This is a genomic window from Streptosporangium sp. NPDC023825, from assembly GCF_040639575.1.
In the GTDB taxonomy this organism is placed as follows: domain Bacteria; phylum Actinomycetota; class Actinomycetes; order Streptosporangiales; family Streptosporangiaceae; genus Streptosporangium.
This window is the reverse complement of the sequence record NZ_JBFAAE010000018.1, coordinates 68,973-126,047: the sequence shown is the minus strand read 5'-3', so window position 1 is coordinate 126,047 and position 57,075 is coordinate 68,973. Positions and strand designations below refer to the sequence as shown.

At 71.1% G+C, this 57,075-nt stretch carries 51 protein-coding genes, 1 tRNA gene, 1 pseudogene and 2 riboswitches (2 of these 55 running past the window's edge); of the genes and pseudogenes, 30 read left to right on the top strand and 23 right to left on the bottom strand.

Annotated elements, in window-relative coordinates:
- The 4 genes and pseudogenes from AB0G15_RS18465 to bcp all read right to left on the bottom strand — a co-directional run.
- A protein-coding gene (locus AB0G15_RS18465; RefSeq protein WP_362840911.1) for a sensor histidine kinase crosses the window boundary here: on the bottom strand, positions 1-669 show its 5' portion. 531 nt of this gene lie to the left of the window's left edge; the window shows 669 of its 1,200 coding nt (coding positions 1-669); the start codon lies at positions 667-669; its stop codon lies beyond the left edge, outside the window.
- Positions 670-1,326: 657 nt separating this feature from the next.
- Positions 1,327-1,399, bottom strand: a tRNA-Leu gene (locus tag AB0G15_RS18460).
- A gap of 28 nt (positions 1,400-1,427) precedes the next feature.
- Positions 1,428-1,568: pseudogene (locus tag AB0G15_RS18455) on the bottom strand (HNH endonuclease); the annotation flags it as partial.
- Between the two features lie 371 nt (positions 1,569-1,939).
- Positions 1,940-2,404: a thioredoxin-dependent thiol peroxidase gene (bcp, locus tag AB0G15_RS18450; RefSeq protein WP_362840908.1), complete on the bottom strand. Its 465-nt coding sequence runs from the start codon at positions 2,402-2,404 to the stop codon at positions 1,940-1,942.
- A 111-nt stretch (positions 2,405-2,515) separates the two neighbouring features.
- Here bcp and AB0G15_RS18445 point away from each other — a divergent pair, with 111 nt between their 5' ends.
- Positions 2,516-2,845 carry a DUF3618 domain-containing protein gene (locus AB0G15_RS18445; protein ID WP_362680133.1) on the top strand — a complete coding sequence of 110 codons (330 nt, stop codon included), beginning with the start codon at positions 2,516-2,518 and terminating at the stop codon, positions 2,843-2,845.
- Positions 2,846-2,976: 131 nt separating this feature from the next.
- Entirely contained in the window at positions 2,977-3,483 is a 507-nt protein-coding gene (locus AB0G15_RS18440; RefSeq protein WP_362840906.1) for a hypothetical protein, read from the top strand.
- A 270-nt stretch (positions 3,484-3,753) separates the two neighbouring features.
- Here the strand turns inward: AB0G15_RS18440 and AB0G15_RS18435 are convergent, their stop codons facing one another.
- Positions 3,754-4,947: an amino acid deaminase/aldolase gene (locus tag AB0G15_RS18435; RefSeq protein WP_362840904.1), complete on the bottom strand. Its 1,194-nt coding sequence runs from the start codon at positions 4,945-4,947 to the stop codon at positions 3,754-3,756.
- Positions 4,948-5,096: 149 nt separating this feature from the next.
- Here AB0G15_RS18435 and AB0G15_RS18430 point away from each other — a divergent pair, with 149 nt between their 5' ends.
- Positions 5,097-5,756, top strand: coding sequence for a DUF6286 domain-containing protein (locus tag AB0G15_RS18430; protein ID WP_362840901.1), 660 nt, complete (start codon positions 5,097-5,099; stop codon positions 5,754-5,756).
- Positions 5,757-5,983: 227 nt separating this feature from the next.
- Here AB0G15_RS18430 and AB0G15_RS18425 read toward each other — a convergent pair whose 3' ends face one another.
- The 5 genes from AB0G15_RS18425 to AB0G15_RS18405 form a co-directional block, all read right to left on the bottom strand.
- Positions 5,984-8,059 (bottom strand): hypothetical protein, encoded by a 2,076-nt coding sequence (locus tag AB0G15_RS18425; RefSeq protein WP_362840899.1) that lies wholly within the window; start codon positions 8,057-8,059, stop codon positions 5,984-5,986.
- Between the two features lie 93 nt (positions 8,060-8,152).
- Positions 8,153-9,529, bottom strand: a complete 1,377-nt coding sequence (locus tag AB0G15_RS18420; protein WP_362680148.1) for an L-serine ammonia-lyase — start codon at positions 9,527-9,529, stop codon at positions 8,153-8,155.
- A gap of 72 nt (positions 9,530-9,601) precedes the next feature.
- Positions 9,602-9,994 carry a glycine cleavage system protein GcvH gene (gcvH, locus tag AB0G15_RS18415; protein ID WP_362840896.1) on the bottom strand — a complete coding sequence of 131 codons (393 nt, stop codon included), beginning with the start codon at positions 9,992-9,994 and terminating at the stop codon, positions 9,602-9,604.
- The gene (gcvT, locus tag AB0G15_RS18410) at positions 9,991-11,082 is read right to left on the bottom strand and encodes a glycine cleavage system aminomethyltransferase GcvT (protein ID WP_362840893.1); all 1,092 of its coding nucleotides are present in this window, start codon (positions 11,080-11,082) and stop codon (positions 9,991-9,993) included. Before gcvT ends, gcvH begins: the two co-directional genes overlap by 4 nt.
- 33 nt (positions 11,083-11,115) lie before the next feature.
- Positions 11,116-11,210: riboswitch (glycine riboswitch) on the bottom strand.
- A riboswitch (glycine riboswitch) is annotated at positions 11,211-11,309 on the bottom strand.
- 105 nt (positions 11,310-11,414) lie between these two features.
- The gene (locus AB0G15_RS18405) at positions 11,415-12,110 is read right to left on the bottom strand and encodes a gamma-glutamyl-gamma-aminobutyrate hydrolase family protein (protein WP_362840890.1); all 696 of its coding nucleotides are present in this window, start codon (positions 12,108-12,110) and stop codon (positions 11,415-11,417) included.
- A gap of 351 nt (positions 12,111-12,461) precedes the next feature.
- On the opposite strand from AB0G15_RS18405, the gene AB0G15_RS18400 reads away from it, so the two are divergent.
- Positions 12,462-13,481, top strand: a complete 1,020-nt coding sequence (locus AB0G15_RS18400) for a LacI family DNA-binding transcriptional regulator (protein ID WP_362840887.1) — start codon at positions 12,462-12,464, stop codon at positions 13,479-13,481.
- A 59-nt stretch (positions 13,482-13,540) separates the two neighbouring features.
- Here AB0G15_RS18400 and AB0G15_RS18395 read toward each other — a convergent pair whose 3' ends face one another.
- From AB0G15_RS18395 to AB0G15_RS18385, 3 genes are read right to left on the bottom strand one after another with little or no spacing between them, the layout of a single operon-like run.
- A complete protein-coding gene (locus tag AB0G15_RS18395; RefSeq protein ID WP_362840885.1) occupies positions 13,541-14,305 on the bottom strand; it encodes a 3-oxoacyl-ACP reductase in 765 nt (254 codons plus the stop codon).
- Positions 14,306-14,310: 5 nt separating this feature from the next.
- Positions 14,311-15,657 (bottom strand): aldehyde dehydrogenase family protein, encoded by a 1,347-nt coding sequence (locus AB0G15_RS18390; RefSeq protein ID WP_362840882.1) that lies wholly within the window; start codon positions 15,655-15,657, stop codon positions 14,311-14,313.
- 2 nt (positions 15,658-15,659) lie between these two features.
- Positions 15,660-17,003 (bottom strand): glutamine synthetase family protein, encoded by a 1,344-nt coding sequence (locus tag AB0G15_RS18385; protein ID WP_362840879.1) that lies wholly within the window; start codon positions 17,001-17,003, stop codon positions 15,660-15,662.
- Between the two features lie 88 nt (positions 17,004-17,091).
- On the opposite strand from AB0G15_RS18385, the gene AB0G15_RS18380 reads away from it, so the two are divergent.
- From AB0G15_RS18380 to AB0G15_RS18365, 4 genes are all read left to right on the top strand, one after another.
- Entirely contained in the window at positions 17,092-17,811 is a 720-nt protein-coding gene (locus AB0G15_RS18380; RefSeq protein WP_362840876.1) for an FCD domain-containing protein, read from the top strand.
- Between the two features lie 214 nt (positions 17,812-18,025).
- Positions 18,026-18,778 (top strand): hypothetical protein, encoded by a 753-nt coding sequence (locus AB0G15_RS18375; protein ID WP_362840873.1) that lies wholly within the window; start codon positions 18,026-18,028, stop codon positions 18,776-18,778.
- A gap of 49 nt (positions 18,779-18,827) precedes the next feature.
- A complete protein-coding gene (locus AB0G15_RS18370) occupies positions 18,828-19,298 on the top strand; it encodes a hypothetical protein (protein ID WP_362840871.1) in 471 nt (156 codons plus the stop codon).
- The gene (locus tag AB0G15_RS18365) at positions 19,295-19,981 is read left to right on the top strand and encodes a nucleotidyl transferase AbiEii/AbiGii toxin family protein (protein ID WP_362840868.1); all 687 of its coding nucleotides are present in this window, start codon (positions 19,295-19,297) and stop codon (positions 19,979-19,981) included. The genes AB0G15_RS18370 and AB0G15_RS18365 overlap by 4 nt, the downstream gene beginning before the upstream one ends.
- 202 nt (positions 19,982-20,183) lie before the next feature.
- Here AB0G15_RS18365 and AB0G15_RS18360 read toward each other — a convergent pair whose 3' ends face one another.
- From AB0G15_RS18360 to AB0G15_RS18350, 3 genes are all read right to left on the bottom strand, one after another.
- A complete protein-coding gene (locus AB0G15_RS18360; RefSeq protein ID WP_362840865.1) occupies positions 20,184-21,002 on the bottom strand; it encodes a serine hydrolase domain-containing protein in 819 nt (272 codons plus the stop codon).
- Between the two features lie 103 nt (positions 21,003-21,105).
- The gene (locus tag AB0G15_RS18355; RefSeq protein WP_362840862.1) at positions 21,106-22,644 is read right to left on the bottom strand and encodes a serine hydrolase domain-containing protein; all 1,539 of its coding nucleotides are present in this window, start codon (positions 22,642-22,644) and stop codon (positions 21,106-21,108) included.
- A 75-nt stretch (positions 22,645-22,719) separates the two neighbouring features.
- On the bottom strand, positions 22,720-22,998 hold the full coding sequence (locus AB0G15_RS18350) for a hypothetical protein (protein WP_362840859.1): 279 nt from the start codon (positions 22,996-22,998) through the stop codon (positions 22,720-22,722).
- A 74-nt stretch (positions 22,999-23,072) separates the two neighbouring features.
- On the opposite strand from AB0G15_RS18350, the gene AB0G15_RS18345 reads away from it, so the two are divergent.
- The 5 genes from AB0G15_RS18345 (at position 23,073) to AB0G15_RS18325 (ending at position 29,583) form a co-directional block, all read left to right on the top strand.
- Positions 23,073-23,966 carry a LysR family transcriptional regulator gene (locus tag AB0G15_RS18345; protein ID WP_362840856.1) on the top strand — a complete coding sequence of 298 codons (894 nt, stop codon included), beginning with the start codon at positions 23,073-23,075 and terminating at the stop codon, positions 23,964-23,966.
- 157 nt (positions 23,967-24,123) lie between these two features.
- Positions 24,124-24,321, top strand: coding sequence for a hypothetical protein (locus AB0G15_RS18340; protein ID WP_362840853.1), 198 nt, complete (start codon positions 24,124-24,126; stop codon positions 24,319-24,321).
- 370 nt (positions 24,322-24,691) lie between these two features.
- Positions 24,692-26,473, top strand: coding sequence for an ABC transporter ATP-binding protein (locus tag AB0G15_RS18335; protein WP_362840850.1), 1,782 nt, complete (start codon positions 24,692-24,694; stop codon positions 26,471-26,473).
- A 380-nt stretch (positions 26,474-26,853) separates the two neighbouring features.
- Positions 26,854-28,509, top strand: a complete 1,656-nt coding sequence (gene hutU, locus AB0G15_RS18330; protein ID WP_362840847.1) for a urocanate hydratase — start codon at positions 26,854-26,856, stop codon at positions 28,507-28,509.
- A 249-nt stretch (positions 28,510-28,758) separates the two neighbouring features.
- A complete protein-coding gene (locus tag AB0G15_RS18325) occupies positions 28,759-29,583 on the top strand; it encodes a MurR/RpiR family transcriptional regulator (RefSeq protein WP_362840844.1) in 825 nt (274 codons plus the stop codon).
- 58 nt (positions 29,584-29,641) lie between these two features.
- Here AB0G15_RS18325 and AB0G15_RS18320 read toward each other — a convergent pair whose 3' ends face one another.
- The 3 genes from AB0G15_RS18320 to AB0G15_RS18310 all read right to left on the bottom strand — a co-directional run bounded on the left by AB0G15_RS18320 (position 29,642) and on the right by AB0G15_RS18310 (position 32,041).
- Positions 29,642-30,391 carry an ABC transporter permease gene (locus AB0G15_RS18320; protein ID WP_362840841.1) on the bottom strand — a complete coding sequence of 250 codons (750 nt, stop codon included), beginning with the start codon at positions 30,389-30,391 and terminating at the stop codon, positions 29,642-29,644.
- A gap of 16 nt (positions 30,392-30,407) precedes the next feature.
- Positions 30,408-31,367, bottom strand: a complete 960-nt coding sequence (locus tag AB0G15_RS18315; protein ID WP_362840838.1) for an ATP-binding cassette domain-containing protein — start codon at positions 31,365-31,367, stop codon at positions 30,408-30,410.
- 143 nt (positions 31,368-31,510) lie between these two features.
- Positions 31,511-32,041, bottom strand: a complete 531-nt coding sequence (locus AB0G15_RS18310; protein WP_362840835.1) for a PadR family transcriptional regulator — start codon at positions 32,039-32,041, stop codon at positions 31,511-31,513.
- A gap of 38 nt (positions 32,042-32,079) precedes the next feature.
- Here AB0G15_RS18310 and AB0G15_RS18305 point away from each other — a divergent pair, with 38 nt between their 5' ends.
- From AB0G15_RS18305 to AB0G15_RS18280, 6 genes are all read left to right on the top strand, one after another.
- Positions 32,080-32,409, top strand: a complete 330-nt coding sequence (locus AB0G15_RS18305) for a hypothetical protein (protein ID WP_362840832.1) — start codon at positions 32,080-32,082, stop codon at positions 32,407-32,409.
- A gap of 30 nt (positions 32,410-32,439) precedes the next feature.
- Positions 32,440-33,126 (top strand): SDR family oxidoreductase, encoded by a 687-nt coding sequence (locus AB0G15_RS18300; protein WP_362840829.1) that lies wholly within the window; start codon positions 32,440-32,442, stop codon positions 33,124-33,126.
- A 113-nt stretch (positions 33,127-33,239) separates the two neighbouring features.
- Positions 33,240-34,505, top strand: a complete 1,266-nt coding sequence (locus AB0G15_RS18295; RefSeq protein ID WP_362840945.1) for an allantoate amidohydrolase — start codon at positions 33,240-33,242, stop codon at positions 34,503-34,505.
- Positions 34,493-35,854 (top strand): formimidoylglutamate deiminase, encoded by a 1,362-nt coding sequence (locus AB0G15_RS18290; RefSeq protein ID WP_362840826.1) that lies wholly within the window; start codon positions 34,493-34,495, stop codon positions 35,852-35,854. The genes AB0G15_RS18295 and AB0G15_RS18290 overlap by 13 nt, the downstream gene beginning before the upstream one ends.
- Entirely contained in the window at positions 35,851-37,023 is a 1,173-nt protein-coding gene (gene hutI / locus AB0G15_RS18285; protein ID WP_362840823.1) for an imidazolonepropionase, read from the top strand. The genes AB0G15_RS18290 and hutI overlap by 4 nt, the downstream gene beginning before the upstream one ends.
- A 210-nt stretch (positions 37,024-37,233) precedes the next feature.
- On the top strand, positions 37,234-38,181 hold the full coding sequence (locus tag AB0G15_RS18280) for a sigma-70 family RNA polymerase sigma factor (protein ID WP_362680216.1): 948 nt from the start codon (positions 37,234-37,236) through the stop codon (positions 38,179-38,181).
- A gap of 769 nt (positions 38,182-38,950) precedes the next feature.
- Here AB0G15_RS18280 and AB0G15_RS18275 read toward each other — a convergent pair.
- Genes AB0G15_RS18275 through AB0G15_RS18265 form a run of 3 tightly spaced genes read right to left on the bottom strand, consistent with a single transcriptional unit; the run spans position 38,951 to position 40,456 of the window.
- Entirely contained in the window at positions 38,951-39,163 is a 213-nt protein-coding gene (locus AB0G15_RS18275) for a hypothetical protein (protein WP_362840820.1), read from the bottom strand.
- A gap of 11 nt (positions 39,164-39,174) precedes the next feature.
- Positions 39,175-39,453: a hypothetical protein gene (locus tag AB0G15_RS18270; RefSeq protein WP_362840817.1), complete on the bottom strand. Its 279-nt coding sequence runs from the start codon at positions 39,451-39,453 to the stop codon at positions 39,175-39,177.
- A 4-nt stretch (positions 39,454-39,457) separates the two neighbouring features.
- Positions 39,458-40,456, bottom strand: coding sequence for an RNA polymerase subunit sigma-70 (locus AB0G15_RS18265; RefSeq protein WP_362840814.1), 999 nt, complete (start codon positions 40,454-40,456; stop codon positions 39,458-39,460).
- Positions 40,457-41,105: 649 nt separating this feature from the next.
- On the opposite strand from AB0G15_RS18265, the gene AB0G15_RS18260 reads away from it, so the two are divergent.
- The 9 genes from AB0G15_RS18260 to AB0G15_RS18220 all read left to right on the top strand — a co-directional run bounded on the left by AB0G15_RS18260 (position 41,106) and on the right by AB0G15_RS18220 (position 52,224).
- Positions 41,106-41,888 (top strand): multicopper oxidase domain-containing protein, encoded by a 783-nt coding sequence (locus AB0G15_RS18260; RefSeq protein ID WP_362840811.1) that lies wholly within the window; start codon positions 41,106-41,108, stop codon positions 41,886-41,888.
- Between the two features lies 1 nt (position 41,889).
- On the top strand, positions 41,890-43,065 hold the full coding sequence (locus AB0G15_RS18255) for a ZIP family metal transporter (RefSeq protein WP_362840808.1): 1,176 nt from the start codon (positions 41,890-41,892) through the stop codon (positions 43,063-43,065).
- A 709-nt stretch (positions 43,066-43,774) separates the two neighbouring features.
- Positions 43,775-45,088 carry an ammonium transporter gene (locus AB0G15_RS18250; protein ID WP_362840805.1) on the top strand — a complete coding sequence of 438 codons (1,314 nt, stop codon included), beginning with the start codon at positions 43,775-43,777 and terminating at the stop codon, positions 45,086-45,088.
- Positions 45,085-45,423, top strand: coding sequence for a P-II family nitrogen regulator (locus tag AB0G15_RS18245; RefSeq protein ID WP_329091194.1), 339 nt, complete (start codon positions 45,085-45,087; stop codon positions 45,421-45,423). Before AB0G15_RS18250 ends, AB0G15_RS18245 begins: the two co-directional genes overlap by 4 nt.
- Positions 45,424-45,426: 3 nt before the next feature.
- On the top strand, positions 45,427-47,703 hold the full coding sequence (locus AB0G15_RS18240; RefSeq protein WP_362840802.1) for a [protein-PII] uridylyltransferase: 2,277 nt from the start codon (positions 45,427-45,429) through the stop codon (positions 47,701-47,703).
- 204 nt (positions 47,704-47,907) lie between these two features.
- The gene (locus tag AB0G15_RS18235; RefSeq protein WP_362840799.1) at positions 47,908-50,835 is read left to right on the top strand and encodes a nitrate- and nitrite sensing domain-containing protein; all 2,928 of its coding nucleotides are present in this window, start codon (positions 47,908-47,910) and stop codon (positions 50,833-50,835) included.
- Positions 50,836-50,840: 5 nt separating this feature from the next.
- Positions 50,841-51,254 carry a roadblock/LC7 domain-containing protein gene (locus AB0G15_RS18230; protein ID WP_362680631.1) on the top strand — a complete coding sequence of 138 codons (414 nt, stop codon included), beginning with the start codon at positions 50,841-50,843 and terminating at the stop codon, positions 51,252-51,254.
- Between the two features lie 39 nt (positions 51,255-51,293).
- Positions 51,294-51,656: a DUF742 domain-containing protein gene (locus AB0G15_RS18225; protein WP_362840796.1), complete on the top strand. Its 363-nt coding sequence runs from the start codon at positions 51,294-51,296 to the stop codon at positions 51,654-51,656.
- The gene (locus AB0G15_RS18220) at positions 51,637-52,224 is read left to right on the top strand and encodes an ATP/GTP-binding protein (protein ID WP_362840793.1); all 588 of its coding nucleotides are present in this window, start codon (positions 51,637-51,639) and stop codon (positions 52,222-52,224) included. The genes AB0G15_RS18225 and AB0G15_RS18220 overlap by 20 nt, the downstream gene beginning before the upstream one ends.
- A 115-nt stretch (positions 52,225-52,339) precedes the next feature.
- On the opposite strand, the gene AB0G15_RS18215 is transcribed toward AB0G15_RS18220, so the two are convergent.
- Positions 52,340-53,389, bottom strand: a complete 1,050-nt coding sequence (locus AB0G15_RS18215; protein ID WP_362840791.1) for an ABC transporter substrate-binding protein — start codon at positions 53,387-53,389, stop codon at positions 52,340-52,342.
- A 390-nt stretch (positions 53,390-53,779) separates the two neighbouring features.
- Between AB0G15_RS18215 and AB0G15_RS18210 the strand changes: the two genes are divergently transcribed.
- Together AB0G15_RS18210 and AB0G15_RS18205 are read left to right on the top strand one after the other, a co-directional pair.
- The gene (locus AB0G15_RS18210; RefSeq protein WP_362840788.1) at positions 53,780-56,755 is read left to right on the top strand and encodes a nitrate- and nitrite sensing domain-containing protein; all 2,976 of its coding nucleotides are present in this window, start codon (positions 53,780-53,782) and stop codon (positions 56,753-56,755) included.
- Position 56,756: 1 nt separating this feature from the next.
- Positions 56,757-57,075, top strand: the 5' portion of a protein-coding gene (locus tag AB0G15_RS18205) for a DUF742 domain-containing protein (protein WP_362840786.1). 281 nt of this gene lie beyond the right edge of the window; only the first 319 of its 600 coding nucleotides appear in the window; its start codon is at positions 56,757-56,759; its stop codon lies beyond the right edge, outside the window.

Here is a 57,075-nt window from a genome sequence, read left to right as displayed (position 1 = left end):
ACTGTCGATCGCGTACCCCGCCCCGTCGGCCTGAACGATGATCACACTCACGTTGTGCGCCACCACGTCGTGCAGCTCACGGGCGATCCGGGCCCGCTCCGCCGCCGCCGCCAGCCTGGCCTGCTGATCGCGCTCCCGCTCGGCCCGCTCGGCCCGCTCCTCCAGGCCCTCCAGGTAACGGCGGCGGGTGTTCGCGTAGATCCCCGCCATCCAGATCGCGACCGCGAACGCCGAGGCCGTGGCGAAGGCGCTCGGATCGAACCCCCGAGGCACCCGCCCGAACACCAGGAACAACCCCAGCTCCACCACCAGACCCGCCCCCACCGCCCAGCGCAGCGGGCGCCGCGACGCCACGCCGTACATGGCGACGAGCACGGAGAGGTTGAAGACCAGGGGCTGCACCCCGAGAAGCCACTGGAGGAAGGAAGCCAGCGAGATGACCGCGAAGACCGCCACGGGACGCTCGCGCAGCCAGAACAGCGGCACGAACAGCAGCAGCGTCAGCCCGGCGAACCCCCACGGCCCGAGCCTTTCCGCCCCCCAGGCCACCAGGTCGATCACCCCGACGGTCCAGAGGTTGAGCAGCGAGACCAGCAGGAACGGAGTCAGCCACAGGGCGTCCGTGATCCTGGGATGGCGCCCGCTCCAGGCGCGCAGTCTGCCGAACACATCACCACGATACGTATGCGCAGATCAGTGACCTTCCCCCTCAAGGGGGAACCCGATGTACGACTCAGGTCGCACACCGGGTCGGACATCCGGCACGGCTTACGCGGCCTTTACGGCCTCTGGGACACCATGGTTTCCGGGAGCGCCCTCTGGGGTGAGTAAAGGGAGATAGTTTGTGGTGATCAATCACAACGACGACAGGTCGCGCGGCCACGGAACGGGCCGCGCGACCTGACGTTTTCCCCTGCCGCGCCGGGTGGCCCACATGCCGGACGGCCGCCGCCCCGCCCCTCGGGTGTTCCGGCGACCTCGCCCGATCACCGGAGCTGATTCACAAAGGTTTTCCCGCTCGGCGGCGGACCTCGCGCCATCCCCGACGAGACCGGACCCTACGCGGGCCACTCGCCGGAGCCGCCCCGCACAGCGCGGCCAGGCGAACCCATGTCACCGCTCTCGCCCATCTCGACGGACGCGGCGGCGCGCTCCTCCTCGAGAACGGACTCGCGCAGCAATTGAATGGCCCTGCGTATGACCGCGGATCTCGACGCGAAGCGTTTTTCACTTCGACAGTATTCTATGAAGAATGAATCCTGGACCGATATCGTTACGGCGGTGTCTACCGACTTCATGTCGACCGGGCGATTTTGAATTGTTTTGTGGGGTCGACGGGATTCGAACCCGCTCTGTACGACACCTAAAATCGCCGCCTCTGCCGTTGGGCTACGACCCCTATTCTTTCCTGCAAAATTCTCTGTCTGTGAATGGCAATTGGGACAGAGGAATCGCAGGTTTTCTTTTCTGTTGTCCAGCCAGTTGCCATTGATGTGGTCAACGTGCAGCGTCAATGAGCGACCTTGCCAGACGCCCTCGATCCTACATCCCGCGCAGCGGTAAGGCATCCCGATCTCGATCAAGATGCGCCTGAGCTGCCCGGGGTCCGGGCGCGGGCTGCCTTCCGGCCGTATGGCGAGAACCTGTTCCGGGCGACTGCGTCGTGGTGAGGGCTTCCCTCTGTTGGGGGAGACCCTGCGAAAGTGCGACGTGTCGATTCCGAAGCGCTTCAGCTGGCGGCTGATATGGGCATGGTTGCCGCCCGCGATGGTGATGCCGAGGCGGCGGAGGACGTCGGCGATGCTGAGGGAGTGGGCCGCGGCCTCCGCCAGCATTTCGGGGGTGTATTTGTATTTGATGGGCACGCCCCAAGCCTAGGCAATGGGACTGGCAATTCTTGGGGCATGCTCACGTCGTATCAAATGGTGAAAAACGGGTTTTAGTCGAGGCCGAGTTCGCGGCGGAGGCGGGCCACGTGGCCGGTCGCCTTCACGTTGTAGAGAGCCTTCTCGATCTTTCCGTCGGCGTCGATGACGAAGGTGGAGCGGATGACCCCGACGGTCGTCCTGCCGTACATCGTCTTCTCCCCGTACGCGTCGTAGGCCTTGTGGACCTCGAGGGAGGGGTCGGACAGGAGCGGGAAGGTCAGGGCGTCGTGTTCGGCGAACTTGGCGAGTTTGGCCGGGGTGTCCTTCGAGACGCCGAGCACGGCGAATCCGGCCGCGGTCAGCGAGGCGAGGCTGTCGCGGAAGTCGCAGGCCTGCTTGGTGCAGCCCGGGGTCATCGCGGCGGGATAGAAGTAGAGGATGACGCGCCGACCGCGGTGTGTCTCCAGCGACACGGTGGTGCCGTCGGCGGCGGGAAGCGTGAAGTCCGGGGCGGCGTCGCCCGGCTCGAGTTTCATGGTGTTCCTCCGAGGAATGGTTCCCCGGTCAACTTACCGGCCTGTCCGAAGTGCCGTGGGCGGGCAGGACCTGACAGACTGATCAATGTCAAGGAGTAGGGGAGGAGCGCCATGGCGGACACCGATCCCGCGGAGTTGGAGCGGCAGATCGAGCGCACGCGCGCGGAGTTGGCTCAGACGGTGGACGCCATCGCGGACCGGGTGAGCCCCAAGCGGGTCGCGGCACGCGGTGTGGCCAAGGTCAGGGCGAACGCGGAGCATCTCGTCGCCCAGGTCGGTGACATGGTGGGCGTGGCGGGACCGAAGCCGGTCAAGCTCGCCGGCGAGCCCGAGGATCTGTGGGCGGACGACCGGCCGGACCTGGCGCCGATCCTGATCGGGGTGGGGGCGGTGCTGGCGCTCGGCGCGGTGGTCGTGCTGTGGCGGCGCCGGCGTCGCTGACCGTCGCTGACCGGGGGGTTCCGGCGTCGCCGGCGACCGGTCGGCGGCCCCGAATTGAGTAGGGGTTTACTCATGTGACCTTTTTCCCGCTCGCGGAACATCGCGGGTAGGTGAAAGGGAGGGGTAAATCCATGAAAAACATCATTCGCGCCGCGATCGCGGTGGTGGCGACCACGGGCCTCATGCTGACGGCGGCTCCGGCCGCCTTCGCCGCGACACCGGCGTCCGCCTCGTCCGCGTCCGCTGTGTCCTCGTCGTCCTCGTCGCGTGACGTCGACGACAGCTTCGAGCAGGAGTCCAGGAACGGCCTGGCCACGCTGGAGGCCAGGTACTCGGTCAGGGGCGACGAGGAGGACGACAACACGTTCAGGCTGCGGGGCGAGCTGTACGACGGTGACAGGCGTACCTTCCGCCAGGGCGGTCGCTGCGCCTACGTCGAGGTCCAGGTCGTCTCGTCCGGCGACGAGGACTGGGACGTCGCCAAGCGCGACAGGCTGTGCAGCTACGACGACACCAAGCGCTTCCGTGTCACGGCGCACGACGTCAGCGAGGTGCGGGTCAAGACCTGCCAGGTCAAGTACCGGAGCTGGTCGACCCACAGGTGCAGCAGGTGGGAAGAGCTCGACCTGGGCTTCTGAGATCCCCCGGAGGTTCCTCGCGGGCACGGTCTCTCCGGGCGCGGAGCACCGGGGGCCGTGGTGCCCGGGGAGAGGCCGAGATGTGACAGGCACGAGGAACGGGCACCCGCCGGAGCGGCGGGTGCCCGTTCCTCGTGCCGGGGTCCGCTCCCGTGTTCCGGACGGTGCCGGGTTCGAAGGGGACGCCGCCGGGTTCGGAGGGGACGCCGCTCTGCCGGAGTTCCAGCCGATCCCGGCCACGGATCCGGGGGAGGAGACAGGGGCGAGAGGTCAGAGGAAGGTGCGGCCCTCGCCCCGGTAGGTGGGAACCTCGTCCACGACCTCGTCCCCGTCGATCAGGTGCAGGCTCGCGAAGCGCTCGCAGAGCTCACCCGCCTTGGCGTGCCGGAACCAGACCCGGTCGCCGGCGCGCAGGTCCTCGGCGGCCTGCCCGATGAGGGGGGTCTGCACCTCTCCGGCGCCCTCGTCGGCGTCGTAGCGCAGCCCGCACGGCAGGTAGGGCTGGGGCAGGCGGTTGTCGCCGGGGGCGCCGGAGGCGGGGTAGCCGCCGCCGAGGACGGTGACGACGCCGGGGGCGGGGCGGCGTACGACGGGCAGGGCGAACAGGGCGGCGGGCCGGCCGGTGAATCCCCGGTAGAAGTCGAACAGGCGGGGGTGGAAGAAGCCGGATCCGGCGGCGATCTCGGTGACGGCCCTCTCCTTGGCGGTCTTCTCGATGCTGCCGGTGCCGCCGCCGTTGACGAACTCCAGGTCGGCGATCTGGCGGACGGCCTGGACGATCCGGCCCCTGCGCGTGATCAGCTCGCGCCGGGACCGGGCCTGCATCAGGCGGACGGCCCGGGTCAGTACGGGATTGCCCGGCGGGTCGTCGCCGACTCCGGCGATCTGCGCCTCGTAAGCCATCAGGCCCACGAGCCGGAATCCGGGCCGTTTCGCGATCTCGGTGGCCAGGTCGGCGGCCTGGCCGATCTCGCGGATGGGGGAGCGGCGGACCCCCGCCCTGAACCGGCCGCCGAAGGCGAGGTAGCCCGCGTCGACGTCCAGGCAGAGCCGGATCTCGTGGCGGTCGCGGACGCCGGAGACGGCGGACTCGATGAGGTCCAGGTGTTCGGCGTGGTCCACCATGATCGTGATCTCTCGTGCCGCGTCCGGGCCGGCGGCCAGCTCGGCGAGCGCGGCGCGGTCGACGGTGGGGTACGCCACCAGCACGTCCCGCATCCCGGTGGAGACGAGCCAGAGGGCCTCGGGGAGGGTGAAGGCCATGATGCCGGTGAAGCCGTCCATGGCGAGGATGCGTTCGAGTACGGCCCGGGACCTGACGGACTTGCTGGCGACCCTGATCGGCTTGCCCCCGGCCCGACGGACCATTCCCTCGGCGTTGGCGCGCAGGGCGGGCAGGTCGAGGACGGCGAAGGGGGGATCCAGGTGCGCTGTGGCCCGGTCGTAGCGCTGGCGGTCGTCCATGTTCGCAGGATAACCCGGCCCCAACGAATGTGAGCGATATTCATGTTGTCGGAGGGGTGGTCAATGCTCCCGCCAGGAGGGCCTCAAGATCGCGTAAGTGGGCGGTTGATCCCCGGCCCGCTCCTGCCCGAACGCGTACACATGACCGAATGACGACTACTCTCCAGGACATCCTGGCGGGCTCGGGAGGCACCGGCGGCGCGGGGACCACCGCCGGAGGCTCGGGAGGCAAGGCGGCGGCCGAGCAGTTCCAGGACGTCCGGCGCAGGTCGGTGCGGTTGCTGCGGCCGGGCAGGAGCCCCGCCGGTGTCCCCGCGGCCCTGACGGTGTCCGCCGTACTGGTGGTCTCGGCCTCGGTGACGGTGGGCCTGCTCATGGAGTCGCCGGTCGCGAGGGTGCCCTACCGGCGGCTCGTCAACGGGGCCGGCGCGTGGAACTGGTCGGATCCGGCCACGTTCGCCGCGTCGACGCTCGCCATGGCGGCGGGCCTGGTGATGCTCGCGCTCGCCGCGCTGCCGGGCCGGACCCGGCTGGTGCCGCTGGAGTCGGGGGACCCGCACATGGTGATCGGCATCACCAGGTCCGGGCTCCGCCGCACGCTCCGGGAGGCCGCCGAGGCGGTGGACGAGGTGAACGGCGCCCGGGTCCGGCTCACGTCGCGGGTCGTCGAGGTCACCGTGTTCACCGACGCCGAACGGACCGGGCCCGTGCTGCGCCGGGTGGGCGCGGCGGTGGGTGACCGGCTGTCCGGGCTGGGCGCGATGTGCGCGGGTGACGTCGTCGTACGGTTGCGCAGGAAGAAGGCGTGATGAGGCCCTACCTGGGCAACCGGATCGGTCTGGCCGTCACCGGGACGGTGCTGGTGTGCGCGGGGCTCTACGCCTTCCTGCGGGGACGCGGTGACATCCCCGGCCACTCGCCCGGAGCCAGGCTCGTGCGCAAGGGGTTCCCCGGCTGGCTGGCCGCGCATCCGTGGCTGGGCTGGCTGGTGGCGCTGCTGCTGGTGGCGCTGGCCCTCCTGGCGGTGCGGTGGCTGCTACACGCCCTGGGATGGGGACGGTGGGGCAGGCGGTCCGGGACGGGGACCGCCATGCTCGGGGTTGCCCTTAAAGAAGTCGAAGGGCTCACCCGCGTCCGCGTCAGGTACATACGGCACGAGCGGCTGCGCATCGGGGTGGGCTGCGCGCCCGCGACCGATGTCGGCAAACTCGTGGCCCGGCTGAACAGGGACGCGGTGGGGAAGGTCCGACGGGCGCTCGGGGAGGTAGAACTCGGCGTGATGGTTCGCCTGCACGTCCGCCGCCGCTGACCCTCCGGACACCGGCCGCTCGCCCGTCGCGCCGTACGCGGGTCGCTCGCCCGCCCCTCCCAGCACCGGCCATTCGCCCGTCATGCCGTACACCGGCCGCTCGCCGGTGACGCCGTACGCGGCTCGCTCGCCCGCCGTGCCGTACGCCGGCGGCTCCGTCGTGTCACCGTACGCGGTGTCTCCGTACGCGCCGCCCCGGTGCGCCTGCCCGTCGTACGAGCCCGGCCCGTACCCCGATTCCCCGACGGGGCTCGCGTACACCGGCCGTTCGGCCGTCGTGCGGTACGACGGGTCCTCGTCGTCCGGGTCCTCGTACGGCGGTTTCCCGTCCGGTTCCCCGGCCGTCGGCCCGGGCGCGTTCTCCTCGTGCCTGTCGTGCCTGGCCCCGAAGGCCAGTCCGGCGGCGAGGCAGACCAGCGGGAGGGCGGGGATGACGTAGCGGTGGTCGAAGGCCGCGATGAAGGGCGGCAGGACCAGCAGCATGGTCCCCGCCGCCCAGGGCAGCAGCACCGCGCCGCCGAGCCGCCGCAGCCGCATCAGCACCCCGACCAGGCCGACCAGCAGGATCACCGCGAGGTACGGGCCTCGCACGAAGCCGTACTCCTGGTAGCCGCGCAGCCAGCCCGCGTACGGCTCGACCGTCACCGGCGCCCCCGACGAGCCCTGGTAGGCGACGGTCAGCTGCTCGGCGGTCTTTCCCTGCGAGGCGACCCCCGAGGAGAAGGGCCGCACGGACTCGGGGAAGACGTAGGCGCTCTGCGGCCCGGGAGCCGGGTAGACGCGCCGCGTCCAGTCGAAGATGTGGGCCGCGTCGTCCAGGCCCGCCCGCAGGAAGTCGAACGGCTGGGCCATGATCGCCTGGGTGGCGAAGGCGCCCGCGAGCGCGTCGCGCTCCGCCCAGCTGCCCTTGACCTTGTTCAGCGGCGAGTCGCCGTCCCAGATGTAGACCGGCGGCGCCGGGCGCTGCCCGAGCGGCTCGACGGGGCACAGGGCCGCCTCGGGGCCGGCCGGGTGGATCCTGGCGCAGTCGGCGAAGGTCATCGTCCGCGCCCAGAGGAAGGCGTTCCCCCTGGTCAGCCCGAAGCTGCCGTGCTCGGTCCTGAACCAGGCCGCGTACGAGCCCAGACCGATCGCGGCGGCCAGCGTCGCGGCGACGACGGCCCGCCATCCGGCCCGGCGGATCAGCATGCAGACCAGCGCCACGGCGATCAGCGGCAGCCCGATCGTGCGGGTGACGGTCGCCGCGGCCAGCAGCGCTCCGGCCAGTGCCGCGACCCACACCGCGGGGCGCCGCCGCCACAGCAGCAGCGTGACCGCCAGCACCGCCAGGAACTGGAAGAGCAGGTCCGCCATGACGAGGTGTTCGAGCTGGAGCTGGTAGGCGTCCAGCAGCACCGGCAGCGCGGCCAGCGTCGCGCCCCACCCCGGCAGCCCGCCCAGCCTGCGCAGCAGCAGGTAGACGCAGACGGCCACGGCCAGCCCGAGCAGGTGCTGCACCGCGACCACCGCGGGAACGCTGGACAGCGGCTTGAGGATCCACAGGAACAGCGCGTAGCCCGCCGGGCGGGACTCCAGGGGGCGGGGGGCGAGCCCCGCGTTCAGGTAGACGAAGGAGTCGGCCCAGAACCACAGGGCGGGCCGGTAGCCGAGCATGGCGAGCAGCCGCAGGCCGCCGCCCGCCAGCAGGGCGGTGATGAAGAGCCAGTGCGACCCGAGGAAGCGGAGCACCCGCAGGGGGCGGGAGGGTCTCTCGGGGCGCTGGGAGCGACGGGAACGGCTTGCCGGGTGCGTTCCCGTTACCACCGCGACCTCCCGAGTCCCGCGCACATGGCCACCCAGCATAGGCGTGGGATCGGGGGGTCCTGCACGTGATGCGAAATTTGGTAGTGATTGCGGTCAGCACTCGATGACGTTGACCGCGAGCCCTCCCCTGCTGGTCTCCTTGTACTTGTCGAGCATGTCGCGGCCGGTGTCGCGCATCGTCTTGATGGCCTTGTCCAGCGAGACGAAGTGGCGGCCGTCGCCGCGCATCGCGATCCTGGCGGCGGCGATGGCCTTGATGGAGGCGACCGCGTTGCGCTCGATGCACGGGATCTGCACCAGGCCGCCGATCGGGTCGCAGGTCAGCCCCAGGTTGTGCTCGATGCCGATCTCGGCGGCGTTCTCGACCTGCTCCGGGGTGCCGCCCATCACCTCGGTGAGCCCGGCGGCGGCCATCGAGCAGGCCGAGCCGACCTCGCCCTGGCAGCCGACCTCGGCGCCGGAGATGGAGGCGTTCTCCTTGAACAGCACGCCGATCGCCCCCGCGGTCAGCAGGAAGCGGATCACGCCCTCGTCGTCGGAGTCCTTGGTGAAGCGGTCGTAGTAGGTGAGCACGGCCGGGATGATGCCCGCGGCGCCGTTGGTGGGCGCGGTGACGATGCGGCCTCCGGCGGCGTTCTCCTCGTTGACCGCGAGGGCGAACAGCGAGACCCAGTCCATCGTCTGCAGCGAGTCCTTCTCCGGCGACTCGCTGCGCAGCTGCCGGTGGAGCTGGTGGGCGCGGCGGCGGACCTTCAGGCCGCCTGGCAGCACGCCCTCCTTGCCGATGCCGCGCCGCACGCACTCGCTCATGACCTGCCACAGGACGAGCAGCTGGGCGCGGATCTCGGCCTCGGTGCGGCCGAACGCCCGCTCGTTCTCCAGCATCAGCCCGGAGATCGACAGCCCGGTCTCCGCGCACTGGGCGAGCAGCTCCGCGGCCGTGGTGAAGGGGTACGGCAGGACGGTGTCGTCGGGTTTGATCCGGTCGGCGCCGGTGGCGTTCTCGTCGACGACGAAGCCGCCGCCCACCGAGTAGTAGACCTTCTCGCGGATCGTCTCGCCGGACTCGGACAGCGCGGTGAAGCGCATGCCGTTGGGGTGGCCGGGGAGCGAGATCTTGCGTTCGAAGACGAGGTCCTCGCCGATGACGAAGGGGATCTCGCGGGAGCCGTACAGGGAGAGGGTGCCGGACTCGCGCATGGCGGCGAGCCGCTCGTCGACCGTGTCGACGTCGACCAGCTCGGGCTTCTCGCCGGACAGGCCGAGCAGCACGGCCTTGTCGCTGCCGTGACCCTTGCCGGTCAGGCCCAGCGAGCCGTACAGGACGGCGCTCACCCGGGCGGTCTTCTCCAGGAGCCCGTCCTGGTGGAGGCCGCGGGCGAACTTGTGGGCGGCGGCCATCGGGCCGCCGGTGTGCGAGCTGGACGGGCCGATTCCGATCTTGAAGAGATCGAAGACGCTGATCGTCATCTGAATCCTTCCAGCGTGGACGGCCACGCGCGCCCAAGGACGCGCGTGGCCGTGACGCGAGGGGGGAGAGGCTTAGGACTCACCCGAGGTGAGCGCGGCGTACTCCTCCGGCGACAGCAGGTCGTCGGCGGAGCCCTCGAGGCGTACGCGGAACAGCCAGCCGTCGCCGTAGGGGTCGCCGTTGACCAGCGAGGGGTCGTCCACGACGGTCTGGTTGACCTCGACGACCTCGCCGGAGACCGGCGCGAAGATGTCGCTCACCGACTTGGTCGACTCGACCTCGCCGACCGCGTCGCCGGCGGCGATCGTCGAACCGACCTCGGGGAGGATCTGCACGAAGACCACGTCGCCCAGCGCCTCGGCGGCGTAGGCGGTGATGCCGACGGTGAGGGTCAGGCCGTCATCGATGCCGGAGATCCACTCGTGTTCCTTGGTGTAGTGCAGTTCCTCGGGAATGCTGCTCATTTTTTCCTCCTGTAGAAAGGCAGTGCGACGACCTCGACCGGCTCGTGGCTGCCCCTGATGTCCACGGCCAGTCCCGACGACAGGCCGTTGTCCACGTAGGCCATGGCGATGGGCCTGCCCAGTGACTGGGAGGGCGCCCCGCTGGTGACCTCGCCGACGACCGTGCCGTCGCCTGCGACCACCACCGGATACCCGTGCCGGGGCACCCTGCGGCCGGTCGCGATCAGACCGACCAGGCGGCGGGACGGCGGGACGTCCTTGCGTGATTCGAGGGCGGCCCGGCCGACGAAGTCGCCCGGCTTGTCAAACCTCACCACACGGCCCAGCCCGGCGTCGAACGGGGTCAGGTCGGCCGACAGCTCGTTGCCGTACAGCGGCATCCCGGCCTCCAGACGGAGGGTGTCGCGGGCGGACAGGCCCGCGGGGACCAGGCCGTGCGGCGCGCCCGCCTCGGTGAGGGCGGCCCAGACCGGCTCCGCGTCCTCGGCCGAGACGAACAGCTCGAAGCCGTCCTCGCCGGTGTATCCGGTACGGGCGATGAGGGCCTCGCGGCCCGCGACGACGGCGGGCAGGCCGGCGTAGTACTTGAGCCCGTCGAGGTCGGCGTCGGTGAGCGTGCCCAGGATCTCCGCGGAGCGCGGGCCCTGGATCGCGACCAGCGCGTACCGCTCGGAGCGGTCGTCCACCGCGGCGTCGAAGCCCTTGGCGCGGCCGGTCAGCTCGGCGGCCACCCGCGGGTAGTTGGAGGCGTTGGCGACGACCATGAACTCGGCGGGGGCGAGCCGGTAGACGATCAGGTCGTCCAGCACGCCGCCCTCGGCGTCGACGATCATCGTGTAGCGGGCGCGGCCGGGCTCCAGCGCGGACAGGTGGCCGACCAGCGCGTGGTCGAGGGCCTCGGCGGCCTGCGGCCCGGTCACGAAGATCTCGCCCATGTGGGAGAGGTCGAACAGGCCGGCCGCCTGGCGGACCGCGTTGTGCTCGGCCGACTCGCTGCCGTAGCGGAGCGGCATCAGCCAGCCCGCGAAGTCGGTCAGCGTCGCGCCGAGGGACTCGTGCACGCCGCGCAGCGGCGTAGGTCGGGACATGTGCGCACCTCAGACAAGGGACAGATGAGAGCATCCTCCCCCTCTGTCGTCGGTGCCTGAGAGTTTCATCCGGGTTTTACCGGACTTTCACCTTCGGCGAGGCCGTGGGACCTGCTTTCCAGAGGGCACCTACCCGCACGGTCCTTTGCCTTGAGAGGTTCGCGGGGAGGGCTTGCTCCTTCAGGGGTCCTGGCCTGGGTGTCAGGACGCTCTCCCGCACGGGATTCATCGGTGTCAGCGGCCAGCCTAACCGCCCGAACCGGCCGAGCGAAATCCCCTCGCCGCCCCGAACAGGCCGGGCGAAATCCCCGCGCCGCCCCGATCCGCGCCGGTCAGGGGGTGGCGTGGCGTACCAGCGCCTCGAACAGGGCCGACTCGTCGTCGGTCTCGGGGTGCCACTGGACGGCGACGGCGAAGGGGTGGTCGTCCACCTCCACGGCCTCGATCGTGCCGTCCTCGGCGTGGGCGGTCACGCTCAGGCCCGCGGCGAGCCGGTCGAGGGCCTGGTGGTGGTAGTGGGCCACGTCCACGGTCTCGGTCCCGAAGATCTTCGAGGTCCGGCTGCCGGGGGCGAGCCACACCGGCATCCTGCCGTAACGGCCGGGAGCCGGGGCGTGCCCCGGGTGGCCGACCACGTCGGGCAGGTGCTGGTGCAGGGTGCCGCCCAGCGAGACGTTCAGGACCTGCATGCCCCGGCAGACGCCCAGGAAGGGCAGGCCCCGCTCCAGCGCCGCCCGGACCAGCCCCAGCTCCGCGTCGTCGCGGAACGGCCGGACGTGGCCGGTCCGCTCGTGCGGCTCCTGCCCGTACCGCTCCGGGCCGACGTCCCCGCCTCCGGCCAGGATCAGCCCGTCCAGGCGTCCTGCCAGGGTCGCGGGGTCGCCCGCCGGGGGCAGGATCACCGGCTGCCCGCCCGCGCGGGCCACGTGGTCGACGTAGTCGTACGGCAGGAGCGCGGTGGTCGTCTCCCAGACGGTGAAGCGCGCGGGTTCGACGTAGCAGGTGATGCCGATGACGGGACGGGACATGATCTCCTGTTTCGCCGCGCTTGCACCGAGGTCCCGGCACCGTGTGCCCATCCCGGCGCCCTCCCGCACGTTACCGGCCCCGACGGGTCCGGTGGCGGCGGGGTGCCGCCGGGTGCCGCCGGGGAGCGGGCGGGACCGCGGCGGGCGGCGGGGGTTAAGTGGTTAAGCGAATCCGCCGCCGAGGACGCGGCGGCCTCACCGCTGCCGCTGTCGCCCCGTGTGCGGGCGTTCCGCCGTGATCCAGTGATCACCGCGGGTCACGGGCCGCCGGGGGGAGCGTCGGAGATCGAGACGGGCATAGTAGGGTGCGCAGCGGAAACACGTCGAATAACCGGTTCAGGTGGGGGTCTCGTGAAGCGACCGACGATCGCCGACATCGCTCGTCGCGCGGGGGTGTCCAAGGTCGCGGTCTCCTACGCGCTGAACGACCGGCCGGGCGTGTCGGAGGCGAGAAGGAACACCATCAAGGCCATCGCCAGGGAGATCGGCTGGCAGCCCAACAGCGCGGCGCGCGCGCTCAACGGGGCACGGGCCCGCGCCGTCGGCCTGACCGTGTGCCGCCCGGCGCGGGTCCTGGGGATGGAACCGTTCTTCATGGAGCTGATCAGCGGCATCGAGAGCGAGCTGTCGGCCCGCTCCTACGCCCTGCTCCTGCAGACGGTGACCGGCCACGCGCAGGAGGCGGAGGTCTACCGCAGGTGGTGGGGGGAGGGCCGCGTCGACGGCGTCATCCTGGTCGATCTGCACTTCGACGACCCGCGCATCCCCGAGATCGGGGAGCTGGACCTGCCGGCCGTGGTGATCGGCCATCCGTCGGAGGCGGGCTCGCTCGCCGCCGTCTGGTCCGACGACGGCGCGGCCATGCGGGAGACGGTGGAGTATCTCGCCGCCCTCGGCCACCGCCGGATCGCCAGGGTCGCCGGGCTGCCCGCGCTGGTGCACACCGTCCTGCGTGACCGGGCCTTCACCGCCGCGTGCGACGGGCTCGGCCTGGCCGGTCACACCGTCGTGCACACGGACTACACCGGCGAGGAGGGCGCGCGGGCCACGCGGCGGCTGGTCAGCGGCGCGAACCGGCCGACGGCGATCGTCTACGACAACGACATCATGGCCGTCGCCGGGCTTTCGGTCGCGCAGGAGATGCGGCTGGAGGTGCCCGCGGACCTGTCCCTCGTGGCCTGGGACGACTCGCCCCTCTCCCAGGTGGTGCGACCGGCCCTGACCGCTCTGGGCCGGGACATCCCCCACTCCGGGGCCCAGGCCGCGCGGAGCCTGCTGGCGCTGATCGCCGGCGAGCACGTCACCGGCGTCCAGACCGAGACGGCCCGGCTCACGCCGCGGGGCAGCACGGGTGTGCCGGGACGCCGGTGACGGGTGTCAGAACGGGGTGACGTACGGCGTGAGGCGTGCCGGGACGCCGGTGACGGATGTCAGAACGGGGTGACGTACGCGCCGGAGATGCCGCCGTCCACGAGGAACTCCGAGCCGGTGATGAAGCTGGCGTCGTCCGAGGCGAGGAACGCCACCGCGGCGGCGATCTCCGACGCCTCGGCGAACCGGCCTACCGGGATGTGCACCAGGCGGCGCTGCGCCCGCTCGGGGTCCTTGGCGAACAGCTCCTGCAGCAGCGGCGTGTTCACCGGCCCCGGGCACAGGGCGTTCACCCGGATGCCCTCCCGGGCGAACTGCACGCCCAGCTCGCGCGACATGGCCAGCACCCCGCCCTTGGACGCGGTGTAGGAGATCTGGCTGGTCGCCGACCCCATCACGGCCACGAACGACGCCGTGTTGATGATCGACCCCTTGCCCTGCCGCCGCATGTACGGGATGGCGTGCTTGCAGCACAGGTAGACCGAGGTGAGGTTGACCTCCTGGACCCGGCGCCAGGCGTCGATGCCGGTCTCCAGGATCGAGTCGTCGTCCGGCGGCGAGATGCCCGCGTTGTTGAACGCGACGTCCACGCTGCCGTAGGTGTCGAACGCGGCCTGGAACGCGCGGGCGACGTCGTCCTCGCTGGTCACGTCGGCCCGCACGAACAGCCCGCCGACCTCGTCGGCGACCTTGGAACCGGTCGTCTCGTCCAGGTCCACGCACACGACGCGGGCGCCCTCCTCGGCGAACCGGCGCGCGGTGGCCAGGCCGATCCCGCTTCCGGCGCCGGTGATGACGGCGACCCGGTCCTGCAAACGCAGCATCGCTACTACTCCTCGGAAATGAAGACGTTCTTGATCTCGGTGAACGCTGACAGGGCATCGGGGCCCAGCTCGCGGCCGAGGCCCGACTGCTTGAAACCGCCGAACGGGGTCCAGTAACGGACGCTCGAATGGGAGTTGACGCTGAGGTTGCCCGCCTCGACCGCCCTGGCCACCCGCAGCGCCCGGCCGACGTCTCGGGTCCAGATCGACCCGCTCAGACCGTACGGGGTGTCGTTGGCGATCCGCACGGCGTCCGCCTCGTCGTCGAACGGCACCACCGACACCACGGGGCCGAAGATCTCCTCGGTGAACGCCCGGTCATCCGCCGAAGCGGGCGTCAGGACCGTCGGGGGGAACCAGAACCCCGGCCCCGGCGGGCACGCGCCCTGAAGGTGGGGCGGTCCGGTGACGAAGGAGGCGACCCGGTCCCGGTGCTCGGCGCTGATCAGCGGGCCCATCTCGGTGGCCTCGTCACGGGGGTCGCCGACCCTGACACCCAGCACCGCCTCCCCGAACCGGGCCAGGAACTCGTCGTGGACCGAGCGCTCGACCAGGATCCGCGAGCGCGCGCAGCAGTCCTGGCCCGAGTTGTCGAACACCGCGTACGGCGCGGTCGCCGCCGCCCTGCCCAGGTCGGCGTCGGCGAAGACCACGTTGGCGCTCTTGCCGCCCAGCTCCAGGGTGAGCCGCTTGACCTGCCCGGCGCAGGTGGCGGCGATCTCCTTGCCCACCTCGGTCGAACCGGTGAACACGATCTTCGCCACGCCGGGGTGCTCGACCAGCCGGGCGCCCGCCACCTCCCCGGCCCCGGGCAGGACCTGGAACACCCCCTCGGGCAGGCCGGCGGCCAGGGCCAGCTCGGCCACCCGCAGCGCGGTGAGCGGCGTCCACTCGGCGGGCTTGACGATCACGGTGTTGCCCGCGGCCAGCGCCGGCGCCAGCCCCCAGGTCATGATGACCATCGGGAAGTTCCACGGCACGATCACGCCGACGACGCCCAGCGGCTCCCTGAAGGTGACGTCCAGCCCGCCGGGCACCGGGATCTGCAGGCCGTGGTTGCGCTCGGGCGCCCCCGCGTAGAAGTCGAGCACGTCGGCGACGTTGCCCGCCTCCCAGCGGGCGTTGCCGATCGTGTGCCCGGAGTTGGCGACCTCCAGCAGGGCCAGTTCCTCGGCGTGCTCGCGCACCAGCGAGGCGAAACGGCGCAGCAGCCGGGCCCGGTCTCCCGGGCCGACGTTCCGCCAGGTCGCGAAGGCCCGCCCGGCACGCTCCACGGCCCGGTCGGTCTCGGCGGCGTCCGCCATCTCGACCTCGGCGACGACCTCTTCCGTCGCCGGGTTGATGATCTTCATGTTCACATCCGTTCGAATCCCCGGAAAAGCTCCCAGTCGGTCACCGCCGCGTCGAAGGCGGCCAGCTCGACCCGGGCGTTGTTCGCGTAGTGCGCCACGACGTCCCCACCGAAGGCGGCCGTCGCGAACGCGGAGCCCTCCCAGAGTTCCAGCGCGTCCCGCAGCGTGCTCGGCACGGTCTCCGCGCCCGACGAGTAGGCGTTCCCCGTGAACGCGTCCTCAAGCGGCAGCTCGTTCTCGATGCCGTGCAGCCCGGCCGCGATCAGCCCCGAGACCGCCAGGTAGGGGTTGACGTCGCCGCCGGGCACCCGGTTCTCGATCCGCAGCGAGGGGCCGTGGCCGACCAGGCGCAGCGCGCACGTCCTGTTGTCCACGCCCCACTTGACCGCGGTGGGGGCGAAGCTGCCCGGCACGTACCGCTTGTAGGAGTTGACGTTCGGCGCGTACAGCAGGGTCAGCTCGCGCATCAGGGCGATCTGGCCGGCGATGAAGTGCTCTCCTGCCGCCGACAGGCCGTGCGGCCCGGAACCGGCCATGACCGGCTCCCCGTCCGCGTCCCGCAGCGAGATGTGGATGTGGCAGGAGTTGCCCTCGCGCTGGTTCGGCTTGGCCATGAAGGTGATCGCCATGCCCTCCTGGGAGGCGATCTCCTTGGCGCCGTTCTTGTAGATCGAGTGGTTGTCGCAGCTGGACAGGGCCTCGCCGAAGCGGAAGGCGATCTCGTGCTGGCCCAGGTTGCACTCGCCCTTGGCCGACTCGACGTACATGCCCGCGCCCTCCATGCCGAGCCTGATCCTGCGCAGCAGCGGCTCGACCCGGGCGGTGCCGAGGAGGGAGTAGTCGACGTTGTAGAGGTTGGCGGGCGTCAGGTCGCGGTAGCCGCGGCGCCAGGCGTCCTCGTAGGTGTCGTCGAAGACGACGAACTCCAGCTCGGTCCCGACGAAGGCGCCCCAGCCCCGCTCGTCCAGCCTGGCGAGCTGCCGGCGCAGGATCTGGCGCGGCGAGGCGGTCACGTCGGAGCCGTCCTCCCAGACCAGGTCGGCCATCACCAGGGCCGTCCCCTCCTGCCACGGCACGCGGCGCAAAGTGGATATATCAGGCTTCATAACAAAATCGCCGTATCCGTGCTCCCAGGACGACATGGCGTACCCGTCGACCGTGTTCATGTCGACGTCCACCGCGAGCAGGTAGTTGCAGCCCTCGGAGGCGTGCCGCAGCACCTCCTCCAGGAAGTAGCGCCCCGACAGGCGTTTCCCCTGGAGGCGCCCCTGCATGTCGACGACCGCCAGCAGCACGGTGTCGATCCGCCCTGCCCGCACCTCGTCGTGGAGCTCGGTGACGTCCACATGCCCTCCTCGTCGGGGGTCCTATTGGGCTAGTGTCAGACCATTGACGTGTAGCGGGGGGAGCCTTGTCAAGGGCTGGAGGGGACAATTGGACGAGGTGTCGCGATTGGCCGCCGTGCTGCGGCCGGTGCGCGCGGGCAACGCGTTCGAGGAGACCGTGGAACGCCTGCTCCAGGTGATCAAACTGGGGCTGGTGGCCGAGAAGCTGCCGCCCGAGCGGGAGCTCGCGGCCCAGCTCGGCATCAGCAGGGTCACCCTGCGCGAGGCCATCCGCGAGCTGCAGGACGCGGGCTACCTGGAGGTGCGCCGCGGCCGGTACGGCGGCGCCTTCCTCACCTACACCCCGCCCCGCCCGCACCGGGACGACCTGCGCAGGGCCGTGGTCGACATGGGCACCGACGACCTGTCCGACGCGCTCACCTTCAGGATGGCGGTCGAGTGCGGCGCGGCCCAGGTGCTCGCCACCACCCCGCTGACCGGGGAGCGGCGCGAGGCCCTGCGGGAGAGGCTGCGCGAGGTCAACTCGGCCGGGCCCGACGACTACCGCCGCCTCGACACGGCCTTCCACCTCGCCATCGCCGAGCTGACCGGCTCCGCCCTGCTCGCCGGGGCCTGCGCCGACGCCAGGCTCCGGGTCACCGACCTGCTCAACGCCATCCCGGTGCTCCAGCGCAACATCGAGCACGCCGCGGTCCAGCACCAGGCGATCGTGACGGCCATCCTGGCCGGGGACCCGGAGGGCGCGCGCCGCGCCGTGGCCGAGCACCTCGAGGGGACCGCGGCGCTGCTGCGCGGGTTCCTCACCTGACACGCGGGGGCGCCCGTGCCGTGTGCGGCGCGCCTCGCGCGGGCGCCTGTGCCCTGTGAACGGGCGTCCCGCCTCCTCGCTCCTCGTACGGACACGCCCGTGCCTCGCGCGGGCGCCCGGGAAACCGCCGTGCCGTCAGGGCTCCCGTGCCTGCCCGGAGGCCTCCCTCGCATAGCCTGGGGGAACGGTGGGGGATTTGTTCCGAGAGCGAATCATGGACACAGGACGGCTGCCGCTGTTCTGTTTCTTCGTCGCGCTGATCGTCGTCTTCCTGCTCACCAGGATCAACGTCCGGCTCATCCGGGCCAAGATCGGCTGGTTCGGCAACGTCAACGTCGGTGAGATGCACATCCACCACGTGGTCTTCGGGGTGGTGCTGACCCTGCTCGGCGGGGTGTCCGGTCTCGTCGTCTCGGGCGTCTCCGAGGGCTGGTACGCGGTGACGGCCGCCGTCTTCGGCGCCGGAGCCGCCTTGATCCTGGACGAGTTCGCGCTGATCCTGCACCTGCACGACGTCTACTGGGAGGAGGAGGGGCGCGCGTCGGTGGACGCCGTGTTCATCGCCGTCGCGATCACCGCCCTGCTCCTGCTCGGCCTGCGCCCCCTCGGCTGGGAGGACTACGACAGCGAACCCCGCGGCACGTTGCTGACGGTCGGCTTCATCGTGACCAACCTCGCGCTCGCCGTGATCACGCTGCTCAAGGGCAAGATCTGGACGGGGCTCGCCGGACTGTTCGTCCCGATCCTCCTGGTGCCCGGCGCGGTACGGCTGGCCCGCCCGGGATCACCCTGGGCACACTGGTTCTTCGCGCCGGACTCCCGGCGCCCGCAGCCCCGCAAGATGGCCAGGGCCGAGGGCCGCGAGGAGCGCTGGCGCCGCCCGGTGATCCGCGGCAAGATCGCCTTCCAGGAGTTCCTCTCCGGCCGCCACGATCTTCCCTCCACCCGCCGCCGTTCCCGCCGCTGAGCCCGCGCGCCCCGTGGACCTCGGGCGAAGGGCGGGCATACTGGGGGACGTGAGTACGCTTCCGTCCCGATGGGACGGCGTGGAGCAGCGCGTCCCCGAATCGCTGGCCGACCTGCGCGGCCCGGCGACGGGGACGGTCGCCCTGCCCGTGCACCTCGGCTGGTCCGGGCTCACCGAGTTCGACCTGGTGAACCCGCTGCTGCGGATGAGCCTCTACCGTACGGTCATCACCGGCGGCGGCCGGTCCGACGCCGAGTCGTACCTGAACGCCGAGCTCCTCGTGGCCGACTGGCCGACCCTGCGCCGGGGCATCGGGCCGAGTTACCGGAGGGCCTGGGAAACCAAGATCGCCGCCCTGGGGTGGCGGTCCGACCCCGGCGCGGGCCGTGACGCCGGGCCGGGGGCCGGTACGGGCCACGACGCCGGTGCGGGAGACGGGGGCGGGCGTGACGCCGCTCGGGAAACCGTGGCGGACCGTGACACCGGTGTGGGCGCCGTGACACCGGGATGGGAACGATGATCCTGCCCCCCTTCCAGCAGCGGATGCTGGAGGCCGCGCTGCCCGCCTGCACCCGGTTCGGGCTGGTCCTGGCGGGCGGTTACGCGATGAACGCCCACGGCCTCACCGAACGCCCGAGCAACGACCTCGACTTCGCCACCGCCGCCGAGACGCCGCTGCCCGAGGTCGCCGAGGGAATGGCCGAGGCGTTCAGGGAGGCCGGGCTGGAGGTCACCCTGACGGAGGTGACGCCCCGGATGGGCCGCCTCGTGGTCAGTGACCCGGTGACCGAGCAGAGCTGCGAGTTCGACCTGCTCAGAGAGGCGTTCCAGCGGCAGCCCGTGATCGTCGGCGACGTCTCCGTCGTCTCCCTGGACGACGCGGTCGGCCTGAAGATGCGGGCCCTGCACGAGCGCAGCCTCGCCCGCGACGTCATCGACATCGCCTCGGTCTCCCATCTGTACGGCTTCCGCGAGCTCGAACACCTCGCCCGCCTGCACAACGAGGAGTTCTCGCTCGCCGAGCTGGTGATGCGGCTGGAGTTCGTCGACCTGATCGCCGACGAGGACTTCGAGGCCTACGGCGTGGACGGCGAGCAGATCATGGAGATCCGCCGGTTCGCCTGCGCCTGGGTGGAGGACATCGGCCTGCGCCGTGCCGAGGAGGGCGACGTCGAATACGACGACGTCCCCGACCCCGACTGAGGAGGCCGGGAAGGACGTCGTCCATGCCACCGGCAGAGGCGTGGCCGGCGTACGGTCATGCCTCAGCCCGTGGATCCGACGATCGAACGGCGAGATTCGGCCGCGGCCCGGCCGCCGCCCGGATCCGGCTGACCTGCCGGCGTCAGGACGTTGAGGAGCTTTGCCGGGACGGAGCGCGTGGAGACCGGCGGTCCGGCCGCGTCTACCGGGTCGGCTCGGCCTCGTCGGCCACCCCGGCACGCCCGCCGCAGAAGACCTCCTCGACGAGCGTGTCCACCAGCTTCTGGAAATCCTTCGCTGGGCCCCTGGTGGCCTCGTCCACCCAGGTCACCGAGCCGGTCACGGTCGTCCTGCCGTCGGGCGAGCTGTACATCAGCGCCCCGTAGCCATGCGGGGGGCTGCCTTTGTGCTGGTAGACGGTGCCGCAGCCCGGGCCCAGGTCCTGCACGAACACTCCGAGGCCGTAGCCCGTCTTCGGGTGCGGCGCGCGCATCTCGGCCAGCAGCGGGGCCGGCAGGAGCCTGCCGCCGTTCAGCGCGGCGATGAACGTGTGCAGGTCCTGGGTGGTTGAGATCAGGTCACCGGCGCCCGCCAGCAGGGACAGGTTCTGGCGGCTGATGTCGACCACCCTCTGCCGGACGGCCGCGTCCTCATGTCGGTAGTAGCCGTGGGCGTGCGGCCCGGGCAGCCGCGTCCGGTCGCCCGGCACCGAAGTGCCCTTCAACTCGAGCGGGCGCAGGATGCGCCGCCGCAGCTCCTTGGCGTAGGAGCGGCCGGTGACCTTCTCGGTCAGCAGCAGGGCCAGGGTGTAGTTGGTGTTGGCGTACCGCTGGTCCGTGCCCGGGGTGAACCGCGCCGGCTTGGACAACGCCGCCCGGACCAGTTCCTCGGGCCGGTAGGACCGGAACCGGTTGTCCAGCCGGTCCTCGCCCGTGGCGGGGATACCCGGCACCCACGTGCCGTCGGAGCCGAGGCCGCCGGTGTAGTTGAACAGGCCGCTGGTGTGCCGCAGCATCCGCACCGTGATCCGCCGGTCCAGGCCGAGCTCGCCGCGTGTCCCGCCAGATCGTCCGACGGCGCGTTTCAGGCGGGTTCGCGGTGCTCGGCCTGGGCTGTCGAGCCGGTCAGGCCTGTCCGCTGCCGAACACCTCGGCGACGAGGCGCTGGGTCGCCTGCTGGAAGGCCGCTCCCAGGGACAGGGTGGCGTCGTCCGTGTAGTTGAGCGCGGCGGTCAGCGTCTTGCCGCCGTCGGGCGTGCTGTACATCAGTGCGGCGTGGCCCGCCATGCCGCCGTTGTGGGTGATGACGGTGCCGCCGCCCGGCGCCTCCTGCACGAACACGCCCAGGCCGTAGCCCGCCTTCGACTCCGGCGTGCACATCTCGGCCAGCAGATCGGCCGGCAGGAGCCTGCCGCCCATCAGCGCGGAGATGAACGTGTGCAGGTCGCGGGTGGTGGAGATCATGTCGCCGCCGCTGGAGATCCAGGACGGGTTCTGACGGGTGACGTCGACCGTCCGGGTCTGGCCGTCCTCCTCGTAGCGGTAGTAGGCGTGCGCGTGCGGCTCGGGGACGTCCGTCCGGGTGGTCGGCTGCACGGTGCCCGTCAGGCCGAGCGGGCCCAGGATCAGCCGCTGCATCTCCTCGGCCACCGGGCGGCCGGTGATCTTCTCGATCAGCAGCCGGGCCAGCACGTAGTTGGTGTTGGAGTAGCTCCAGTCCGCGCCCGGCTCGAACCGCGCCGGCTTGGACAGCGCCAGCCGGACCAGCTCTTCGGGCCGGTAGGTCGTGAACCGGCCGTCCACCCACTCCTTGCCCGCGGGGGTGGCGGGGATTCCCGGAGCGAACGTGCCGTCCTCGAAGTACTCGCCGGTGAAGTTGAACACCCCGCTGGTGTGCTGCAGCAGCATCCGCACCGTGATCCGCCGGTCCAGCCCGAACTCGGGCAGATGGTCGTCGACCGGGGTGTCCAGCCCGACCTTGCCCTCGGCCACCAGCTGCAGCACCACGGTGGCGGTGAAGGTCTTGGTGTTGCTGCCGATCCGCACATGCCCGTCGACCGGCGGTTCGGCGGCCTGGCCCAGCTCGGCCACTCCTGCGCTACCGGCCCACTCGCCCCGCTCGTCGTGCACGCGCAGCGACACCCCGACGAAACCGGAATCGACGATCTCCTGGATGGCCTTCTGCAGCTCCGGGCGGTCCTGCCCGGTCGTGGCCGCCGGCACGGCCCCGCCGTCCGCGGCGGCCCTCCCGGTCGTGGCCGGGGCGGCGTCGAGGGCAGCGGTGATCTTGCGGGCCATCTCCGCCATGGTGGGGCCGGGCTCGCCCTGCCGGGGCCGGGTGGATGCTTCGACGGCGACGACGACGGTGCGGCGGAAGTTGTCGGCCTCGGCCGGATCCCGCTGCCGGAGCAGGCTCATGGCCGCCGTCAGGGCGGGCAGCACCTGGTCGGCGAGTTCGGCCACGGTCTTGCCGTACTTCACGCCCTTGGGCGCCTCGGCCAGCACGTGCCCGACCGGCCCGGTCGCGGAGGTCAGGGCGATGGAGCCCTCGGTGGCGGCCTTGTGCGCCGAGCCCGCGGCGCCGGCGGCCGACATCAGCGACACGGCACCCCACGCGGCGGTCCGCAAGGTGAGCTTGTCCTGATCGGTAAAAGTGATCGACATTGCTGTGTACCCCTTCAAATCCGGTATGAAAAATCAGTGCACGGACAGACGCCGGAGTGCGGATATCCGGATGGCTCAGGCCGGGTCGCTCGAGAAGATCGCCCTCAGCCTCGAGGCCGTCGCCGAACCGCTCATGGCACCCACTTTCGCCGGACGCTCTGACACGAGGCCGTTGCCGTCCTGACGCCGCCGCTGATACGGCACCGCCCGGCCGGTGGCAAGCGCGAAGGCCGGTCGGCCGGTCCGAGGACGCCCGTAAGAGAGGTCGGCCTTGCCCGGCATGCTGTGCAGCCGGCCGGTGTCGTGCGGGCCGAGGTGATCGGATAGGACCAATTCGTGCAATTCGAGGATCAAGTACGGTAAGCACCCAGAACAACGATGAATCCCGGAAGATCACCTTCAGTGGGAGTAAACGGAGCAGGTCAGGCGTGGAACTGCGGGACATCGAGATCTTCCTGACCCTGGCCGAGGAACTGCACTTCGGCCGCACCGCGGCCCGGCTGTGCCTGTCGCCCGCCCGCGTCACCCAGGCGATCCAGAAGCAGGAGCGGCAGGTCGGCGCGCCGCTGTTCGAGCGCACCAACCGCACGGTCCGGCTGACGCCGGTCGGCCGGCAGTTCCGCGACGACCTGCGGCCTCTCTACGCCGGGCTGAAGGACAGCATGGAGCGCGCCCAGCTCGCCGGCCAGGGCATCACCGGCACCCTGCGCGTCGGCATGCTGCCCGCCAACGCCTACGACCTGCGCCCTTACTGGGACGTCTTCCGCCTGCGGCACCCGCAGTGGAAACTGCGCGTCCAGAAAACCCAGTTCAGCGACGCCTTCACCACGCTGCGCCGCGGGGACATCGACGTCCTGATCGCCTGGCTGCCCATCGACGAGCCCGACCTCACCGTGGGACCGGTGCTGTTCGCCGAGCCCCGGGTGCTGGCCGTCTCCACCGGCCACGAGCTCACCCGCCGCACGTCGGTCTCGCTGGAGATGGCCGCCGACTTCCAGCACCCGCAGTCCGACACCCGGCCGGACTACTGGTACGACGCCTACATTCCACGCGAGACCCGCCGCGGCCGCACGATCGAGCGCGGCCCCGTGGTGCAAAACACCGAAGAGGCCATCACCTTCGCCAGCATGGCCGAGATCGTCGTGCTCTTCCCCGCCCACATGACTCGCTACTGGGTACGGCCGGACATCGCCTACCTGCCGGTCACCGACATGGGGCCGTTGCCGTACGCACTGGTGTGGCGCAGCGAGACGGAGAACGAGCCCATCCGCGCCCTCGCCGAGATCGCCCGCGAGCTCGGCCCCCTCGCGCCGGAGAACTGATCGCCGGACAACACGGTGAACCCGGACGCTCTTCCCGGCACCCCGGACCGGGCCGGTGGTGAGGCCGGGGACCCGAGAGGGACGGGAAAACTCCTGTGACGCATACTCGGCCGCCCGCCGGGCAGTTGACGGTCCTCTCTGCCGAAGGGTGCTGATCATGGGTCTCATGGAGAAGCTCAACCTGCGCGAAATGAAGGCCAGGGCCAAGCTGAAGCTCGCCAACCGGACGGGCAACCGCCGGAAGGTGGCCGAGGCCAGGACCGAGGAGGCCGAGGCGAAGCTTCTGAAGACCCAGGACGAGATCCTGGACACCGTCGCGGAGATGCGCAAGGAGTACGGCGCCCGCCGCCGCTGACCCCCCGCACAGCCACACCGGCCACCGGTGTCCCGCCGACGGGCTCCTCGGAGCCGACTCCGCGTCGGCGGGACACCGGCATGTAGGGGACCCCCCGAGGCGCCCCGTGCCCCCTTGCTCCGTTCTCCCCCGCCTCTCCCGCGACCGCGCGGGCTCCCCGTTTCCCGCCCTCCGCGCACCCTTTGTGGTCAACCTGGATTGACAATGCCGATGCCGTCAACTTATGTTGACGGCATCGGCTTTCGCCGACGAAACAGGGCGAGCCGCTCGAGACGGGCTCATGCGCGGTAGACAGGAAAAGCGGCCGGAGGCCGTTCATGTCGCTTCGGAGAGGAAGACATTGCCGGGGGTCACATTGCCGGACGAAGAAGTGCCGGGAGATGCAGGGCCTGGGGACAGGGACGGCACGGGGCCGGGGGACGCGCGGCCCGGGACCGCGTCCTGGCGGCTGCTGGTCGCGTACATAAGGCCTCACCGCAGAGCGCTGCTGCTGGGCGGGGTGCTCAGCCTCGTCGGCTCGCTGGCCGGGCTGGCGATGCCGCTCCTGGCCAAGACGGTCATCGACGCCTTCGGCGAGCAGCGCTCCCTGCTCGGCCCGGTGCTCGGCCTGACCGCCGCCGTGCTCCTGGGCGCGGCCATCGGCGCGCTGGGCAGTTACGTGCTGGAGCGGATGGGCGAGGGCATCGTCTTCTCCGCCCGCCGTACCCTGGTCGACCGGATGCTGCGGCTGCGGGTGTCCGAGGTCGACCGGCTCAAGCCTGGTGACCTGATGTCCCGGGTGACCTCCGACACCACGCTGCTGCGGGCGGTGTTCACCAACGGCGTGGTCGAGACGGTCAGCTCGCTGTTCATGCTCGTGGGCGCCGTGGTGATGATGGCGGTCATCGACGGGTTACTGCTGCTCATCACGCTGGGGGTGCTGGTCGTGGTCGGCGGGTTCGTCAGCCTGATCATGCCTCGCATCCAGCGCGCCTCGATGCAGGCGCAGGTCGCGGTCGGCGAGATGGGCGCGGTCCTCGACCGGGTGCTCCAGGCGTTCCGCACGGTCAAGGCCAGCGGTGCCGAGGAGCGGGAGATCGCCGCGGTGGGCGAGGCGGCCCGCGAGGCGCGCGACCGCGGGATCGCCGTCGCGTGGCTGACCTCGATCGCCGGTGTCTCGGCGTGGGTGTCCGCGCAGCTGGCCTTCGTGGCCGTGCTCGGCGTGGGCGGTGCGCGGGTCTCCTCGGGCTTGCTGGAGGTCTCCTCGCTGATCGCCTTCCTGCTGTACCTGTTCTACCTGGTCGCCCCCATCGGCCAGCTGGTCAACGGCTTCACCCAGGTGCAGAACGGCCTGGCCGCGGTGAAGCGGATCCGCGAGATCGAGGAACTGCCCGCCGAGGAGGCGGACGGCGCGGTGTACGAGGTCGGCAGGGCCCCGGCCGGGGTCGTCTTCGAGGGCGTCGCCTTCCGCTACGGCGACGACAGGCCGGTCGTCCACGACGACGTCTCCTTCGAGGTGCTCGCGGGCGGGCTGACCGCCCTGGTGGGGCCCTCGGGGGCGGGCAAGTCCACGGTCTTCGCCCTGCTGGAGCGGTTCTACGAGCGGCAGGCGGGGACGATCACGATCGACGGCCGCGACATCGCGGACTGGCCGCTCGCCGAGCTGCGCGCCTGCCTCGGCTACGTCGAGCAGGACGCGCCGGTGCTGGACGGGACGCTCAGGGAGAACCTCGTCTTCGCCGCGCCGGGCGTGGAGGAGGCCGACATCTGGCGGGTGCTCGCCCGCACCCGGCTGGAGGACCTGGTCTCCCGGCTTCCCGAGGGGCTGGAGACCCGGGTCGGCCATCGGGGGATCATGCTCTCCGGCGGCGAGCGCCAGCGGGTCGCCATCGCCCGCGCCCTGTTGCGCAGTCCCCGGCTCCTGCTGCTCGACGAGGCCACCTCCCAGCTCGACGCGGTCAACGAGCTGCGGCTCCGAGAGGTGATCGCGGAGGTGGCGGCGGAGACGACCGTGCTGGTGATCGCCCATCGCCTCTCCACCGTGGCGGGGGCCGACCGGATCGTGGTGATGGAGGCGGGCCGGGTGCGGGCCGTGGGCACCCACGACGAGCTGCTCGCCGACGACGCCCTCTATCGCGAGCTGGCCACCACCCAGTTCCTGCTGCCCACCTAGGGTCGCGCCCCGGAGCCGCCGGCGGCGGTTCCCGTCGCCCACCTGGTCCTGCGGTCACTGGCTTGGTTGTGTAAATTCATATCGCTCATAAAGGAATAATTCGGACACTGGGCCGGGGGGCTGATTCGCTGTCCGGTGAATCGGGAATCCCCGCCTGTGCGAAGCCTCTCCTTCGCATCGGAGCGCCCGTCGGGCGCTCGCCGCATTCGATCACCCGGTCCCGTCCGTGCGGGACGAGGATCGGGGCGTGACGATCGTTACGGCCACCACCGGGGGTGTCGCGGGCGTGCTGCCCGCGACACCCCTTTTCCGGGTTGACCTGTAGCCTCCGGGTGACCAAATATGAATACGTTCATTCATTCCTGAGGGGGAGGTCGGGCATGTCCGGCAGCCGGATCGTGCGCGCGCCGCGCGGTACCACGCTCACCGCCAAGGGGTGGCCGCAGGAGGCGGCGCTCCGCATGATCCAGAACAATCTCGATCCCGAGGTCGCCGAGCATCCGGAACAGCTCGTCGTCTACGGAGGCTCGGGCAAGGCCGCCCGCGACTGGCGTTCCTTCGACGCGATCACCCGTACCCTGACCACCCTGGAGGGCGACGAGACGCTGCTGGTGCAGTCGGGCCGCCCCGTCGGGGTGTTCCGCACCCACGAGTGGGCCCCCCGGGTGCTCATCGCCAACTCCAACCTGGTGCCCGACTGGGCCAACTGGGAGGAGTTCCGGCGCCTGGAGGCCGCCGGGCTGACCATGTACGGGCAGATGACGGCCGGCTCCTGGATCTACATCGGCACCCAGGGCATCCTGCAGGGCACCTACGAGACCTTCGGGGCCGTGGCCGCCAAGCGGTTCGGCGGGAGCCTCGCCGGGACGATCACGCTGACCGCCGGGCTCGGCGGCATGGGCGGCGCCCAGCCGCTGGCCGTGACCATGAACGGCGGCGTGGCGATCTGCGTCGACTGCGACCCCAGGTCGATCGACCGGCGGATCGAGCACCGCTACCTGGACGTCCGCGCCGCCGACCTCGACGAGGCGCTGCGCCTGGCGTACGAGGCCCGCGACCAGCGCAGGCCGCTGAGCATCGGGGTCGAGGGCAACGCGGCCGAGGTCGTGCCCGAGCTGCTGCGCAGGGGTGCCGAGATCGACGTCGTCACCGACCAGACGTCCGCCCACGACCCGCTGATGTACCTGCCGATCGGCGTGGCCTTCGAGGACATGGCCGACGAGCGGGAGAAGGACCCGGCGGGCTTCACCCGCAGGGCCCGCGAGGCCATGGCCGCCCACGTGGAGGCCATGGTCGGTTTCCAGGACGCCGGGGCCGAGGTCTTCGACTACGGCAACTCGATCCGGGGCGAGGCGCAGCTGGCGGGCTACACCCGCGCGTTCGACTTCCCCGGTTTCGTGCCCGCCTACATCCGGCCGCTGTTCTCCGAGGGCAAGGGCCCGTTCCGCTGGGCCGCGCTGTCCGGCGCCGCCTCCGACATCGCCAAGACCGACCGCGCGATCCTGGAGCTGTTCCCCGACAACGAGCCGCTCGCCAGGTGGATCCGGCTGGCCGGGGAGAAGGTCCACTTCCAGGGACTGCCCGCCCGCATCTGCTGGCTCGGGTACGGCGAGCGTCACCTGGCCGGGGAGCGGTTCAACGACATGGTGGCCTCGGGGGAGATCGAGGCCCCGCTGGTGATCGGCCGCGACCACCTCGACTGCGGCAGCGTCGCGAGCCCGTACCGGGAGACCGAGGGCATGGCCGACGGCTCCGACGCGATCGCCGACTGGCCGCTGCTGAACGCCATGCTCAACGTCGCCTCCGGCGCCGCATGGGTCTCCATCCACCACGGCGGCGGCGTCGGCATCGGCCGTTCCATCCACGCCGGGCAGGTCACCGTGGCCGACGGCACCAGGCTCGGCGCCGAGAAGCTCAACCGGGTCCTCACCAACGACCCGGGCACGGGGGTCATCCGGCACGTCGACGCCGGGTACGACGAGGCCGTCACCGTGGCCGAGGAGCGAGGCGTGCGCATCCCGATGCGCGAGTCCTGAACGGGCGCGGGTCGTGAACGGGCGCGGGTCGTGAACGGGATCAGGTCCTGACCGGGCCGTACGTGCGTCGATCCGCGTCCCGGCTCCCGTCCCGATCCGCGTCCCGGCTCCCGTGCACCGCGCCGCGTCCCGATTCCGGGGCGTGATTCCTCCGGGTGCCGCTCGCTTCCTCCCGCACGGGTGTATGAACGACATCGGGGCGGGACGGGGGAGGGAATGCGCGTGGGCCTTCGAGCGGTTGGAGGGGGCGTGGGCGACGGACTCGATCGGCTTCTGGAGGGGCGGCGGCTGTCGCCCGTCCAGCGGCGGATCGCGCGCTACCTGGGCGACCACCTGTCCGAGGCCGTCTTCCTGTCCAGCGTGGAGCTGGCCGACCGGGCCGGGGTGAGCCAGCCGTCGGTGACGAGGTTCGCGGTGGTCCTCGGCTTCGCGGGATACCCAGAGCTCAGGCAGGCGCTGCGGCCCCTCGTCGTGGGCGGCAGGAAACCGTCGCGGGCCAACGACCTGCAGACCGCGATCGACGTGGAGATCGACAACCTGCGGAGCGTGCGCGACACGCTGAGCGACCCCTCCGACCTCGCGGAGCTGGGTGTCAACCTGGCCGGATGCGAGCCCCTGCCGGTGCTGGGCCTGCGGGTGTCGAGCGGGCTGGCGACCACGTTCGCCTACTTCGCGCGCCGGATCCACCCCGACGTCCGCCTGCTGACCCACGGCGGCTCGGAGCTGGCCGACGGGCTGCACGCCGCGCGCCGGGCGGGGGCCGGCTGGCTGGTCGCGGTGGTCCTGCCCCGCTACCCGGCCGAGGCGGTGCAGGCCCTGCGGGGCGCCCGCGACCTCGGCCTGCGTACGGCGGTGATCACCGACCGGCGGGACGTGCCCTTCGAGGCCGACGTGGTGCTGGCCGCCCCCGTCGGCGAGCGGCTGGTCTTCGACTCGCACGCGGCGCCGCTGGCCCTGGCCATGGTGCTGGTGGAGGCCATGGCCGACGCGGCACCGCTGCGCACCCAGGCCCGGCTGGAGGAGTACGAGCGGATGACCGACCAGGCCGGGGTCTTCACCGAGCAGCTCGACTGACGGCGCGAGAGCCCCGCCGCGCCCCGCGGGAGGCGCCGTCGCGGGGATCGGGCCGGACCTATCCGGCGAGCCGCCTCATCGAGCCGACCGACCAGCGCAGGCTGATCGCGGACAGGACCAGGATGAGGCCGAAGGCCAGCGGGATCGAGCCGTCGGAGAAGTCGCCGTCGAACAGCGCCCGGCCTGCCTCGACCGCGTGGTAGAGCGGGTTGAACTGCGCGACCGCCCGCATCCAGTCGGGGGCCAGTGACATGGGCAGCATGATGCCGGTGAGCAGGATCAGCGGCATCGCGAAGAACTGCATGATCTGCGACATGCCGTTCTCGTCGCGCAGCGCCAGCGCCATGCCGTACGACAGGCCGGAGGCGAGCAGCCCGGTGGCGGCCATCAGCACCAGCATGAGCGCCAGCCCCGGCAGGCTGGCCCGCATGCCCATCAGCGTGGCCAGCGCGATCACCAGCAGGGCCTGGACGACCAGCACGATCATGTCGCGCAGGGTGCGGCCCAGCACGATCGCGGGTCGCCACACTGCGCTGACCGCGAGCCGTTCCAGGTAGCCGTTGCGGATCTCGTTGATCATGCCGAAGCCCACGAAGAGCGAGCCGAACAGGGCGATCATCATCATCACGCCGGGCGTGAACATCCGCAGCGTGTCGCCCATGGTGCCGCCCGCGGTGGTGTTGGCCACCAGCGGCGCGAAGAGGAGCAGGTACAGGACGGGCTGCATCAGGCCGAACAGCGGCCAGACGGGATTGCGCAGGGTGGCCCTGAGCTCGTAGCCCAAGAACAACATCGTGTGTCGGAGCACGGGAGGTCCTTGTCGTTCAGTCGGCGTCGCGCAGGGAACGGCCGGTGTGGCGCAGGAACACGTCGTCGAGCGTGGCCCGGTCCAGGGAGATCGACCGGATCGGCAGCCCTCCGGCCTCCAGGGCGCGGAGCAGGGCGGGCAGGTTGTGCTCCCCGTCGTCGAGGTAGGCGCGCAGGACGTCCTCCTCCTCGCGGACCTCCCTGACGTACGGTTCGGCGTCGAGGAGCGCCCGGGCCTCGGCGGCCCGGTCGAGGCGGAGCGTGACGACGTCGCCCGCGACCTCCTTCTTGAGCTCGGCGGGGGTGCCCTCCGCGACGACGCGGCCGTGGTCGATGATGACCAGCCGGTCGCAGAGCGCGTCGGCCTCCTCCAGGTAGTGGGTGGTCAGCAGCACGCTGGTGCCCCGCTCGCGCAGGGAGCGCACCTCGTCCCACAGGTTGGCGCGGTTCTGCGGGTCGAGGCCGGTGGTGGGCTCGTCGAGGAAGAACAGCGGCGGGTGGTTGACCAGGCCGACGGCGAGGGCGAACCTGCGCTTCTGGCCGCCCGACAGCGTCCGTACGGGACGGTCGGCCAGCTCGGCCAGGTCGAACGCGGCCAGCAACTCCTCGCTGCGCGCCTTCGCCCGCGCGCGGGACATGCCGCCGATCCTGGCGGCGAGGATGAGGCCCTCGCGGCCGGGGGAGTTCTCGTCCACGCCGCCGCCCTGGCCGACGTAACCGATCTTCTCCCGCACCCTGGCAGCCTCGGTGACCACGTCGTGGCCCGCCACCCGGGCGGTGCCGGAGGTCGGGGCGACGAGGGTGGCGAGCATCCGGATCGTGGTGGTCTTTCCCGCGCCGTTCGGGCCGAGGAAGGCGAAGATCTCGCCCTCGGCGACGGAGAGGTCGACGCCTTTGACGGCCTCGACCTCCCGGGGGCCGTCCCGGCCGCGCCCGGTGGTGAAGGTCTTGCGCAGGTCGTGTGCTTCGATGATCATGATTCTCCGTCGTGGGGGGTACGGAAAGGTTCGGGAACGGCGGCGAGGGCTCAACCGGATTTCCCGCCCGGCGGGCGTCCGGAGGCCCCCGAGAGGGCCGGTCTCCCGGTGTCCCGGTGTCCCGGTGCGCGGGCGGGGCGGTCTCAGGGCAGTTTTCCGGCCCTGACGTCGGCGACGGACGCCTCGATCCAGTCGAGCTGCGCCTGGAACTGGCGGATGTTGAGCTGGAGGCACTCGTCGATGTGCCGGGGGGCTCCGTAACCCTGCTTGCCGCCCAGCGCCCGCCGCATCATCGAGATGGAGGCCCGCAACTGCTCGGCCCTCGCCTCCATGGCGTTGACCAGTTCGGCCGGGGGGAGGCGGTCCATGAAGGTGAGGGCGACCTGGAAGGGGTCGACGATCGGCTTCACGAACCACCAGTTGTTCATCAGCTGCTGGTGGAAGTCGGCCCGCCCCGCCTCGGTGACGCCGTAGACCGTCTTGCCGCCCCTGCCCTGCTCGATGATCTCCAGCAGCCCTTCGTCGGCCATCTTGGCCAGGCCGTGGTAGATCGAGCCGTAGGCCACGTTGGCCCAGTTGTCGGCGCCCCACAGTTCGAGGCGGCGCCGTACCTCGTACCCGTGCAGCGGGCCGTCGAGCAGCACGCCGAGCAGCAGGATCCGGGTGGAGGACATATTCAAATTTATATTCAAGTTTGAGTATAGTGTCAACCGTGCGAGAGATCAGACGTGACGACGACGGCGCCCTCCTGGGCTTCATCCGCCCGGCGGGCGAGGGCTGGGAGCCCCTGACCGTGTTCGGTTACCCGATGGGGGAGCCCTCCTCGGAGGCGTCGGCCCTGGAGGTGGTCCACCGGTCCGGGCTGGAGGTGCTGATGCGGCCCTGGCGGTTCCTGGAGGACGGGGAGTGGTACCGGTGCGTGATCGTGGAGGCGGCGGCCGACGCGGTCAGGGTCCGGCCGGCCGACGCCGGTTATCCGCGTGAGAATGTTCTCGCGGTGACGCTGGAGCGTCCCGGGCCGGAGACGTTTCGTCCCGATTAACTCAATCTTGTCCGAAGTAGGGTGATTGTTATGTCCGCACGTCCCACCGCGCTGGTCACCGGCGCCTCCAGAGGGGTCGGTGCCGCGGTCGCCCGCGCCCTGGCTCCCACGCACGACCTGCTGCTCGGCGGCCGCGACACCGAGGCGCTGGCCGGGATGATCTCCGGCCTGCCCGGCGCGCGGCCCTGGCCGGTGGAGCTCACCGCCGTCACGGAGGCCGACGTCGCCGGCATCGACCGGCTCGACGTGCTGGTGCACAGCGCGGGCGTGGTGACCCTGGGACGGGTTGAGGAGACCCCGGCCGAGGTGTGGCGGCGCACGATGGAGGTCAACGTGATCGCGGTGGCCGAGCTGACCCGGCTGCTGCTGCCCGCGCTCCGCGCGGCGCGCGGCCACGTGGTGCTGATCAACTCCGGGGCGGGGCAGCGGGCCAACCCGAACTGGATCTCCTACTCGGCCAGCAAGCACGCGCTGCGCGCCTTCGCCGACGGGCTCCGCCTGGAGGAGCCCGAGCTCCAGGTCACCACGGTCTACCCGGGGCGGGTCGCCACCGACATGCAGCGCGAGGTGCGGGCCCGCGAGGGCGGCCCCTACCAGCCGGAGAACTACCTCGATCCGGACTCGGTGGCACGGGTGGTGCTGACGGCCCTGACCGCGTCCCCCGACGCCCACATCACCGAGATCACCGTCCGTCCCGCCGCCGGACCCCCGAACTGAGAGCGGTGCGGCGGGCCGAGGATGCGACCGGGCCGAGGACGCGACCGGGCCGAAGGTGCGGCGGGCTCGCCAATGAATGAACCCATTCACATAATGGGAGGGTGTTCGACGAGATGTGGGGTGCCATAGAGCACCTCGGACGTGACGAGCGGACCCGCGGCTACCTGCGAGACGCGTGGTCGCCCGCGGATCTGGAACTCCGGCGATGGTTCGGGCAGGAGGCCGCCAGGCGCGGCCTCGACCTGAGGGAGGACCGCAACGGCAACCTGTGGGCCTGGTGGGGCGACCCGTCGGCCCGGCCCGGCGTGGTCACCGGCAGCCACCTGGACTCGGTGCGGCAGGGTGGCGCCTTCGACGGTCCCCTCGGCGTCGTGTCGGCCTTCGCCGCCCTCGACCTGCTGCGTGCCAGGGACTTCCGGCCCGGGCGCCCCCTGGGAATCGCCTGCTTCACCGACGAGGAGGGCGCCCGGTTCGGCGTCCCCTGCGTCGGCTCGCGCCTGCTGACCGGGATCCTCGACCCGGACAGGGCGCGCGCCCTGAAGGACGACGAGGGCGACTCGCTGGCCGAGGTGCTGCGCGGGGCCGGGCGCGACCCCGGCGGGCTGGGCCGGGACGAGGAGACCCTGCGGCACATCGGCGTCTTCGTCGAACTCCACGTCGAGCAGGGACAGGACCTGGTCCACCGGGACGCCCAGGTCGGCGTCGCCTCGGCCATCTGGCCGCACGGCCGCTGGCGGTTCGACTTCCACGGCCAGGCCAACCACGCGGGCACCACCCGCCTGGCCGACCGCGACGACCCGATGCTGCCTTTCGCCCGTACCGTCCTGCACGCCCGCCAGGCCGCCGAGCGCAACGGCGTGCTCGCCACCTTCGGAAAGACGCGCGTGTCGCCCAACAACGCCAACGCCGTCCCCGGCCTGGTCACCGCCTGGCTGGACGCCAGGGGCGGCGACGAGGTCGCGGTCAGGGAGCTGGTCGAGGAGCTGAGCGACTTCTCCGGCGCCGAGGTGACCGTCGAGTCGTGGACCCCGGTCGTCGACTTCGACGCGGTCCTGCGGGAGCGGGTCGCGGCCGCCGCGGGGGGCGCGGTCGCCGCGGTCGCCGCGGGGAAAGCGGCCGGGAACGCCGGGAACGCCGGGAACGCCGGGAACGCCGGGAACGCCGGGAACACGGCCGCAGCCGGGAGCGCGCCCGTCCTGCCGACCGGCGCCGGACACGACGCGGGCATCCTGGCGTCCGCGGGTGTGCCCAGTGCGATGGTGTTCGTCCGCAATCCGACGGGCATCTCTCATTCTCCGGAGGAACACGCGGACAGGGCCGACTGCCACGCCGGGGTCACCGCCCTCGCCGCCGTTGTGGAGGACCTGTGCGGGAACTGAGCTACTGGTGCGAGCTGGCCTGGCTGCCGCCGGGCGAGGTCGTCGCGGGAGTGCTGGTCAAGGTCGACGGCACCCTGATCACCGAGATCGTCACCGGCGTGACCGCCCCGCCCGGCGGAGCCGTCCGGCTGGCCGGGCTCACCCTCCCCGGGCTGGCCAACGCGCACTCCCACGCCTTCCACCGCGCCCTGCGCGGGGCGACGCAGCGCGAGAAGGGCAGCTTCTGGACCTGGCGCGAGCAGATGTACGGCGTGGCGGGCACGCTCGACCCCGACTCCTACCTCAGGCTCGCCAGGGCCACGTTCGCCGAGATGGCGCTGGCCGGGATCACCTGCGTGGGAGAGTTCCACTACCTGCACCACGGGCCGGACGGCAGGCCGTACGACGACCCGAACGCCATGGGACACGTGCTCGTCCAGGCCGCACGGGAGGCGGGGCTGCGCATCGCGCTGCTGGACGCCTGCTACCTGACCGGCGGCGTCGGCACCCCGCTGAGCGGCGTGCAGCGGCGGTTCGGCGACAGGGACGTCGACGGGTGGGCCGCGCGGGCGGAGGCGCTCGCGGCCGGCTACCGGGGCGAGCGGGACGTGGAGATCGGCGTGGCCGTGCACTCGGTCCGCGCGGTCAGGGCCGAGCAGATCCCCGTGGTCGCCGAGTTCTCCCGGCACCACGGAGTCCCGCTGCACGCCCACGTCTCCGAGCAGCGCGCGGAGAACGCCGCCTGCGTGGAGGCCTACGCCGCGACCCCGGTCCAGCTGCTGGAGGCGCACGGCGCGCTCGGCCCCCGCTCGACCGCCGTGCACGCCACGCACCTGTCGGACGTGGACGTCGCGCTGCTCGGCGCCTCGGGTACGCGCGTGTGCATGTGCCCGACGACCGAACGCGACCTCGCCGACGGCATCGGACCGGCCAGGAGGCTGTTCGAGGCGGGCGCGCCCATCACGCTCGGCTCGGACAGCCACGCGGTCGTCGACCTGTTCGAGGAGGCCCGCGCGGTCGAGCTGGACGAGCGGCTGGCCACGGAGCGACGCGGTCACTGGTCGGCCGCCGAGCTCCTGAACACCGCCACGGCCGCGGGGCACGACTCGCTCGGCTTCGCCTGCGCGGGCATGCTCGTCCCCGGCGCGTGGGCGGACCTGGTGTCGGTGCGCCTCGACTCGGTCCGCACGGCCGGAGCCGACCCGGCGCACCTGGCCGAGACCGTGGTCTTCGCCGCCGCGGCCGCCGACGTGCACTCCGTGGTGTCCGGCGGGCGCCACGTGGTCGCCGACGGCAGGCACGCCCTCGGCGACGTGGGCACCATGCTCGCCGAGGCGATCGCCGAGGCGCGAGAGGAGAAGTCGGTATGACGAGCGAGGACCGGCCGGTGACGAGCACCCTTTTCGACCACATCGGCCTGCTCTACACGGGTGACCCGGCGCGGGAGGAGATCGAGGACGCGGCGCTCGTCGTCGAGGGCGGAGAGGTGGTGTGGGTGGGACCCGCGGGCGCGGCTCCGTGCGCCGACGAGCGGGTGGACGTGGAGGGGCGCTGCGTGATCCCGGGCTTCGTCGACAGCCACGCCCACCTCGTCTTCGCGGGGGACCGCACGGCGGAGTTCGCCGCCCGCATGGCGGGCCGCCCGTACACGGCGGGAGGCATCCGTACGACGGTGTCGGCCACCCGTGCCGCCTCCGACGCCGAGCTCGTGACGCGCACCGCCACCCTGGTCGCCGAGATGCTCGCCCAGGGGACGACCACGGTCGAGATCAAGAGCGGCTACGGACTCACGGTCGACGACGAGCGCCGGTCACTGGAGATCGCGCGGGGGTTCACCGAGGAGACCACCTACCTGGGCGCGCACGTCGTACCCCCCGACGCCTCCTCGGCCGACGAGTACGTCCGCACCGTCACCGGGGAGATGCTGGAGGCCTGCGCGCCGCACGCCCGGTGGGTCGACGTGTTCTGCGAGCGCGGGGCCTTCGACGCCGACCAGAGCAGGGAGATCCTCCTCGCCGGGGTGAAGGCGGGGTTGCTGCCGCGGATCCACGCCAACCAGCTGGGCGAGGGGCCGGGGGCGCGGATCGCCGCCGAGGTGGGCGCGGCCTCCGCCGACCACTGCACCCACCTGAGCGACGACGACGTCTCGGCGCTGTCGTCGTCGGGGGTGGTGGCCACCCTGCTGCCCGGCGCGGAGTTCTCCACCCGCTCGCCCTACCCGGACGCCCGCCGCCTGCTGGACGCCGGGGTGACGGTCGCGCTGGCCACCGACTGCAACCCGGGCTCCTCCTTCACCTCCTCCATGCCGTTCTGCGTGGCGCTGGCGGTCCGCGAGATGCGGATGACGCCGCTGGAGGCGATCAGGGCCGCCACGTACGGCGGGGCCAGGGCGCTGCGCCGCGGGGACGTCGGCACGCTGCGGGTGGGAAGCAGCGGGGACCTGGTGATTCTGGACACACCCAGCTACGTCCATCTCGCCTACCGGCCGGGGGTGCCGCTGGTGACGCAGGTGTGGAAGCGGGGCCGCCGCCTGGTTTGAGGCCCTTTGCAGGGGTTGGTCGCGAGTCTTGGCGGCACGTCGGGAAACCTCCTCCTTGAGGAGGAAATCCAAACCATTCTCCAGGCGTACTTTTTGAGGGAATCTTTGCCCTGGCACGTCCGTTGAAAAGACAAGCGATGTGTCTGCGCGCACGGGGCGTCAAACGAGCGAGTGGACACGTCATAAGCAGGCGGAGCGAGGTGCCATCGGATGGCAAGGCCGACGGGGAATCGGACGCAGGATCAGCATGTCTCTGATCGAGACCTGCTCGGGACCTACCTGGCAGAGATCGGACGGGTGCCCCTGCTCACCGCGGAGGAAGAGGTCGAACTCGCCAAGAGGATCGAGGCGGGTCTCTTCGCCGAGCAGTTGCTGGACGGTGGGTTGGGTGGATTGACGGAGCCGCGGATCGGGGACGCGGCCGATGAGGAGCTTGAACGACTGGCCGTTTCCGGGCGGAGGGCCAAGGATGAATTCATCCAGGCCAATCTACGTCTTGTGGTGGCCGTGGCGCGCAAATATTCGGGGCGGGGAATGCCGCTGATCGATCTGGTCCAGGAGGGGAACCTGGGACTGGTCCGCGCGGTCGAGAAGTTCGACTACCGGCGCGGTTACAAGTTCTCGACATATGCCACGTGGTGGATCAGGCAGTCGGTGGGGCGCGCCATCCACGAGCAGGCACGGCCGGTGCGCCTGCCCACCCACGCGGGCGAGCAGATGACCAGGCTGATGCGCGTCCGCCGCGACATGCTCGCCGAGTTCGACCAGGAGCCGACCGACGCCGACCTGGCGACGGTGCTCGAACTTCCCATCGAGCGGGTCCGTGAGCTCCGCCGCTGGGCCTCCGACCCCGTCTCCCTGCAACTGGGCGTGGGCGACGAGGACGAGACCGAGCTCGGCGACATGATCGCCGACGACACGTGGGCCGATCCCGAGCAGCAGGCGATGGACATCCTGGAGCGCGAGCGCCTGGAGGTGTGGCTGACCGGGCTGGAGGGGCAGACCCGCGAGATGCTCCGCTGGCGCTACGGCCTGATGGACGGCCGCGAGCACACGCTGACCGAGGTCGGCGAGCGCTACGGCATCGGCCGCGACCGCGCCCGCCGGATCGAGCGTGACGCCCTGGCCCGGCTGCGGAAGATGGCCACGGCCGCCTGACCCTTGCCGATCCGGCACGGTCTTGTTCGGACCGTGCCGGATCGGTTTCCTGACGCGTTTCGCGGCGGGTTCTGTTGCTGTGGCGGTTCCGTGGCTGTTCGGGCTGTGGACGGTTCACTGTGGTTGGTCTCGTTGGTGTTCATGCTGCGGTCGGTTTCATGGGGTTGGTTTCGTTGGTGTTCATGCTGCGGTCGGTTTCATCGGGTTGATTTCATGGTTGTTCGGGCTCGTCGCCGTTTGTGTTGCGGTGGGTTTCAGCGTTGTGACGGGTTCCGGCGCCGTTCACGCTGCGGTGGGCGGGTGCTCCGGACGGCCGTCTCAGTTGCTGTCTTGTGGTTCAGGCCTCCGGCCTGCTCGGGCGCGACGGTTACGCGCTCTTTTCAAGCCGTCCGGAGCACCCGCCCACCTCCGCTGCACGGGTTCTCGCCGTACGGCGCGCGGACCGTAGCGGCTTTCTCTCCGGCCGCCCGGTGGACTCCGCGCGGCTGAAGCGATCCGTACGGGAGCGCTCGGCGTGGGGCGCCGTAGCTGAAGCTCCACCTCGGAGAAGAGCGCAGGGCGGGGCACCGTACCGTGTCACGGTGATGTGAACTCGTCCCCGGCCGGACATCGCCGCCGTCGGGTTCGGGCGTTCCACCCCGGCCACAGTCGTGGACGGCGACGCGGCTCGGGCCTGGACGGTGACCGCCCTCCCACGTCACGAACGGCGCTCTCCGCCCCGCCGGAACGCCGCGTCCTCGCGCCGCGTGTCGTCCCGTTGAGGGGATCGTCAATCGGTCCGGGAGCGGAGGCTCCGCGCCAGGGCGGGGATCTCGAAGTCGACGCCGGCGGCCTGGGCAAGCGCGGCGGTAAGGGTGGTGACCACCATCGCCGCGAGCGTGGCGACGAAGCCGATGCCGGCGAGCCCGCGGAGCCGGTGGGCGCGGCCGGTCCGGTCCGGTGCCGGGCCCGCGACGACTCCGGTGCCATTCGTGTCGTTCATGTCGTCCTCCGTCATTCGGTAACTGGCGTAGGGGCGTGTTGACCGGCATGTGACGGTCGTGGCCCTGGGGTGACGATGCGCACCCTCGCCGTGCGACGGCCGGGGTTGCGCAGGGCGCGGACGCCGGTGTCGCGGAGCCAGAACCCGGCGTCGCGTCCGAGGACCGGCCCGGGCTCGCCGTCGCGCAGCTCCAGCTGCACCCGCCCGCGGGTGACGACGCCGAACGCGTCGCACCACTCGGCCGTGGCCACCGCGACACGCGCGCCACCCCGCAGCGCGAGTATCCGCACGGGACTACTCCGTGCCGTCCGCCGGCAGGCGCTCCGGCAGCCCGAGCCGCGGGAACCGGTCGTCGTGGAACGTGACGATCTCGGTGATCGCTCCGCCGGTGACGCGCAGGACGTCGACCGTCAGCGGCAGGTAGGCACCCTCCTGCTTCCGCCAGAGGTAGAAGGCGACGGCGGGCTGCCGGTTCACGGAGGTGAGGACGGCGCGCAGGTGCTTCATGCTCTCGAAGCCGCTCTCGACCCAGTCGTTCACCACCGCGTCGCGGCCGACGTACAGGCCCGGCGTGGGTGGCATCGAGCAGCGGACGTCGTCCCGCAGCAGTGCGGCGAGCCCGTCGATGTCCGTGGCCACGCTGGCGTCGGTATAGCGGCGCACCAGCTCGCGCGTCCCGGCGTCCTCCTCGCCGCCGGTCCAGTCCTGCCGTTCGGCGGGCAGGTGCTCCCGCATGCCGGCGCGGGCCCGCTGCAGCGCGCTGTTCACGGAGTTGACGGAGTCCCCGAGGAGCTCCGCGACGTCCTTCGCCGGCCAGCCGAGCACGTCCCGCAGGATCAGCACGGCCCGCGGGCGCGGCGCGAGGTGCTGGACCGCGACCAGGTACGCCAGCTCGATCGTCTCCCGCGCGACGGCGACGGTCTCCGGCTCGTCCGCGTCGCCCGCGGGCGGCTCGTCGAGCAGCCGGTCCGGGTAGGGCTGCAGCCACAGCACCTCGCCGCCGGTCGCGGGCTCCGGGCGGCACTTGGCGAGCAGGTCCAGGCAGGCGTTGGTGGCGATCCGGTAGAGCCAGGCCCGGAACGTCGACCGCCCCTCGAAGGTCTCCCGCCGCCGCCAGGCACGGAGGAACGTCTCCTGCACGGTGTCCTCGGCGTCCTCGAACGACCCGAGCATCCGGTAGCAGTGCACGTGCAGCTCCCGCCGGTGCCGCTCCGCCAGCCCCGAGAACGCCGGCTCGTCGACCTCGCCCAGCCCGCTCACGCCCAGCTCCTCCAGCCGTGTGTCCGCACTCATCACGTCATCCTTCCGTCTCGTCATGTTCCGTCGCAGGTATGACGGGTGCGGGCGCGACAACTCATCACCGGGGCCGGCCGGCATGGCCGATCCTGAGCCTCGCCCTCCTCGATGCCCGGGTCTGCCGTACCCGCCCTCATCTGCGAGATCAGGTTGGAAAAGGTTCATTGCGGCAATTCCGTCAAATCGGATATCAATGGCATGTCGATTGACCGTGATGTCGCCATGGGCTTGGCTGTCGCACGGCGGTGATTGCCATTTGCCGTCATTGCCAATAAAGCATCTTTTGTTCTGGCATATTGGGTCAAATAGGGGCCTAATTTGCGTATTGTAACGCGAGCCTTTACCATTTACCGTGTTTCATATGTCAGACATCTCTCGACGTAGCGCAATTGCCGCATTGGCTCCCGCGGTCGGGGCCGCTGTCGCCGCGCGTCTGGCCGGGAGGCCGGCGATTTCGGCCTCCGATCCAGGCGGTCACCAGCATGTTCCGGCACACACCGCGGGGTCCGCGCACGCCGGCTTCAGGTCGGGCACCCAGGTGGACAATGGAAAGAACGGGTTCCACCCGACGGCGCTCCTGCGGGATTTCGACAGGGGAAAGGCGTCTTCGCTGCCCGGTGGAAGGACGCTTCGAGAATGGACGCTGGTGGCTCGCGAGAAGCCGATCGAGGTGGCTCCCGGGGTCGTGTTCCCCGCCTGGACCTATAACGACAGGATTCCCGGCCCCACACTTCGCGCGAATGAGGGCGACCGCCTGAGAATCACCCTCGTCAATTACTCGGCGCACGCGCACACGATTCACTTTCACGGCCTGCACGCGGCGGAGGTCGACGGGGCCGCGGGAATAGGTCTCGGCCTGATCCAGCCGGGCGGGCGGGCGGTGTACGAGTTCGACGCGGAGCCGTTCGGCGTGCATCTGTACCACTGCCACGTGACACCGCTCGCCGCCCACATCGCCAAGGGCCTGTACGGCGCCTTCGTCATCGACCCGAAGGGCGCGCGCACCGAGGCCGACGAGCTGGTGATGGTCATGAACGGGTTCGACACCGATTTCGATCGCTCGAACGAGCTGTACGCGGTCAACACCATTCCCTTCGCGTACGTGGGAGAGCCGGTGAAGGTGACCGTCGGCGAGCTGGTGAGGATCTATCTCGTCAACATCCTCGAATACGACCTCGTCAACTCCTTCCACGTCCACGGGAACTTCTTCGACTGGTATCCGACCGGCACGTCATCGCGCCCGGCGGAGCACACCGACACCGTGATGCTGTGCCAGGGCCAGCGGGGAATTCTCGAGATGACGTTTCCCCGCCAGGGGCGCTTCATGTTCCACGCGCACCAGTCGGAGTTCGCCGAGCTCGGCTGGATGGGCTTCTTCGAGGCCGGTTGCGGTGGCACCGCTTCCACCGACTGCGAAAGGAACCGGTGACATGGAAGAACGCCGGGCACGTCATCCGAGTGGCACCCGCCTGAACACGTGGCTGCTCGGTCTCCTGCCGTTGTGCGTCATCGCCGTCGCCGTCGCGGGTCTCGCCGTCCTGGACGGCCCCGGCCTGACCTCGCGCAACGGCCCTCCGGCCGAGGAGCTCACGGTGGAGCGGACGATACTCGGCGCGGGCTCCATCGAACTGGTCGTGCGCAACCAGGGCGCCGATCCGGTCGCCGTCGTCCAGGTCGCGGTCAACGACGCCTTCACCGACTTCCGGATGAGCGAACCGGAGATCGGCCGCCTCGGCTCCGCCAACGTCCGGATCACCTACCCGTGGGTCGGCGCGGAGGCCTACGAGGTGACGCTCCTCACCTCCACCGGAGGCGTCGTCACCCACGACATCCCCGTCGCCGTCACGACCCCCGACCCGTCCGGATTCCTCGGCCTGATGACGCTCCTGGGGACGTACGTCGGGGTGATCCCCGTGGCCATCGGGATGCTCTGGCTGCCGTGGCTACGACGAGTACCTCCCACCTGGATCCGCGCCCTGATGGCACTGACCATCGGCCTGCTCGCCTGGCTGGCGATCGACGCGGCGCTCGAGGGCATGGAGGTCGCCAACGCCGGTGCGAGCGGGCTCGGCGGTGCCGGACTCGTGGCGATGGGCGCCGTCGCCGCGTACCTGCTGCTGTCCGGCGTGCACGCCTGGATGGCCGCACGACCGGGACAGACGGGCGGCCACCGCCTGGCGCTGCTCGTGTCCGTCGGCATCGGCCTGCACAACCTCGGTGAAGGGCTCGCGATCGGCTCGGCCTACGCCGTCGGCGCGCTCGCCCTCGGCGCGACGCTCGTCGTCGGCTTCACGATCCACAACACCACCGAGGGCCTCGCCATCGTCGCGCCGGTCAGCGAGGAACGCGTCTCACCGCCACGGCTGGCGCTTCTGGGCCTCATCGCCGGCGGCCCGGCCATCCTCGGCGCCTGGCTCGGCGCCGCCACGGTGCAACCCGCGATCGCCGCGCTGCTGCTGGGGCTGGGTGTCGGCGCGATCGTGCAGGTGATACTCCAGATCGCGCCGTCAGTGCGTGATCACACGGGGCGGCTGCTGCACCCTCTCGGCATCGCCGGCATCCTCGCCGGAATGGTCCTCATGTACGCCACGGGGCTTCTTACCTGACCCGCTGAACACGGACCGGATCGGGGCGTGAACATTTGATTCTCACGGTGCGCGCCGTGCGCTCCTTTCGAAAGTAACGCTTCGGTTACGGCGGCTCGCCCTGAACGGTCTCGTACGGATTGCTTCAGCCGCACAGCGTTCACCGGGCGGCCGGAGAGAAAGCAGCTACGGTCGCGCGCCGTACGACGAGAACTCGTGCAGCGGAGGTGGGCGGGTGTTCCGGACGGCTTGAAAAGAGCCCGTAACCGTCGCGCCCGTGCAGGCCGGAGGCCTGGACCACCAGACAGTCACTGAGACGGCCGTCCGGAACACCCGCCCGCCGGAGCGTGAACGGCGACGAAGTCGATCAAGGCCGCACGAGCCCCTGGCCAGGGGTTACGGCCCTACCTATATGTCCGGCCTGAGGGGGCGTGGCGGGCGTGGCGACCGCCATCGGCGGGGACATCCAACCCTCTGGGAACCGTCAAGCACGACCCACCTGGGCGCTTTTACGGTCAACTACAAGTCATGGCACGTCTCGTCCGAAACACGTCTGAAACACCACGCGGTCGAGATTCACAGATGTGAAACACGCAAGGTCGCACCTTGAAACGGTGGAAGAACACGCTGTGGCGCAACGTCAGTGCGCGGCCGGTCGATGGAGCCCAGGAAGCGATCACTGCGACTGTGAAACCGGCCACACGCCATTTGTAAGGGAGGGTCGCGTCGAATGAAGATCGATAGCGGCACCACTGCCTGGATGCTCACAGCCACCGCGTTGGTGCTGTTGATGACTCCCGGCCTTGCGTTCTTCTACGGAGGAATGACCAGGGCCAAGAGTGTCCTGAACATGATGATGATGTCGTTCGTCAGCATCATCACCGTCACCATCGCATGGGTGCTTTACGGGCACTCGCTGACCTTCACCGACAACGGCAGCGAGCTCGTCAACAAGTTCATCGGCGGCTTCGACGCCCTTGGGCTGCAGAGCCTGGTCGACACCGCCACCAAGGACGATGGCACGGGTATGCCGAGCCTGGTCTTCTCGGCCTTCCAGCTCACTTTCGCGATCATCACCGTCGCGCTGATCAGTGGTGCCATCGCCGACCGCGCGAAGTTCGGCGCCTGGGTGCTGTTCACCATCGTCTGGGCGACCATTGTCTACTTCCCCGTGGCCCACTGGGTCTGGGGCAACGGCTGGCTGTTCAACCTCGGCATCGAGGACTTCGCCGGTGGCACCGTGGTCCACATCAACGCGGGAGCCGCGGCGCTGGCGCTGGCGCTCGTGCTCGGCAAGCGCGCCGGCTGGCGCAAGGAGCCGATGCGGCCGCACAACCTGACCCTGGTCCTGCTCGGCGCCGGTCTCCTGTGGTTCGGCTGGTTCGGCTTCAACGCGGGCTCCGAGCTCGCGGTGGACGGCACCGCCGGCCTGGCGTTCATGAACACCCAGATCGCCACCGCCGCCGCGGCGGGCGCCTGGCTCGTGGTCGAGAAGATGCGCGACGGCCACGCCACCAGCCTCGGTGTCGCCTCCGGCGCCGTCGCCGGTCTGGTCGCCATCACCCCGGCCTGTGGTTTCGTGGACCCCTGGGCGGCTCTCCTCCTCGGCCTCGTCGCCGGCGCGGCCTGCGCCTACGCGGTGGGCCTGAAGTACAAGCTCAACTACGACGACTCCCTCGACGTGGTCGGCGTGCACCTGGTCGGCGGTGTGATCGGCGCTGTCTCCCTGGGCTTCATCGCCGCCTACCCGTTCCTGGAGCAGCAGAGCACCGGCCTCTTCTACGGTGGCGGCGTCAAGCAGCTGGGCCTGCAGGTTCTCGGCCCGGTCGCGGTCGGCGCCTACTCCTTCATCATCACCTGGATCATCGCTAAGATCATCGACAAGACGGTCGGCTTCCGCATCGGCGCCGAGGAAGAGATCACCGGCGTCGACATCACCTCCCACGCCGAGACCGGTTACGACCTCGGCACCATCCACTCCTCGGGTGTGGCCGCCGTCAACGGCCCGGCCTCCACCCCGGCGTCTAAGAAGGTGGACGCATGAGACTCATCACAGCGATCATCAAGCCGTTCAAGCTCGACGACGTGAAGGCGGCCCTGGAGCAGTTCGGGGTCAAGGGCATGACGGTCAGCGAGGCCAGCGGCTACGGCCGCCAGCGCGGTCACACCGAGGTCTACCGCGGCGCCGAGTACCAGGTCGACCTGGTGCCCAAGGTCCGCCTCGAGGTGCTCGCCGAGGAGGAGGACGCCGAGGACGTCATCGACGTCATCGTCAAGGCCTCGCAGACCGGCAAGATCGGTGACGGCAAGGTCTGGTCCGTTCCGGTGGACACGGTCGTCCGCGTCCGCACCGGGGAACGCGGACCCGAGGCGCTCTAACCGGTGAGAGGCGACACGCGCTCGTACGCCGCGGCCCGTAAGGAACGGGCCGCGGACATCGACCGCTGGCTGACGGACCTGGTCCGCACCGCGGTCGGCACGCCGTACGGGCCCAACGGGGGAACGACGAGAAACGACGAGCGCGGCGCCCTCAGCGGAGTCGCGCTCGTCGCGGTCGGGAGCCTTGGACGCTCCGAGCTCGCGCCGGGCAGCGACCTCGACCTGGTCCTGCTCCATGACGGGCGGGAGGACGTGGCGCGCGTCGCTGACCGCATCTGGTACCCGATCTGGGACTCCGGGACGGGTCTCGACCACTCGGTGCGGACGGTGGACGAGGCGGCCAAGGTCGCCAGGGAGGACCTCAAGGCGGTCCTCGGCCTGATCCAGGCACGGCACGTGGCGGGAGACCCGGAGCTGACCCGATCGGCGCGCGAGATCGTGCTCGCCGAGTGGCGCGCCGACTCCCGGCGCCGCCTGGGTGAGTTGCGCGACGCCGCCGACAAGCGGGCGGAGGCCAGCGGCGAGCTGGCGTTCCTGCTCGAACCCGACCTCAAGGACTCCCGCGGCGGCATCCGCGACGTGCAGGCGATGCAGGCCGTGGCGGCGGCCTGGGTCGCCTCGGCGCCCGGCCCCCGGGTGCGCGAGGCCTACGAGCTGCTGCTCGACATCCGGCACGGCCTGCACCTGGTGACCGCCCGCGGCGCGGACAGGCTGGTGCTCCAGGAACAGGACGCGGTCGCCGGGATGCTCGGCCTGCTCGACGCCGAGGCGCTGATGCGCAGGCTCGCCGAGGCCGCCAGGACGATCGGGCACTCCTTCGACGCCACCTGGCGCACCGTCGACCGGTTGCTGACCGGTCCCACCCCGCGTGGCCGCCGCCCGCTCGCAGACGGCGTCGTCGAGCACGGCGGGGAGGTCGTGCTCGCCCGCGGGGTCAACCCGCGCAAGGACCCGGTGCTGGTGCTGCGCGCCGCCGCCGCCGCGGCCGAGGCGGGCCTGCCGCTGGCGCCCGCCACGGTCACCGCGCTGGCCTCCCAGTCGCCGCCGCTGCCCGTGCCCTGGCCCGACGAGGCGCGTGACGCGCTGGTGGCGCTGCTGGGCGCCGGTCGCGCGGCCGTGCCGGTCTGGGAGGAGCTCGACCAGGCCGGGATACTGGTCCGCCTGCTGCCCGACTGGGAGCGGGTGCGGCACCGCCCGCAGCGCAACCCGGTGCACCGCTACACCGTCGACCGGCACCTGATCGAGGCCGCCGCCGGAGCCGCCTCGTTCACCCGTGAGGTCTCCCGGCCCGACCTGCTGCTCATCTCGGCGCTCCTGCACGACATCGGCAAGGGGTACCCCGGCGACCACTCCACCACCGGTGCCGTCGTCGCCCGCGACATCGGGGCCCGGATGGGCCTGCCCCCGGCCGACGTCGACATCCTGGAGACCGTGGTCCGCCACCACCTGCTGCTGCCGGAGACGGCCACCCGCCGCGACCTGGACGACCCGGTGACGATCTCCCGGGTGGCCGAGGCCGTCGGCTCGCGCGAGGTCCTCGAACTGCTGGCGGCCCTCGCCGTGGCCGACGGCCACGCCACCGGGCCCGCCGCCTGGAACTCGTGGAAGGCCTCGCTCGTCGCCGACCTGGTACGCCGGGTCCGCTCGGCGCTCTCGGGAACCCCGCTGCGTCCCGCGCCGTCCCTCTCGGTGGAGCAGGCGTCCCTGGCCCGCCACGGCGGCGGCGCCGTGCGCGTCAACGGGGGAGCGGTCACCGTGGTCGCGCCCGACCGCGCCGGGCTGCTCTGGCGGGCGGCCGGAGTGCTGGCCGCGCACCGGATGGTGGTCCGCGCCGCGTCGGCCGCCTCGGCGGGGACGACCGCCGTGATCGAGTTCTCGGTCGTGCCCGAGTACGGCTCGCCGCCCGACCCCGCGACGCTGGAGGCCGACCTGCGCCTGGTGCTGGCCGGCCGCCTCGACATCGAGCAACGCCTGGCCAGGAGGACGAGGTCGATGCGACCGGCCCGGGTGCCGGTGGCGCCGCCGAGGGTGAACCTGGTGGACGACGCGTCCAACACCGCGACCGTCATCGAGGTGCGGGCCCATGACCGTCCGGGACTTTTGTGGCGGATTGGTAGAGCATTCGGTGAATGTGGCCTTGACGTACGGGCCGCCCGTGTGGAGACTCTCGGCGCAGAGGCGGTGGACGTCTTCTACGTGGTCGACAGAGCCGGCCGCCCGCTGACCGACGAGGTACAGCGGGCGCAGGTGCGCGATCAGGTGCTGGCTGCCCTGCGGTAACCGTAAAAAATCGGTCCCTCGTCGCCTTCGTAACGATTAAAGTCGCTATGTCGGTTTTGCCGATTCTTTCCCATGACCTTGTGGTCTGATGTTGTCCACTTGTGTCGCGATTGAGGGGTAGCGAGAGCGGTGACTACGGCGACATCCGAGAGCGGAGGTGCTTCGGCACCCGACCGCGGCAAGCGGCCTGCCGCCCGGTTCGGCTTGAAGAACTGGCGTGTCCGTTCGCGTCTGACGGCCCTGATCCTGGTGCCGACGGCGGTGGGCGTGGTGCTCGCCGGCACGCGCGTGGTGACCTCCGTGGACAGTGTGGCTGGTTACCAGCGGACCGCCACCGCGGCGGAGTACTCGGGCGGTCTCCGCGACCTGGCCCAGGCGCTCGGGTTGGAACGTGACCGGGGCGCGTGGTCGTCGTTCCAGCCTTCGAACAAGGGCTTGAAGGAAAGCTCCGACGCGCAGCGCAGGACCGTGGACGCGCTGGCCAGGAAGGTGCGGCTGGAAGTCCAGGCGATCGACGACTCCTACGGCGCCCGGGTCGTCGAGGCGGCGAGGAACGTGGCCTACCAGCTGGAGGGCCTTCCCGAGCTGCGCCGCCTGCCGGGCATCGCCCGTGTGGAACGGTACAGTTCCATGATCGCCCCGCTGCTGACGCTCCACGAGGAGCTCACTCTGGTCAGCGACGACCCGGAGATCATCGGCAACACCCGCGCGCTCAGCGCCCTGGCGTACGCCAAGGAGGAGGTCTCCAAGCAGCGCGCCCGGCTGCTGGCCGGCTACTACGCGCCCTCGCTGATCAACCCGCAGGAGGTCGAGAAGTTCATCGCCTCCCGCTCCCGGATGGACGAGTACGAGGCGGACTTCGGCGTCGAGGCGAGCCCGGACAACGCCCAGCTCCTCGTCACCGCCCTGATCGACGAGCGGGTCCACCGGGCCGAGCTGATCAAGGCCAGGGTGATCGTGCTCGCCAGCAACCCCGCGCGCACCGGACGGCTGCTGTCCGACTTCAACGAGGTCAAGCAGTGGTTCTCGGACAACAGCGTGGTCCTCGACCGGATGCGGAAGGTCGAGACCCAGGTCGCCGGTGACGTGGTCACCCGGGCCAGGGACCTCGAGGACGCCGAGCAGCGCAACGCGATCATCACCGCCGGGCTCATCCTGCTCCTGCTCCTGCTGGTGCTCGGCCTCACGGTCGTCATCGCCCGCTCGATGGTGACGCCGCTGCGCCGCCTGCGCGCCGAGGCGCTGGAGGTGGCGAGCTTCCGGCTTCCCGAGGTCGTGCGGCGCCTGCGGGTCTCCGGCGACACCCGGACCCCCGACGTCGATCCCATCTCGGTCGACACCAGCGACGAGATCGGGGAGGTCGCCAAGGCCTTCGACGAGGTCCACCGGCAGGCCGTGCGCCTGGCCTCCGAGGAGTCCGAGCTCCGCTCCAACATCAGCGCGATGTTCGTCAACCTGTCGCGGCGCACGCAGACCCTGGTCGAGCGGCAGATCTCGCTGATCGACGGCCTGGAGAAGGGCGAGGAGGACGGCAGCCGCCTGGCCGACCTGTTCAGGCTCGACCACCTGGCCACCCGCATGCGCCGCAACTCCGAGAACCTCCTGGTCCTCGCCGGTCACGAGCCGACCCGCAGGCGGAGCCAGCCGGCCAAGCTCGTCGACGTCGTCCGCGCGTCCCTGTCGGAGGTCGAGGACTACGAGCGGGTCCAGGTCAAGGTGCACCGCACCATCTCGGTGGCGGGCAGCGCCGCCAACGACATCGTGCACCTGGTCGCAGAGCTGGTGGAGAACGCCCTGCAGTTCTCCCCCCGGGCCAGCCAGGTCGTGGTCTCCAGCAGCGTGATCGAGGGCGGCGGCGCGCTGCTCGCGGTGAGCGACCCGGGCATCGGCATGACCCACGACGAGCTCGTCGAGACGAACCGCAAGCTGGCGGACCCGCCCGTCGTCGACGTCTCGGTGTCACGGCGCATGGGCCTGTTCGTGGTCGGCCGCCTGGCGCTGCGCCACGGCATCCGGGTCCAGCTGCGCCCGCAGGAGGGCGGCGGTCTCGTCGCCATGGTCCTGTTCCCGCCGGAGCTCGTCGTCCAGGCGGTCCAGCCGGTCCAGACGCCCTCCTGGGGGGCCGAGCAGGCTCCCTCGCAGGACCTCTTCGCCCAGACGCCGGCGGGTCGCCCGCCCGTCCGGCAGCCCTCGTACGGGCAGCCCCAGCCCGGGTTCGGACACACCCACCCCTCGTTCGAGCAGGGACAGTCCCCGTTCGGGTCGAATCCCTTCGGGCAGGCGTCGTACGGGCAGACCTCGTTCGGCCAGGAGGCGTTCGGGCAGGAGGCGTTCGGGCAGGAGGCGTTCGGGCAGGAGGCGTTCGGGCAGGCGTCCGTGGACGCGCCCTCGTTCGGTTCCGCTCCGCCGTTCGGTGCCCCCCCGGCCCCGGGGGCTCCCTCCGGTCCGCCCGGCGGCCCGGCCAGGAGCGGCCCGCCGCTGCCCAAGCGACAGGTCAACGGAAACGGAAACGGCGCTCCCGTCTCCGACTTCTCCGCCTGGAGCCAGTCCTCGTACGAGGACACGGCGGTGGGGGCGATGCCCGCGGTGGGCGTCTCCCCGCTCGAGGCCGAGCAGGAGGAGTACCTGCCCATCTTCGCCTCGATCGAGTCGGCCTGGTTCCGCCGGGCGGAGGAGTCGGGCGAGCACCCGGTCGCGGGGGGATCCCCGGGACGGGTGGCGTCTCCCGGAGTGGAGGGCGAGCCCTATGACGCGCCGGCGTGGGGGGAGGAGCCGACGCCCCCGACCGGCATGCCGGTTCGCGACACACCGCCGGCGAGAGAGCGGGTGGAAGCGGTGGCGGCCGAGCCGGACAGTTGGAACACCCCCGCCGACGCCGGGTGGCGGGCCGCCCAGGCGGCGAGTGAGCCCGCGCTCGGCGGGGTGACCGCCGCGGGCCTGCCCAAGCGCACCCCCAAGGCGAATCTCGTACCCGGTACGGCCGCAGCCGTGCCGTCCAGCCCCATGCCGCCCATGTCACCGGACAGGGTGCGCAGCCGTCTGTCGAGCTTCCAGCAAGGTGTACGGCGGGGCCGTGCCGAAGTAGTCGATACCACCACCAGGAGCCTGGTGGACAAGGAGGAGGGCTCGTGACGATCCTGAGTCATGAGGCACGCAGGTTCGACTGGCTGATCACCGAGTTCGTCCGCGGCACGCCAGGTGTCGCGCACGCGGTGTGCGTCTCCGCCGACGGGCTGAGGATCGCCAGTTCCGAAGGGTTTCCCCCCGACCGGGCCGACCAGCTCGCCGCCGTCGCGGCGGGCCTGCTCAGCCTGACGGTGGGCGCCTCCCGCGTGTTCGAGGGAGGCGCCGTCACCCAGACGGTGGTCGAGATGGAGCGCGGCCTGCTGCTGGTCATGGCGATCAGCGACGGCTCCGTGCTCGCCGTGCTGGCCTCTCCCGACTGTGACATGGGGCTGGTGGCGTACCAGATGACGATGCTCGTCGACAGGGCCGGACAGGTGCTCACCCCGGCGCTCCGCGCCGAGCTGCAGTCCTCCCGGGGCCGGTAGTGACCGCGCGCACGCCCGGTGTCCTCACGGGAGAGGCTCGTGCTCGGGATTGACGGAACCGGGGACGACGAGCCCCTGTTCCGTCCGTACGCCGTCACCGGCGGCAGGTCGGAGCCGCGCTTCCACATGGCGATGGAGGCGCTGGTCTCCTCCTCCTTCATCATGGAGGAGGACCTGGCTCTGCTCACCCCCGAGCAGGATGCGATCATCAGGCTCTGCCGTTCGTACCGGTCGGTCGCCGAGATCTCGGCTCTGCTGAAGGTGCCGCTCGGCGTGGCCCGCGTGCTGGTGGCGGATATGGTCGACGAGGGCTTCGTCCGCATCCACCAGCCGCACCTCAACGAGGGACAACCGGACCTCAACATGCTCGAAAGGGTTCTCAGTGGACTTCGCAGGCTCTAGCCAGGGTGGCCTGACGTCAACGAAGATCGTTGTCGCGGGTGGGTTCGGCGTCGGCAAGACCACGTTCGTGGGGGCGGTGTCGGAGATCGTGCCGCTGACCACGGAGGCGGTGATGACCGACGCCAGCGCCGGGATCGACGACCTGGGGCTGACTCCTCACAAGACCACCACCACGGTCGCGATGGACTTCGGCCGCCTCTCGCTGGACCGTGACCTGATCCTGTACCTGTTCGGTACGCCGGGTCAGCACCGGTTCTGGTTCATGTGGGACGACCTGGTGCGCGGCGCGATCGGCGCGGTGGTCCTGATCGACACCCGGCGGCTGGCCGACGGCTTTCCGGCGATCGACTACTTCGAGGAGGCCAAGCTCCCCTTCGTGGTGGGTGTCAACGGCTGGAACGGCGAGTTCCCGCACCACGAGGAGGAGGTGCGCGAGGCTCTGACGCTGGCCCCGCACGTCCCCGTGGTGCGGACCGACGCCCGCTCCCGCGACTCGGTGAAGAGCACGCTGATCACCCTGGTCGAGCACGTGCTGCGGGTCCGCACGGCCTACGGTACGTCGGTGTAGTGACGCTTTTTCCGTCCGGGGACGGGCCCGCGCTCCGCGGACCGTCCCCGGACGGGGTCTCGGGCCGTCTCCGGAACGGGACGCGGTCCGATGCCCGGCTCGCGCAGGGGACCCGTCAGTCCGGGATCCACTCCTTCCAGGTGATCCTGTTCGCGTCGATCCACTTCTGGGCGGCCGTGGCGGGGTCGAGGCCGTTGCCGGCCATGTCGTTCGCCACCGCGTTCTGCTGCTCGTTCGTCCAGGAGAAGTTCCGCACCAGCTCGTAGGCCCTGCCCCCGGTGTCGGCGAACCGCCTGCTCACGATCTTGTCGAGCAGGTAGGGCGGGTAGTCGCACCGCACCTTGGCGGGGTCGGCGTCGCAGCCGATCGCGTACGGCGGGAGGCTGACCTTCGCCAGCTTGACCTGGGTGAAGAGCCACTGCGGTTCGTAGAAGTACATCAGCAGCGGGGTCCGGTCGCGGGTCGCCCGTTTCGCGGCGTCGATCAGCGCTTTCTCGCTGCCCGCGTAGACGACCCGGTAGTTGAGGCCGAGATTGCGGACCAGGGCCTCGTCGTTGGTGACGTACGAGGGATCCCCGTCGAGAAGCTGGCCTAAATTGCCGGATTTATCCGTTTTGAAGAGGTGGGCGTACCTGTTGAGCCGCCGCCAGTCGGTGATCCCGGGATACTCGTCCACCATCCACTGGGGGACGTACCAGCCGATGACCCCCCTGGTGCCGGTCCTTCCCGCGGAGACCGCGACCTTCTTCTCCTCGATGTAGGTCCGCTTCAGCGCCTCCCGCCCCCAGTTCTCCACGATCACGTCCACCGTGCCCTTCTCGAGGCCCGCCCAGGACTCGGGCGGGGTGAGTTTCACCGTCTGCACCTGGTAGCCGAGCTCCTGGGTGAGCAGGCGGCCGATGACGGCGGCGCCGGCCTCGTAGCCCGCCCACTCGTTGAGGGCGATCCTCACGGTCCCGCCGGAGGCCGGGGGAGCCGGTGCGGCCGTCCCCGGCGTGTCCTGGCCGGTGCACGCGGCGAGGGAGACGAACAAAGCGGTGGCCGCGCCGAGCGCCAGGAGACGGCGGGGGAGGGGCAGCCGGGGGAGGGGCAGCGGGAGGGACAGGGCGCGGGCGGTCGGGCGGGAGCCGCGAACCTGGCTCGCGACGTCGCCGGATGTGGCCACGGTCTCCTCCAGGGCTCGCCGCCCGGATTCGGCGGGCCGGGGGCGCGGTGCGGGCTACGGATGTAGGGAGTCAAGATATGGCGTAAATATGGCGAATCACAATTTCGTGATCCCCCGGCGACCGGCGCGACCCCGTCGCGGGTTCCCGCGGTCGCAGGATGGAACGATACAAACGGTCATATAGGTTGCTAAATGCTCAATAAGGGTATCCGGAGGGCCGAAAACGGGGTTCCAGCCATAGGCGGAGCCCCGGGTCCGGTTCCTGTCCTGCCGGGGATACCGCATTTACCGGGCTGCGTTCGCTTGGCCCCACGGGTTGATATGTGCTCGAATTGCCGGGGACCATGGGAAATTCGGCCAGAGGTTCATCCACCGAGAGGGCAGCGTTCGGTGAGTCCACACGAGATCCACGACGCGGGCAGCCGCCTGCGCCCGCGGAACTGGCGGGTACGCCGGCGCCTTGTCGCGCTCGTCCTGGTTCCCACGATCGCCGCGGTGCTGCTCGGCGGTGTCCAGGTGTTCGCCTCGATGCGCGCCGCGGGAGACTACCAGCGGGTCAACGACCTCGCCCGGCTCTCCGCCCACATCGGCACGCTCACCCACGAACTGGCCGAGGAACGCGACCAGACCGCCTGGTTCATCGCCCTCGGCCGCCCGGAGAACGGCGTGAGGAACGTGCGGGCCCAGATGGACCTGGTCGACGGCTCCGCGACGCGCGTCCGCGAGAGCGGCTCCCTGCTCGGCGAGGAGGTGAGCGGCCGTACCAGGGACGAGGTCGAGAGCGCGATCAGCCGTCTGGACGACCTCTTCCCGCTGCGCGAGCAGGCCCTGAGGTCGACGCTGCTGCCCGACGCGGCCATCGCCGCCTACTCCCTGCTCATCGCCGACCTGCTCTCCCTGTACGACGAGCTCGGCAAGGGCGGCGCCGACGACGTCCTGTCCGGCCAGGCGATCACCCTGGACGCGCTCGCCCGCGCCAAGGAGGCCATCTCCCTCCAGCGGGCGCTGCTGACGGTGGTGCTCGTGGCGGGCCGGTTCGAGCAGGGGCAGATGGAGCAGTTCCTCGGCGCGCTCTCCACCGAGCGCAGCGAGCGCAGGACCTTCGCCGCCGAGGCCGGAAGCCGGGACCGCCGGCTCTTCGACGAGACCGTCAACGGCCGCACCGCCGAACGCGCCGTACTCCTGCGCGAGCTGGTCCTGCTCCGCGCGGCCTCCGGCGTCCCGCTCAGGGGCCTGACCCTGGAGCGGAAGGACGACGCCAAGGAGTGGTACGACGCGGCCACCGTCACCATCGGCCACATGCGCGAGGCCGAGGAGCGGCACGCCCAGGACATCGTCGCGCGCAGCCAGCGGCTCGGTGACGCCGAGCAGAGCCGCGCCCTGATGGTCGCCGCGGCCGTCGTCGCCCTTCTCGCGCTCGTGCTGGCGATCACCGTCGGGGTGGCGCGCTCGCTGGTCGTGCCACTGAGACGGCTGCGCAGGGAGGCGCTGGACGTCGCGGGGGAGCGGCTGCCCGCGTACGTCCAGCGGGTCCGCGAGTCGCGAGAAGGGGAGATCGTCGCCGACGTGCCGCCGATCGGGGTGGTGTCGCGCGACGAGATCGGCGAGGTCGCCAGGGCGTTCGACGAGGTCCACCGGGAGGCCGTGCGGCTGGCGGGCGACGAGGCCAGGTTGCGCGCCACCGTGAACGCGATGTTCGTCAACCTCTCACGGCGGAGCCAGAGCCTGGTGGAACGCCAGCTCACCCTGGTCGAGCGGCTGGAGCGCGGCGAACGCGACGACCAGCGGCTGGCGGACCTGTTCAAGCTCGACCACCTCGCCACCCGCATGCGCCGCAACAGCGAGAACCTGCTCGTCCTGGCCGGGCAGGAGGTGGCGCGGCGCTGGAGGCAGCCGGTCGAGCTGATGGACGTGGTCAGGGCCGCGCTGTCGGAGGTGGAGAACTACGAGCGGGTGACGAACCGGGTCCAGTCGGAGGTCGCCGTCGCGGGCCCCGCGGTGAGCGACGTGGTCCACCTGCTCGCCGAGCTGGTCGAGAACGCCGTCTCGTTCTCGCAGCCGGACACCAGGGTCACGGTGTCCAGCAGCCGGATCGACGACGGCGGCGTGATGGTCTCGGTGACCGACCGGGGCATCGGCATGACGCACGACGAGCTCTCCCAGGTCAACCGGCGCCTGGCCGACCCGCAGGACGCCGACGCCTCGATCGCCCGCCACATGGGCCTGTTCGTCGTCAGCCGCCTCGCGCTCAAGCACGGCATCCGCGTCCAGCTCCGCCCCCAGGACACCGGCCTGACCGCGATGATCATGATTCCCGAGTCGCTCCTCGTCCTGCCGCCCCTCGCGGGCCGGCCGGCCGGCTACCCGCAGCCCGCGGCCGCCTTCCCGGTGACGCCGGCCGGTGCGACCGGCCTTCCCGCCGGGGTGGTCGGCTTCCCCGCGGGGGCGGCCGGCTCCCCGTTCCCCGGTGACGCGGGCGGCTCGCCCGTTCCGCCGTTCCCGCACACCCCGGACGACGACGAGGACGATCCGGCCGCCCCGGTCCCGCGGGTTCCGCTGCTCGCGGCGCCCACGGCCACGCAGGCACCTTCCGCGGCGAGTCCGGCGCTGCCCTCGCGGGTCAGGCCGGAGACGACTGTGCGGAGCGTGTGGAGCCCGCCCGCGGAGCGGAGCCGCCCGCAGGGGGAGCAGGGGGAGTTCCCGCAGCCGCCCGGCGGCCCGTTCGGCCGCCTTCCCGGTCCGCTCGACGGCTCGCCCGGTTTCCTCGACGGCCTTCCCACGCCGGGCGAGACCGGGTCGCCGTCCGGTGCGGGGACCTCGGCGGAGCGGGAGGACGACTTCCTGCCGATCTTCGCCGCGGTCGAGTCCGCCTGGTTCAGGACCGCCGCTCCCGCCCCCGATCCCGGCGCGCGGGCGGCCCACCCCGAGGCGGGTGCCGCCTCCGGCGACTCCTCCGGGCCCGTTCCCGAGGACGACTCCTCCTCCGGTGACTCCGCTTCCGAGGGCTCCTCCTCCGAGAGCTCTGTTTCCGAGGGCTCCGTTTCCGGGGACTCCGGTGATCCCGCCTCCGAGGAGCCCCGGGCCGAGCCCGAGCCGTGGACCTCGCCCGGTGACCTCGGCTGGCAGGCCGCGCAGGCGGCGAGCGCTCCCGTGCTCGGCGGTACGACCGAGGCCGGCCTGCCCAGGAGAACCCCCCGGGCCAACCTGGTCCCCGGCTCGGTCACGCCGCCGGTGCGGTCCGAGCAGTCCCCGGCGCCGGCGCCGGACCGGCCCGCCCTCTCGCCCGAGCGGATGCGCAGCCGCATGGCGAGCTTCCAGGAGGGCGTGCGCAAGGCGCGCAACGAGCTTCCGAAGGGGGAACAGTAGCGTGCGGGCCGGCAACCGGGACCACGGACGTGAGCTTCGCGACGGTCACCTTTTCTCCCGGCAGGAGGGGTGGGACGAGCGGTGGGACGACACGCCCCGGTACGGCCTCCCGGCCGAGCCGGCGGGACACGGATGGCCCGCGACGCCACCCGCGCACGGTTCCGGGGCGGAGCCGCCGGGATACGCCTCCCCGGAGGAGCCGCCCGGGTTCGGGACCCGGCGGGAGGGGCGCCTCGGGTACGGGCCGGAGCATGACGAGCCGGCCGAGGAGGAGAGCGCGCTGGTCCGGATGTACGCCGTGACCGGGGGACGGGTCGTGC

Bases quoted from the DNA above. Each gene is read 5' to 3' on its own strand.
- bcp (WP_362840908.1), bottom strand. From the start codon at position 2,404: ATGAAACTCGAGCCGGGCGACGCCGCCCCGGACTTCACGCTTCCCGCC.
- AB0G15_RS18445 (WP_362680133.1), top strand. From the start codon at position 2,516: ATGGCGGACACCGATCCCGCGGAGTTGGAGCGGCAGATCGAGCGCACG.
- AB0G15_RS18440 (WP_362840906.1), top strand. From the start codon at position 2,977: ATGAAAAACATCATTCGCGCCGCGATCGCGGTGGTGGCGACCACGGGC.
- AB0G15_RS18435 (WP_362840904.1), bottom strand. From the start codon at position 4,947: ATGGACGACCGCCAGCGCTACGACCGGGCCACAGCGCACCTGGATCCC.
- AB0G15_RS18430 (WP_362840901.1), top strand. From the start codon at position 5,097: ATGACGACTACTCTCCAGGACATCCTGGCGGGCTCGGGAGGCACCGGC.
- AB0G15_RS18420 (WP_362680148.1), bottom strand. From the start codon at position 9,529: ATGACGATCAGCGTCTTCGATCTCTTCAAGATCGGAATCGGCCCGTCC.
- gcvH (WP_362840896.1), bottom strand. From the start codon at position 9,994: ATGAGCAGCATTCCCGAGGAACTGCACTACACCAAGGAACACGAGTGG.
- gcvT (WP_362840893.1), bottom strand. From the start codon at position 11,082: ATGTCCCGACCTACGCCGCTGCGCGGCGTGCACGAGTCCCTCGGCGCG.
- AB0G15_RS18405 (WP_362840890.1), bottom strand. From the start codon at position 12,110: ATGTCCCGTCCCGTCATCGGCATCACCTGCTACGTCGAACCCGCGCGC.
- AB0G15_RS18395 (WP_362840885.1), bottom strand. From the start codon at position 14,305: ATGCTGCGTTTGCAGGACCGGGTCGCCGTCATCACCGGCGCCGGAAGC.
- AB0G15_RS18390 (WP_362840882.1), bottom strand. From the start codon at position 15,657: ATGAAGATCATCAACCCGGCGACGGAAGAGGTCGTCGCCGAGGTCGAG.
- AB0G15_RS18375 (WP_362840873.1), top strand. From the start codon at position 18,026: ATGGACACAGGACGGCTGCCGCTGTTCTGTTTCTTCGTCGCGCTGATC.
- AB0G15_RS18365 (WP_362840868.1), top strand. From the start codon at position 19,295: ATGATCCTGCCCCCCTTCCAGCAGCGGATGCTGGAGGCCGCGCTGCCC.
- AB0G15_RS18355 (WP_362840862.1), bottom strand. From the start codon at position 22,644: ATGTCGATCACTTTTACCGATCAGGACAAGCTCACCTTGCGGACCGCC.
- AB0G15_RS18340 (WP_362840853.1), top strand. From the start codon at position 24,124: ATGGGTCTCATGGAGAAGCTCAACCTGCGCGAAATGAAGGCCAGGGCC.
- hutU (WP_362840847.1), top strand. From the start codon at position 26,854: ATGTCCGGCAGCCGGATCGTGCGCGCGCCGCGCGGTACCACGCTCACC.
- AB0G15_RS18315 (WP_362840838.1), bottom strand. From the start codon at position 31,367: ATGATCATCGAAGCACACGACCTGCGCAAGACCTTCACCACCGGGCGC.
- AB0G15_RS18310 (WP_362840835.1), bottom strand. From the start codon at position 32,041: ATGTCCTCCACCCGGATCCTGCTGCTCGGCGTGCTGCTCGACGGCCCG.
- AB0G15_RS18300 (WP_362840829.1), top strand. From the start codon at position 32,440: ATGTCCGCACGTCCCACCGCGCTGGTCACCGGCGCCTCCAGAGGGGTC.
- AB0G15_RS18295 (WP_362840945.1), top strand. From the start codon at position 33,240: ATGTGGGGTGCCATAGAGCACCTCGGACGTGACGAGCGGACCCGCGGC.
- hutI (WP_362840823.1), top strand. From the start codon at position 35,851: ATGACGAGCGAGGACCGGCCGGTGACGAGCACCCTTTTCGACCACATC.
- AB0G15_RS18280 (WP_362680216.1), top strand. From the start codon at position 37,234: ATGGCAAGGCCGACGGGGAATCGGACGCAGGATCAGCATGTCTCTGAT.
- AB0G15_RS18275 (WP_362840820.1), bottom strand. From the start codon at position 39,163: ATGAACGACACGAATGGCACCGGAGTCGTCGCGGGCCCGGCACCGGAC.
- AB0G15_RS18265 (WP_362840814.1), bottom strand. From the start codon at position 40,456: ATGAGTGCGGACACACGGCTGGAGGAGCTGGGCGTGAGCGGGCTGGGC.
- AB0G15_RS18255 (WP_362840808.1), top strand. From the start codon at position 41,890: ATGGAAGAACGCCGGGCACGTCATCCGAGTGGCACCCGCCTGAACACG.
- AB0G15_RS18250 (WP_362840805.1), top strand. From the start codon at position 43,775: ATGAAGATCGATAGCGGCACCACTGCCTGGATGCTCACAGCCACCGCG.
- AB0G15_RS18245 (WP_329091194.1), top strand. From the start codon at position 45,085: ATGAGACTCATCACAGCGATCATCAAGCCGTTCAAGCTCGACGACGTG.